53 protein-coding genes and 1 pseudogene (1 of these 54 running past the window's edge) are annotated in these 57,671 nt (G+C 73.8%); 23 read left to right on the plus strand and 31 right to left on the minus strand.

Annotated features, from left to right (window positions below):
* Positions 1-190: 190 nt before the first annotated feature.
* The gene (locus IF06_RS0127650; RefSeq protein WP_030274517.1) at positions 191-1,036 is read left to right on the plus strand and encodes an endonuclease domain-containing protein; all 846 of its coding nucleotides are present in this window, start codon (positions 191-193) and stop codon (positions 1,034-1,036) included.
* 146 nt (positions 1,037-1,182) lie between these two features.
* Here IF06_RS0127650 and ligD read toward each other — a convergent pair whose 3' ends face one another.
* Positions 1,183-2,208: a non-homologous end-joining DNA ligase gene (ligD, locus tag IF06_RS0127655; protein WP_030274519.1), complete on the minus strand. Its 1,026-nt coding sequence runs from the start codon at positions 2,206-2,208 to the stop codon at positions 1,183-1,185.
* A gap of 47 nt (positions 2,209-2,255) precedes the next feature.
* Here ligD and msrB point away from each other — a divergent pair, with 47 nt between their 5' ends.
* The gene (gene msrB, locus IF06_RS0127660; RefSeq protein ID WP_013284828.1) at positions 2,256-2,666 is read left to right on the plus strand and encodes a peptide-methionine (R)-S-oxide reductase MsrB; all 411 of its coding nucleotides are present in this window, start codon (positions 2,256-2,258) and stop codon (positions 2,664-2,666) included.
* A gap of 8 nt (positions 2,667-2,674) precedes the next feature.
* Here msrB and IF06_RS0127665 read toward each other — a convergent pair whose 3' ends face one another.
* Entirely contained in the window at positions 2,675-2,950 is a 276-nt protein-coding gene (locus IF06_RS0127665; protein ID WP_013284827.1) for an isoamylase early set domain-containing protein, read from the minus strand.
* A 155-nt stretch (positions 2,951-3,105) separates the two neighbouring features.
* Here IF06_RS0127665 and IF06_RS0127670 point away from each other — a divergent pair, with 155 nt between their 5' ends.
* The 4 genes from IF06_RS0127670 to IF06_RS0127685 all read left to right on the plus strand — a co-directional run bounded on the left by IF06_RS0127670 (position 3,106) and on the right by IF06_RS0127685 (position 5,862).
* On the plus strand, positions 3,106-3,366 hold the full coding sequence (locus tag IF06_RS0127670; RefSeq protein WP_013284826.1) for a hypothetical protein: 261 nt from the start codon (positions 3,106-3,108) through the stop codon (positions 3,364-3,366).
* A 53-nt stretch (positions 3,367-3,419) separates the two neighbouring features.
* Positions 3,420-4,091 carry a hypothetical protein gene (locus IF06_RS0127675; RefSeq protein WP_030274521.1) on the plus strand — a complete coding sequence of 224 codons (672 nt, stop codon included), beginning with the start codon at positions 3,420-3,422 and terminating at the stop codon, positions 4,089-4,091.
* Between the two features lie 137 nt (positions 4,092-4,228).
* Positions 4,229-4,672: a GNAT family N-acetyltransferase gene (locus tag IF06_RS0127680; protein WP_030274523.1), complete on the plus strand. Its 444-nt coding sequence runs from the start codon at positions 4,229-4,231 to the stop codon at positions 4,670-4,672.
* A gap of 104 nt (positions 4,673-4,776) precedes the next feature.
* Positions 4,777-5,862: a lytic polysaccharide monooxygenase gene (locus IF06_RS0127685; RefSeq protein WP_030274524.1), complete on the plus strand. Its 1,086-nt coding sequence runs from the start codon at positions 4,777-4,779 to the stop codon at positions 5,860-5,862.
* 95 nt (positions 5,863-5,957) lie between these two features.
* Here the strand turns inward: IF06_RS0127685 and hemQ are convergent, their stop codons facing one another.
* From hemQ to hemE, 3 genes are read right to left on the minus strand one after another with little or no spacing between them, the layout of a single operon-like run.
* Positions 5,958-6,659: a hydrogen peroxide-dependent heme synthase gene (gene hemQ, locus IF06_RS0127690; protein ID WP_013474527.1), complete on the minus strand. Its 702-nt coding sequence runs from the start codon at positions 6,657-6,659 to the stop codon at positions 5,958-5,960.
* Positions 6,656-8,065 carry a protoporphyrinogen oxidase gene (hemG, locus tag IF06_RS0127695; RefSeq protein WP_030274525.1) on the minus strand — a complete coding sequence of 470 codons (1,410 nt, stop codon included), beginning with the start codon at positions 8,063-8,065 and terminating at the stop codon, positions 6,656-6,658. Before hemG ends, hemQ begins: the two co-directional genes overlap by 4 nt.
* A gap of 9 nt (positions 8,066-8,074) precedes the next feature.
* Positions 8,075-9,166 carry a uroporphyrinogen decarboxylase gene (hemE, locus tag IF06_RS0127700; protein WP_030274526.1) on the minus strand — a complete coding sequence of 364 codons (1,092 nt, stop codon included), beginning with the start codon at positions 9,164-9,166 and terminating at the stop codon, positions 8,075-8,077.
* A 173-nt stretch (positions 9,167-9,339) separates the two neighbouring features.
* Here hemE and IF06_RS0127705 point away from each other — a divergent pair, with 173 nt between their 5' ends.
* Positions 9,340-9,912: a DUF3000 domain-containing protein gene (locus IF06_RS0127705; RefSeq protein ID WP_013284819.1), complete on the plus strand. Its 573-nt coding sequence runs from the start codon at positions 9,340-9,342 to the stop codon at positions 9,910-9,912.
* A 69-nt stretch (positions 9,913-9,981) separates the two neighbouring features.
* Here the strand turns inward: IF06_RS0127705 and IF06_RS0127710 are convergent, their stop codons facing one another.
* The gene (locus IF06_RS0127710) at positions 9,982-10,797 is read right to left on the minus strand and encodes a hypothetical protein (RefSeq protein WP_013284818.1); all 816 of its coding nucleotides are present in this window, start codon (positions 10,795-10,797) and stop codon (positions 9,982-9,984) included.
* 87 nt (positions 10,798-10,884) lie between these two features.
* On the minus strand, positions 10,885-12,420 hold the full coding sequence (locus tag IF06_RS0127715) for a trypsin-like peptidase domain-containing protein (RefSeq protein ID WP_030274527.1): 1,536 nt from the start codon (positions 12,418-12,420) through the stop codon (positions 10,885-10,887).
* Positions 12,421-12,652: 232 nt separating this feature from the next.
* On the opposite strand from IF06_RS0127715, the gene IF06_RS0127720 reads away from it, so the two are divergent.
* From IF06_RS0127720 to IF06_RS0127735, 4 genes are all read left to right on the plus strand, one after another.
* A complete protein-coding gene (locus IF06_RS0127720; RefSeq protein ID WP_030274529.1) occupies positions 12,653-13,972 on the plus strand; it encodes a ribonuclease D in 1,320 nt (439 codons plus the stop codon).
* 103 nt (positions 13,973-14,075) lie between these two features.
* Complete coding sequence (locus IF06_RS0127725) at positions 14,076-15,272, plus strand: thiolase family protein (RefSeq protein WP_030274531.1); 1,197 nt, start codon at positions 14,076-14,078, stop codon at positions 15,270-15,272.
* Complete coding sequence (locus tag IF06_RS0127730) at positions 15,269-17,332, plus strand: 3-hydroxyacyl-CoA dehydrogenase NAD-binding domain-containing protein (protein ID WP_030274533.1); 2,064 nt, start codon at positions 15,269-15,271, stop codon at positions 17,330-17,332. Before IF06_RS0127725 ends, IF06_RS0127730 begins: the two co-directional genes overlap by 4 nt.
* A 188-nt stretch (positions 17,333-17,520) precedes the next feature.
* Positions 17,521-18,297 carry a hypothetical protein gene (locus IF06_RS0127735; RefSeq protein ID WP_030274534.1) on the plus strand — a complete coding sequence of 259 codons (777 nt, stop codon included), beginning with the start codon at positions 17,521-17,523 and terminating at the stop codon, positions 18,295-18,297.
* Between the two features lie 57 nt (positions 18,298-18,354).
* On the opposite strand, the gene IF06_RS0127740 is transcribed toward IF06_RS0127735, so the two are convergent.
* The 4 genes from IF06_RS0127740 to IF06_RS0127755 all read right to left on the minus strand — a co-directional run bounded on the left by IF06_RS0127740 (position 18,355) and on the right by IF06_RS0127755 (position 23,573).
* Complete coding sequence (locus tag IF06_RS0127740; protein ID WP_013284812.1) at positions 18,355-18,741, minus strand: VOC family protein; 387 nt, start codon at positions 18,739-18,741, stop codon at positions 18,355-18,357.
* Between the two features lie 245 nt (positions 18,742-18,986).
* Positions 18,987-21,536, minus strand: a complete 2,550-nt coding sequence (locus tag IF06_RS0127745) for a malectin domain-containing carbohydrate-binding protein (protein ID WP_030274536.1) — start codon at positions 21,534-21,536, stop codon at positions 18,987-18,989.
* A 205-nt stretch (positions 21,537-21,741) separates the two neighbouring features.
* A complete protein-coding gene (locus IF06_RS0127750; RefSeq protein ID WP_369830064.1) occupies positions 21,742-22,908 on the minus strand; it encodes a sensor histidine kinase in 1,167 nt (388 codons plus the stop codon).
* Entirely contained in the window at positions 22,905-23,573 is a 669-nt protein-coding gene (locus IF06_RS0127755; RefSeq protein ID WP_013284809.1) for a response regulator transcription factor, read from the minus strand. The genes IF06_RS0127750 and IF06_RS0127755 overlap by 4 nt, the downstream gene beginning before the upstream one ends.
* 470 nt (positions 23,574-24,043) lie before the next feature.
* On the opposite strand from IF06_RS0127755, the gene IF06_RS0127760 reads away from it, so the two are divergent.
* The gene (locus tag IF06_RS0127760; protein ID WP_232236782.1) at positions 24,044-25,342 is read left to right on the plus strand and encodes a peptidase C39 family protein; all 1,299 of its coding nucleotides are present in this window, start codon (positions 24,044-24,046) and stop codon (positions 25,340-25,342) included.
* On the opposite strand, the gene IF06_RS0127765 is transcribed toward IF06_RS0127760, so the two are convergent.
* Both IF06_RS0127765 and IF06_RS0127770 read right to left on the minus strand, forming a co-directional pair.
* Positions 25,343-26,635, minus strand: a complete 1,293-nt coding sequence (locus IF06_RS0127765; protein ID WP_030274541.1) for a PQQ-binding-like beta-propeller repeat protein — start codon at positions 26,633-26,635, stop codon at positions 25,343-25,345.
* Positions 26,632-27,888 (minus strand): PQQ-binding-like beta-propeller repeat protein, encoded by a 1,257-nt coding sequence (locus IF06_RS0127770; protein ID WP_030274542.1) that lies wholly within the window; start codon positions 27,886-27,888, stop codon positions 26,632-26,634. Before IF06_RS0127770 ends, IF06_RS0127765 begins: the two co-directional genes overlap by 4 nt.
* Positions 27,889-27,978: 90 nt before the next feature.
* Between IF06_RS0127770 and IF06_RS0127775 the strand changes: the two genes are divergently transcribed.
* The gene (locus IF06_RS0127775) at positions 27,979-29,847 is read left to right on the plus strand and encodes a hypothetical protein (protein WP_030274544.1); all 1,869 of its coding nucleotides are present in this window, start codon (positions 27,979-27,981) and stop codon (positions 29,845-29,847) included.
* A 13-nt stretch (positions 29,848-29,860) separates the two neighbouring features.
* On the opposite strand, the gene IF06_RS0127780 is transcribed toward IF06_RS0127775, so the two are convergent.
* On the minus strand, positions 29,861-31,645 hold the full coding sequence (locus tag IF06_RS0127780) for a hypothetical protein (RefSeq protein WP_030274545.1): 1,785 nt from the start codon (positions 31,643-31,645) through the stop codon (positions 29,861-29,863).
* A complete protein-coding gene (locus IF06_RS0127785) occupies positions 31,603-33,429 on the minus strand; it encodes a hypothetical protein (RefSeq protein ID WP_369752243.1) in 1,827 nt (608 codons plus the stop codon). The genes IF06_RS0127780 and IF06_RS0127785 overlap by 43 nt, the downstream gene beginning before the upstream one ends.
* A gap of 249 nt (positions 33,430-33,678) precedes the next feature.
* Here IF06_RS0127785 and IF06_RS0127790 point away from each other — a divergent pair, with 249 nt between their 5' ends.
* The gene (locus IF06_RS0127790) at positions 33,679-34,869 is read left to right on the plus strand and encodes a hypothetical protein (protein WP_030274547.1); all 1,191 of its coding nucleotides are present in this window, start codon (positions 33,679-33,681) and stop codon (positions 34,867-34,869) included.
* Positions 34,870-35,021: 152 nt separating this feature from the next.
* Here IF06_RS0127790 and IF06_RS35000 read toward each other — a convergent pair whose 3' ends face one another.
* The 5 genes from IF06_RS35000 to IF06_RS0127810 all read right to left on the minus strand — a co-directional run bounded on the left by IF06_RS35000 (position 35,022) and on the right by IF06_RS0127810 (position 42,196).
* Complete coding sequence (locus IF06_RS35000) at positions 35,022-35,306, minus strand: GNAT family N-acetyltransferase (RefSeq protein ID WP_084588859.1); 285 nt, start codon at positions 35,304-35,306, stop codon at positions 35,022-35,024.
* A 311-nt stretch (positions 35,307-35,617) separates the two neighbouring features.
* The gene (gene dxs, locus IF06_RS0127795; protein ID WP_013474513.1) at positions 35,618-37,561 is read right to left on the minus strand and encodes a 1-deoxy-D-xylulose-5-phosphate synthase; all 1,944 of its coding nucleotides are present in this window, start codon (positions 37,559-37,561) and stop codon (positions 35,618-35,620) included.
* 58 nt (positions 37,562-37,619) lie between these two features.
* Positions 37,620-38,780: an anhydro-N-acetylmuramic acid kinase gene (locus IF06_RS0127800; RefSeq protein ID WP_030274549.1), complete on the minus strand. Its 1,161-nt coding sequence runs from the start codon at positions 38,778-38,780 to the stop codon at positions 37,620-37,622.
* A 105-nt stretch (positions 38,781-38,885) separates the two neighbouring features.
* Positions 38,886-40,148, minus strand: coding sequence for a class I SAM-dependent RNA methyltransferase (locus IF06_RS0127805; protein WP_084588860.1), 1,263 nt, complete (start codon positions 40,146-40,148; stop codon positions 38,886-38,888).
* A complete protein-coding gene (locus IF06_RS0127810) occupies positions 40,145-42,196 on the minus strand; it encodes an APC family permease (RefSeq protein WP_030274552.1) in 2,052 nt (683 codons plus the stop codon). The genes IF06_RS0127805 and IF06_RS0127810 overlap by 4 nt, the downstream gene beginning before the upstream one ends.
* Positions 42,197-42,354: 158 nt before the next feature.
* Between IF06_RS0127810 and IF06_RS0127815 the strand changes: the two genes are divergently transcribed.
* Entirely contained in the window at positions 42,355-43,020 is a 666-nt protein-coding gene (locus IF06_RS0127815) for a potassium channel family protein (RefSeq protein WP_013284798.1), read from the plus strand.
* Positions 43,021-43,023: 3 nt separating this feature from the next.
* A complete protein-coding gene (locus tag IF06_RS0127820) occupies positions 43,024-43,713 on the plus strand; it encodes a potassium channel family protein (RefSeq protein ID WP_030274554.1) in 690 nt (229 codons plus the stop codon).
* Positions 43,714-43,723: 10 nt separating this feature from the next.
* Here the strand turns inward: IF06_RS0127820 and IF06_RS0127825 are convergent, their stop codons facing one another.
* The 4 genes from IF06_RS0127825 to dut all read right to left on the minus strand — a co-directional run bounded on the left by IF06_RS0127825 (position 43,724) and on the right by dut (position 46,116).
* The gene (locus IF06_RS0127825) at positions 43,724-44,404 is read right to left on the minus strand and encodes a DUF3159 domain-containing protein (RefSeq protein WP_013284796.1); all 681 of its coding nucleotides are present in this window, start codon (positions 44,402-44,404) and stop codon (positions 43,724-43,726) included.
* Entirely contained in the window at positions 44,401-44,781 is a 381-nt protein-coding gene (locus IF06_RS0127830) for an OB-fold nucleic acid binding domain-containing protein (protein WP_013284795.1), read from the minus strand. The genes IF06_RS0127825 and IF06_RS0127830 overlap by 4 nt, the downstream gene beginning before the upstream one ends.
* A 191-nt stretch (positions 44,782-44,972) precedes the next feature.
* A complete protein-coding gene (locus IF06_RS0127835) occupies positions 44,973-45,593 on the minus strand; it encodes a DUF3710 domain-containing protein (RefSeq protein WP_030274556.1) in 621 nt (206 codons plus the stop codon).
* Positions 45,594-45,618: 25 nt separating this feature from the next.
* Positions 45,619-46,116: a dUTP diphosphatase gene (gene dut / locus IF06_RS0127840; protein ID WP_030274559.1), complete on the minus strand. Its 498-nt coding sequence runs from the start codon at positions 46,114-46,116 to the stop codon at positions 45,619-45,621.
* A gap of 85 nt (positions 46,117-46,201) precedes the next feature.
* Here dut and IF06_RS0127845 point away from each other — a divergent pair, with 85 nt between their 5' ends.
* Entirely contained in the window at positions 46,202-46,693 is a 492-nt protein-coding gene (locus IF06_RS0127845; RefSeq protein ID WP_013284792.1) for a DUF3093 domain-containing protein, read from the plus strand.
* 44 nt (positions 46,694-46,737) lie between these two features.
* Here the strand turns inward: IF06_RS0127845 and IF06_RS0127850 are convergent, their stop codons facing one another.
* Both IF06_RS0127850 and IF06_RS0127855 read right to left on the minus strand, forming a co-directional pair.
* Complete coding sequence (locus tag IF06_RS0127850; RefSeq protein ID WP_030274561.1) at positions 46,738-47,547, minus strand: hypothetical protein; 810 nt, start codon at positions 47,545-47,547, stop codon at positions 46,738-46,740.
* 135 nt (positions 47,548-47,682) lie between these two features.
* Positions 47,683-47,979 (minus strand): DUF4193 domain-containing protein, encoded by a 297-nt coding sequence (locus IF06_RS0127855; protein WP_013284790.1) that lies wholly within the window; start codon positions 47,977-47,979, stop codon positions 47,683-47,685.
* A gap of 439 nt (positions 47,980-48,418) precedes the next feature.
* Between IF06_RS0127855 and IF06_RS0127860 the strand changes: the two genes are divergently transcribed.
* On the plus strand, positions 48,419-48,934 hold the full coding sequence (locus tag IF06_RS0127860) for a LytR C-terminal domain-containing protein (RefSeq protein WP_030274563.1): 516 nt from the start codon (positions 48,419-48,421) through the stop codon (positions 48,932-48,934).
* Between the two features lie 69 nt (positions 48,935-49,003).
* Here IF06_RS0127860 and IF06_RS0127865 read toward each other — a convergent pair whose 3' ends face one another.
* Complete coding sequence (locus IF06_RS0127865) at positions 49,004-49,825, minus strand: inositol monophosphatase family protein (protein WP_030274565.1); 822 nt, start codon at positions 49,823-49,825, stop codon at positions 49,004-49,006.
* Positions 49,826-50,111: 286 nt separating this feature from the next.
* Here IF06_RS0127865 and IF06_RS32360 point away from each other — a divergent pair.
* Positions 50,112-51,609 (plus strand): annotated as a pseudogene (locus IF06_RS32360) (RNA polymerase sigma factor).
* A gap of 244 nt (positions 51,610-51,853) precedes the next feature.
* Positions 51,854-52,087, plus strand: coding sequence for a DUF7455 domain-containing protein (locus IF06_RS0127875; protein WP_013284786.1), 234 nt, complete (start codon positions 51,854-51,856; stop codon positions 52,085-52,087).
* Positions 52,088-52,239: 152 nt separating this feature from the next.
* On the opposite strand, the gene IF06_RS0127880 is transcribed toward IF06_RS0127875, so the two are convergent.
* The 3 genes from IF06_RS0127880 to IF06_RS0127890 form a co-directional block, all read right to left on the minus strand.
* A complete protein-coding gene (locus IF06_RS0127880) occupies positions 52,240-53,961 on the minus strand; it encodes a DEAD/DEAH box helicase (protein ID WP_030274567.1) in 1,722 nt (573 codons plus the stop codon).
* Positions 53,962-54,151: 190 nt separating this feature from the next.
* Complete coding sequence (locus tag IF06_RS0127885) at positions 54,152-54,802, minus strand: trimeric intracellular cation channel family protein (protein ID WP_013284784.1); 651 nt, start codon at positions 54,800-54,802, stop codon at positions 54,152-54,154.
* Positions 54,803-54,842: 40 nt separating this feature from the next.
* A complete protein-coding gene (locus tag IF06_RS0127890; RefSeq protein WP_013284783.1) occupies positions 54,843-55,061 on the minus strand; it encodes a DUF3039 domain-containing protein in 219 nt (72 codons plus the stop codon).
* An 88-nt stretch (positions 55,062-55,149) separates the two neighbouring features.
* Here IF06_RS0127890 and IF06_RS0127895 point away from each other — a divergent pair, with 88 nt between their 5' ends.
* Positions 55,150-56,082 (plus strand): pseudouridine-5'-phosphate glycosidase, encoded by a 933-nt coding sequence (locus IF06_RS0127895; protein ID WP_013284782.1) that lies wholly within the window; start codon positions 55,150-55,152, stop codon positions 56,080-56,082.
* Positions 56,079-56,975 carry a carbohydrate kinase family protein gene (locus tag IF06_RS0127900; RefSeq protein ID WP_030274569.1) on the plus strand — a complete coding sequence of 299 codons (897 nt, stop codon included), beginning with the start codon at positions 56,079-56,081 and terminating at the stop codon, positions 56,973-56,975. The genes IF06_RS0127895 and IF06_RS0127900 overlap by 4 nt, the downstream gene beginning before the upstream one ends.
* A gap of 39 nt (positions 56,976-57,014) precedes the next feature.
* Here the strand turns inward: IF06_RS0127900 and IF06_RS0127905 are convergent, their stop codons facing one another.
* Complete coding sequence (locus tag IF06_RS0127905; protein WP_013284780.1) at positions 57,015-57,371, minus strand: DUF3099 domain-containing protein; 357 nt, start codon at positions 57,369-57,371, stop codon at positions 57,015-57,017.
* 106 nt (positions 57,372-57,477) lie between these two features.
* Here IF06_RS0127905 and IF06_RS0127910 point away from each other — a divergent pair, with 106 nt between their 5' ends.
* A protein-coding gene (locus tag IF06_RS0127910) for a hypothetical protein (RefSeq protein ID WP_225319724.1) crosses the window boundary here: on the plus strand, positions 57,478-57,671 show its 5' portion. 118 nt of this gene lie beyond the right edge of the window; 194 of the gene's 312 nt are visible here — the first part of the coding sequence; the start codon lies at positions 57,478-57,480; the stop codon falls past the right edge of the window.

Here is a 57,671-nt window from a genome sequence, read left to right on the forward strand (position 1 = left end):
CCCCGCCGCCGCCCCGCCGCCGCCCCGCCGCCGCCCGTCCCCGTCGATCTTGGAGTTGTGGCACCTCGAATGCGCTCTATGTGGCTTTTGGGAACGACCACAACTCCAAGATCGACGGGGAGCACCGGCGCGGAGGGGACGGCTGTCCACAGGGGCGGACTTTGCGGGCGGCGGGCGGGAAGGTGGGCGGGTGTGGCGGTACGGGGAGTTGCTGGCGGGCGGGATGAGCCGCGGGGCGGTACGGCACCAGGTGGGGGCGGGACTGCTGGGCCGGCTGTCCCGGGGTGTCTACGGCTGCACCGACGACGAGACGAGCCGGTTGCGCGCGCTGTTCCGGCGACTGCCGCCGGGAACCGTCGCGGGATTCCACACCGGCGCGCGACTGCACCGGTTCGGGGCGGTGCCCGGCGACCGGGTGCACGTGATCGTGCCGCCCGGTGTGAGTGCCCGGCGGATCCGGGGCGTGGCGACGCATCAGACGGTGCTGCCGGTGCCGGACGCGGTGGAGATCGCCGGCATCCCCTGCGCGCCCGCCGCCCGCTGCGCCGTGGATCTGGCCCGGGTGATCCGGCGGGCGGACGCGCTGCCGGTGCTCGACCTGTGCCTCCGTGTCGGCGCCTGCCGCCGCGAGGACCTGCTCACCGAGGTGGCGTGGCACGCCGGCCTGCGGGGAGTACGGCAGGCGGGGGAACTGATCGCGCTCGCCGACCCGCGCCCGGAGTGCCGCCAGGAGAGCCAGTTGCGTCTGTTGCTGATCGACGGCGGGCTGCCGCCTCCGGAGCCGCAGCTGTGGGTTCCCGACCGGGACGGGATCCCGATCTACCGCCTCGACCTGGGCTATCGCGACCGGCGGATCGGCTTGGAGTACGACGGCGGATCCCACCTCGACCCCGGCCGGCTGCACCACGATCGATCACGGCTCAACTGGCTGGCCGAGCACGGCTGGCGCATGCGGGTCTACACCGCCACCGACCTCTACCGCCGCCCCCGGCACATCGTGGCCACCGTGCGAAGCATGCTCACCGCTCCCGCCTGAGCCGTGGTCACCCGAACGCGGCGCACGCCGCGCCACTCCACGCCGCGCCCACTCCGCGGTCGAGTGGAACGTCACGGGTGTCTCAGGGCCTCGGAGACACCCATGACGTTCCACTCGCCGAAAACGAGACCGGACCAGGGACCGCGTCAGGGGCGCGGGCGGTCGCGGTCCTTCGACGGCTGGACCCGCTTGGGCTCGCCGGGCATCTTCGGGTATTCCGGCGGGTAGGGCATGTCGCCCAGGCCGTCGGCGGCGTCCCGCTCGGCCCACTCCAGCAGCGGCGTGATGTCCCACGGGGCGTCGTCGATGCCGGCGTGCGGGTCGCCGCGCTCGGCGAATCGGGCCGGCACCGTGCCCAGGTGGAAGTCGTCCGGGTCGACCTCGGGCAGCTCGTCCCAGCCGACGGGGGTGGAGACGGTGGCGCGGGCGTTGGCGCGCAGCGAGTACGCGCAGGCGATGGTGCGGTCCCGCGCCATCTGGTTGAAGTCGACGAAGACGCGCTCGCCGCGCTCCTCCTTCCACCAGGCGGTGGTGACCAGCTCGGGGCGACGGCGTTCCAGCTCCCGGGCCAGCGCGATGGTGGCGCGGCGTACCTCCACGAACGTCCAGCGCGGCTGGATGCGCAGGTAGACGTGCACGCCCCGGCCGCCGGAGGTCTTCGGCCAGCCGGGCACGCCCAGCTCGTCGAGCAGACCGCGCAGCTCACCGGCGGCGGTCACCGCGTCGGCGAAGTCGGTGCCGGGCTGCGGGTCGAGGTCGACGCGCAGCTCGTCGGGGCGGTCGGTGTCGGCGGCGCGCACCGGCCACGGGTGGAACACCACGGTGCCCATCTGCGCCGCCCAGGCCACGTGCGCCAGGTCGGCCGGGCACAGCTCGTCGGCCGGGCGGCCGCTGGGGAAGGCGATCCGCGCGGTGCTGACCCATGGGGGCACGCCCCGCTGCGGCACCCGCTTCTGGAAGAACATCTCCCCCTCGATGCCGTCGGGGAAGCGCTGGAGCGTGGTGGGCCGGTCGCGCAGGGCGCGCATGATCCCGTCGCCGACGGCCAGGTAGTAGCGGAAGACGTCGGCCTTGGTGAAGCCGCGCTGCGGGAAGATCACCCGATCGGGGCTGCTCAGCCGCACCGTGTGCCCGGCTACCTCGATCTCCTCGACCGCACCCTTGCCCGCCATCACGCGACCATATGCGATGCCACCGACACCCGACGTACCGTGGAACGGTGAGTCTTTCCGACAACGAACTGCCCCGTACCGAGGACGAATGGCGCGTCCGGCTGAGCCCCGAGGAGTTCCGGGTGCTCCGCGAGGCCGGCACCGAGGCGCCCTGGACCGGTGAGTACGTCGACACCAAGACCCCCGGCGTCTACCACTGCCGGGCCTGCGGGCTGGAACTGTTCCGCAGCCAGGACAAGTTCGACTCGCACTGCGGCTGGCCGAGCTTCGACGACGCCATCCCGGGCGCGGTCAAGGAGATCCCGGACAACACGCTCGGCATGCGGCGCGTGGAGATCCGCTGCGCGCGCTGCGACAGCCACCTCGGGCACGTCTTCGAGGGTGAGGGCTTCACCCCGAAGGACACCCGGCACTGCGTCAACTCGATCTCGGTGCGGCTGGAGCCCAGCGCCGGCTGACGGCGGCGTCACAGCCGCAGCAGGCCGCCGGCCTCGTCCACCTGGTCGGCGGCCTCGTCGTCCAGCCACACCCCGCCGGTGGCGAGGTAGCGGAAGCGGTACTCCCCCGGCTTCAGCCGGACCGTCACGGTACGCGTGCCGTCACGGCGCGGCACCAGCTCGTGCCGGCCGGGCTCCCAGCCGTTGAAGCAGCCGACCACGCTCACCGTGCCGGCCGGGGTGTCCCGGGGCAGCGAGAACGTCACCCGGGTCTGGTTGCCGAAGAGCTTGTTGCGCTTGATCACGAATCCTCCGGGGATTTTCGGCGGTCACAGCAGTCAACGCGCGACACGCCGGGAGCGACTCGCCGTGGGGCCGGATCAGGTTCGCCGGTTCCGGTTGCCCGATGGTGTCGTCTGCGCGACTCTCGGATGACAGGTCCGTTTTCGGGGGGTTTCGCATGGCTGCCTGCGAGGTTTGCGGCAACGACTACTGGATGGCGTTCGAGGTGCGCACCGTCGACGGGTCGCGGCACACGTTCGACTGTTTCGAGTGCGCGGTGCACAAGATGGCGCCGATCTGCGAGCACTGCCAGATCAAGATCGTCGGTCACGGCGTCGAGGTCTCCGGCCGCTTCTTCTGCTGCGCCCACTGCGCCCGCGCCGTCGAGGGCGAGCAGGGCGCCGAGGTACGCGACGCGGTCGGCGCCCGCCCCGCCTGACGCGGGCGCTCCCGGGGCGGCACCGGCGTCGATCTCCGTCTAGCATCCCTCCGGTGTCCCGACGGTTGATCATCGCGGTGGCCCTGGTCGCCGTCCTCGCCGGCTGCGGTTCCACCACCGAGCCCGCCACCGCCCCCGCGCCGGCCCTGGCCGCGCCCTCGCCCACCGACGGCGGGGCCGCCGCGGCGCTGCGCGACCGTTACGCCGCGACCGGCGACCTGGCCGGCCTGGCCGAGAAGCCCGAGCACGCCAGTGAGCGGCTCGACTCCGACGGTGTCGTCTGCGGTCGCCCGCTGCCCCTGCTCGACCGGCGGCTCGTCGCGTCCACCCGGGTCTTCGTCACGCCGGAGGGCACCCCGGCCGGCGAGTTCGTCGAGATCGCCCAGGAGACGGTGGTCTACCCGGACGAGGCGGCCGCCGCGGACGCGGTACGGCAGGTCTTCGGCCTGCTGGAGGCGTGCGAGCGCGACGAGGAGGAGGGCCAGGTGACCACCGGGCACACCGCGGGGGACCTGCCCGCCGGGCTGGGCGTGCCGGGCCGGGTGGTGTCGGCGACCATGACCGTGTCCGACGGCACGCGTTTCCCGCACCGCTACGGCTGCCTGCGCCACGGCCGGGTGACCCAGTGCGTCGCGGTCTGGACCCGCTCGGCGGCCGACACCGGCACCTGGTTCGAGCGCGCCGTCACCGCCACCGCCACCGGGCTGCGCACGTCGAAGGGCTGAGCAGCGCCGGCCCGGCCACGCCGAACCGCCGCGCGTTGAGCCGGCACACCGGGACCGCGCCGGCCCGGCGCGCCGAGCCGACGTGCCGCGCCAGGGGAAGCACGACCGGGCGGAGACGCGCCGCCTACCCTGGGCCGATGCCCGTCGAGTCCCACCTGGCAAGCTTCGCCGACCTGGACACCAGCACCTTCCACGACCTGCTCCGGCTGCGCATCGACGTGTTCGTGGTCGAGCAGTCCTGCCCGTACCCGGAACTGGACGGCCGGGACGTCGAACCCGGCACCCGCCACCTGTGGCTGAGCCGCGACGACGCCGTGGTCGCGTACCTGCGGATCCTGGCCGACCCCGGCGGCGTGGCACGGATCGGGCGGGTGGTGGTGGCGCCGGCGGCCCGCGGCGCGGGCCTGGCCGGCGCGCTGATGACCGAGGCGCTCGCCGTGGTGGGTGACCGGCCGTGCGTGCTCGACGCGCAGACGCATCTGGTCGGCTTCTACGAAGGGCTCGGCTTCGAGGTCAGCGGCCCCGGCTACGTCGAGGACGGCATCCCGCACACTCCGATGCGCCGCGACCCAACTCATTGACGTTTGTCGCTTTCTGTGGCAGCGTGCGGGCGGAGCCGCCACGCGGGAGAGGGCAACTCCCGAGTCCGGGCGTCGTGCACCGACACCCTTCCCGGAGGCTTTCCATGTCCACTCCGTACCGCCGCCCGCTACCGCTCGCGGCGGCGATCCTCGGCGTCTGCGCGGTCGTCGCGGCGCTGCTCACCACCGCGTTCTCCGGCCCGGCCTCGGCGCACGGGTCGGTGGTCGACCCGGCGTCGCGCAGCTACAGCTGCTGGCAGCGTTGGGGCGGTGACTTCCAGAACCCGGCCATGGCCACCCAGGATCCGATGTGCTGGCAGGCGTGGCAGGCCGACCCGAACGCCATGTGGAACTGGAACGGCCTGTTCCGCGAGGGCGTGGCCGGCAACCACCAGGGCGCCATCCCGGACGGGCAGCTCTGCAGCGGCGGCCGCACCCAGAGCGGCCGGTACAACGCGCTCGACACGGTCGGCGCGTGGAAGACCGTGCCGGTCACCAACAACTTCCGGGTCAAGTTCTTCGACCAGGCCAGCCACGGCGCCGACTACATCCGGGTGTACGTGACCAAGCAGGGCTACAACGCGCTCACCTCGCCGCTGCGCTGGAGCGACCTGGAACTGGTCGGCCAGATCGGCAACACTCCGGCCAGCCAGTGGACGCGTGAGGTGGACGGCGTGTCCATCCAGATCCCGGCGAACGCGCCGGGCCGCACCGGCCGGCACATCGTCTACACGATCTGGCAGGCCAGCCACCTGGACCAGTCCTACTACCTGTGCAGCGACGTGGACTTCGGCGGGTCCGGCCCAACCACCCCGCCGACGAGCACGCCGCCCACCAGCACCCCGCCGAGCAGCCCGCCGCCGACCACGCCGAACCCGGCCGGTGGCTGCACCGCGACGTACGCGATCACCGGTTCGTGGGGTGGCGGTTTCCAGGCCGACGTGAAGGTGACGAACGGCAGCGGTTCGCCGATCCGCGGCTGGTCGGTGAGCTGGAACTACCAGAACGGCCAGCAGGTCAACTCGGCGTGGAACGCCACTGTGACAACGAGCGGAACGCTTGTGACGGCACGCAACGTGGCCTACAACGGCTCGCTCGCGCCGGGTGCGAGCACCTCGTTCGGCTTCACCGGCTCGGCCGGTGCGACGAACCCGGTGCCCAGCATCGTGTCCTGCACGACGACCTCCTGACGACCGCCGTCCCGGTCGGGGCCCTGCTCGACACCGTCGCGGTGTTAAGCGGGGCCCCTTCCTCTACCGCAGGCGTTAAGAAGGTGCCCTTCCTTTCACACCAGGCAGTTGACGATGTCGGCGACCGAGCGGCGGCGGCCGGTGTAGAACGGGATCTCCTCCCGTACGTGCCGGCGGGCACCGGAGGCCCGCAGGTCACGCATCAGGTCCACGATCCGGTGCAGCTCGTCGGCCTCGAACGCCAGCATCCACTCGTAGTCGCCGAGCGCGAACGAGGCGACCGTGTTGGCCCGCACGTCCGGGTAGCCCCGGGCCATCTTGCCGTGCTCGGCCAGCAGCTCGCGCCGCTCGGCGTCGGGCAGCAGGTACCACTCGTACGAGCGCACGAACGGGTAGACGCACAGGTAGGCGCGGGGCTCCTCGTCGTTCAGGAACGCCGGGATGTGGCTCTTGTTGAACTCGGCCGGGCGGTGCAGCGCCATCTGCGACCAGACCGGGGTGAGGGCCCGGCCCAGCGTGGTCCGGCGGAAGCGCAGGTACGCGTCCTGGAGCGCGTCGCTGGACGACGAGTGCCACCAGATCATCAGGTCGGCGTCGGCGCGCAGCCCGGCCACGTCGTACGTCCCCCGGATCGTGACGTCCTTGCCGGCCAGCTCGGTGAAGAGCGACTCGACCTCGTCGACGACGTTCTCCCGCAGCGACGGCAGCGGGCTGGTGGCCCGGTACACCGACCACATCGTGTAGCGGATGGTCTCGTTGAGCTCGCGCAGCCGCGCCGCGTTGGTCTGCTCGGTCATGCTGCCGATCCTTCCAGTGCCGTGATGATCTCTTCGGCCGCCGTCTCGCCGGAGCGGACGCACACCGGGATGCCGACGCCGTCGTAACCGGCCCCGGCCACTGCAAGCGTCGGGTGGGCGGCGCGCAGCGCCGTCCGGACCGCCGCCACCCGGGCGGTGTGCCCGGGCGTGTACTGGGGCAGCGCGCCACCCCACCGCTGCACGTGCCGGGCCACCGGCGCCGGCAGCGGCGCGCCGAGCACCGCCGACAGCTCCCGGTGCACCGTGTCGGCCAGGTCGTCGTCGGTGAGCTGCAGCGACGTCTCGTCGCCGTACCGGCCCACCGAGGCGCGCACCAGCGCCAGCCCGTCCGACCGCCGCAGGTGCCCCCACTTGGTGGTGAAGAACGTGGACGCCTTGATCGTCAGCCCTTCGCCGGCCGGGACCAGGAAGCCGGACAGCTCCGGCAGGGCCGGCCCCGGCAGCGCGAGGGTGATCAGGGCGACGCTCGCGTAGTCGAGCGCGCCCACCGTGCCGGCCGCCTCGGGCGCGGCGGCGGCGAGCAGCCGGGCGGCCGGGCGGGCCGGCACCGCGAGCAGCACCGCGTCCGCCTCGACGTGCTCGGCGTCGCGGGTCGGCCCGACTGTGAGCCGCCAGCCGTCCGGGGTGCGGCGCAGCTCGCGTACCGCAGCGCCCCGGCGGATCGTCGCCCCGCTCGCCGTCGCCGCCGCCTCGACCAGCGTGCTCAGCCCACCGGCGAGCGTGCCGAAGACCGGTGCGCCGGGCGCGCGCGGCGCGGCGGCCTGCGCGGCGCGTACCGCACCGACCAGCGTGTGCTCGGCGCGTGCCGCGCGGGCCAGCGCCGGCATCGTGGTGACGAGCGACAGGTCGTCGGCCCGCCCGGCGTACACGCCGCCGAGCATCGGGTCGACCAGCCGCTCCACCACCGCGTCTCCGAGACGCTTGCGGACCAGCTCACCGACCGAGGTGTCCTCACCCTCGGCCAGCAGCGGGTGGCCCGCGTCGCGGTCGGCGTCCGCGGCCGGCGGCGCGACCGCCGCCACCTTGTCCAGATCCCCGGGTACGCCGACGAGCGTGCCGCCCGGGACCTGGCGCAACGTGCCGTCGACGAGCAGGGCCGCCTGCCCGACGGTCGGATGCACGATCGACGCGTCCAGTCCGAGGCGGCGGGCCAGCGTCACCGCAGCCGACTCGCCACCGGCCGGGTCGCGCATCAGGAACGACTCCGCGCCGAACTCGACCGGGCCGCCGGCCAGCTCACCGGTGTGCAGCTTGCCGCCGAGGCGGCCGGACTGCTCGTACACGGTGATCTCGGTGCCCTCGGGCGCCCGGTCGCGCAACCGGACGGCGGCGGCCAGCCCGGTGATCCCGCCACCGACGATCGCCACCCGCCACGGTCGCACCACTGTCTCCTCCTAGCGCTCCGGTCGCGCGGTCAGCTCGTGCACCAGCGCGACCACCCGGGTCAGCACCTCGGGGTCGGTCTCCGGCAGGACGCCGTGACCGAGGTTGAACACGTGGCCGGGAGCGGCCCGGCCCTGCTCGACGATGCGCCGCACCTCGGTCTCCACCACCGGCCATCCGGCGAGCAGCACCGTCGGGTCGAGGTTGCCCTGCACCGCCTTGTCCGGCCCGATCCGGCCGGTGGCGACGTCGAGCGGCGTCCGCCAGTCCACGCCCACCACGTCGGCGCCGGCCTCGCCCATCGCGCCGAGCAGCTCGCCGGTGCCCACCCCGAAGTGGATCCGCGGCACACCGGCGTCGGCGAGGCCGCCCAGCACGTACGTCGAGTGCGGCAACACGAAGCGGCGGTAGTCCGCCTCGGAGAGCGCGCCGGCCCACGAGTCGAACAGCTGCACCGCGGAGACCCCGGCGTCGATCTGCACCTGGAGGAACGCCAGCGTCACCTCGGCCAGCCGCGCGCACAGCGCGTGCCACAGCTCCGGGTCGCCGTACATCAGCGCCTTGGTCTTGGCGTGCGTACGCGACGGGCCGCCCTCGACCAGGTAGCTGGCGAGCGTGAACGGGGCGCCGGCGAAGCCGATCAGCGGGGTGTCGCCCAGCTCGACGACGAGCCGGCGGACCGCCTCGTCCACGTACGACACATCGTCGCGGCCGATCGGGGTGATCCGCTCGACGTCGGCGGCGGTACGGACCGGCTCGGCCACCACCGGGCCGGTGCCGGGCACGATGTCCAGGTCGATGCCGGCCGCGGCGACCGGCACCACGATGTCGCTGAACAGGATCGCCGCGTCCACGCCGTGCCGGCGCACCGGCTGGAGCGTGATCTCGGTGACCAGGTCGGGCCGGCGGCAGGACTCCAGCATCGGCACGTTGGCCCGGATCTCCCGGTACTCCGGCAGCGACCGGCCGGCCTGGCGCATGAACCAGACCGGGGTGTGCGGGCCCGGCTCGCGCCGGCAGGCGCGGACGAAGGGCGAGTCGGCCGGCCCGCCGCGGCGGGGTTCTCCGTCTCGGGCGGCAGTGCCCGTGGTGTCGGTGGTCATCGCGGCAATCGTGCCACGCCCCCGGTGCGCGCCCGCGTTCACCGTCCGCATTTGTGACGTAGAAGGAAGGGCCCCCGCTTAACGCCTCCGGTAGCGGAAGGGCCCCTTCTTAACCGTCGATCACCCGGCGCGCCGTCGCGCGCCGCGCGGTGAGCGCGGCATAGGCTGCCCGCATGGCCCCCCCGATCGCGCTCCCGGAAACGTTCGCCCGCGCGGTCGCGGGGCTGCGATCGGCCACACCCCGACCGGAGATCATCCTGGAGGAGGTCGGCGCGCCGCAGCGGCTGGCCCCGTACGCGTTCGCGCTCTCCGCCGCCGTGATGCGCGACGACGACGAGGTGGCCACCGGCCGGCTGATCCTGCTGCACGACCCGGCCGGGCACGAGGCGTGGCAGGGCACGCTGCGGCTGGTCACGTACGTCACCGCCGAGCTGGAGGTCGACCTGGCCAGCGATCCGCTGCTGCCCGGTGTCGGCTGGACCTGGCTGACCGACGCGCTCGACGCGCAGGGCGCCGGGCACCGGGCGATCGGCGGCACAGTCACCCAGACGCTCTCCACCCGCTTCGGCGAGCTGGCCGGGCCGCCCGCCGCCGGTGACATCGAGATCCGCGCCTCCTGGACGCCGCTGCGCGCCGACCTGGGCCCGCACCTGCTCGGCTGGTGCACGCTGCTGGCCTCCACGGCCGGCCTGCCGCCGCCCGGCGTCACCGCGCTGCCCACCCGCCGCTCCGCCGGCGCCGCCTGACCGCACCCCGCCCGGGGACACGCGAAAGGCCGCCCCGGACGAACCGGGACGGCCTTCGGTGGACGCCGGTCAGAGGTAGTTCTCGGCCTCGTCGCAGATCTTGTCCAGGCCCTTGCTGGCCGCCTCGAAGGCGGCCCGGTCGCCGCGCGACGCCGCCGCCATGGCCGTGGTCAGCTTGTCCAGGCAGTTCGCGATGACCTTCTTCTGCCGGGCCTGCTCGTCCCGGTCGTTCTTGGTGCCGGTCAGGTCCTGCTGGGTGTCCGACAGCCGCTCCTGGACCGCCTTCAGCTCACCCTTGAGCTTCTCCATCTCCTGCTGGTTCGCCGAGATCGTGCCGTCCCGCTGGCTGACCGTCTGCCGGGACTTGTCCAGCTCGCCGTTCGTGGAGACGTACAGGAACGTCATCACGCCGCCGAAGACGAACAGCAGCGCGGCGACGAGGCCGAGCACCAGCGCCGCCCACTTCCTGCCGCCGCCGGTGGCCGGCGGGGCACCCACCGGGCCGTACGGGCCGGGCGGCCCGGACATCGGCGGCGGCCCGAAGCCGGGGCCGGACACCGGCGGAGCCGACGCGGGCGGGACCGACATCGGCTGCGCGTAGCCGGGGGCGGAGACCGGCGGGACGGAGACCGGCGGCGCCGACATCGGCTGCGCCGGCGGGGGCACCGGGGCGGCGCCGGGCGCGTATCCCGGCTGTCCCGGCGTGGCGGGCTGGTATCCGCCGTACCCGGGGGCGCCGTCGGACACGGTGGGCTGGTGCAGCGTCGGCGCTGGCTGGTTCGGGTCGTACTGCTGGGGCGCGGGCCGGCTGCCGTACGGGTTGCCGTAGACCGTGCCCCCCGGCGCCGGGGGCGGGTTGTCGCCCCCGGCCGGTGGGTAGGACATGTCGTTCCTCCAGATGTGCTGGTCCCCCGCGGGGTGGCCCGATGGGCCGGGGTCGATGCGGTGCGGCCGGGCCGGTGCGGCCACCGGTCAGCAGAGCCGGAACCGGTCGCAGGCGGTCTTGATCGGCACCGCGAGCCCGATGCCCTCGGCGTTGCGGGCCTTGGCCGTGGCGATGCCGACGACCTCCTTCGAGCCGTTGATCACCGGACCGCCGGAGTTGCCCGGGTTGATCGGCGCGTCGAACTGGATCACCGGGCCGCCGCCGCGCTCGTCCTCGCGGAACGCGCTGACCACGCCCGTGGTGACGCTGTCCTGCAACCCGAGCGGCGCGCCGACCACGATGATCTGCTGGCCCGACCGCACCGGGTCGCGGGCCGCGACCAGCCCGGTGAACTTGGCGGTGGTCTGCAGCTGCGCCAGGTCCTTGTCCTTGTCGGTGGCGATGATGGTCGCCTCGAACCGCTGGTCCTTGCGCTCCAGGAACACCTTGCGCTCACCCGCGGTGAAGACCGACTCGACCACGTGGAAGTTCGTCAGCAGCGTGGTGCCGCCGCCGGACGGGGCCTTGCCGACGGCGAACGCCGTACCGGTGAACTGCCCGGCCCGCACCCGGAACACGCTCGGCAGCACCGCGCTGGCCACCGCCTCCGGGTTGAAGGCCGCGCCGGCCTTCTTCTCCAGGCTGCCGGCGCGCTGCTCCAGGCCGTCGAGCCGGCTGGCGTCCGTGCCCTGCCCCTCGGCCATCCGCTTGTCGGCGGCGGCGAGCCGGTCGTCGAGCCGGTAGATCTGGTACGCCTGCACGCCGGTGACCACCGTCAGCACGGCGGCAAGGGCCAGCGCCACCACCGCCACCCGGCTGCGCCGCGCCGGCTGCGCGCCGAAGCCGGCCGGGCCGCCGACGAGGGCCGCCTGACCGGGGTACGCGGAACCGGGCTGGGACGGCGCCGACACCGGCTGCCCCGGGTAGGCGGGCGCGGACACCGGCTGGCCGGGGTACGACGGGCCGCTGCCGGACAGGCCCGGATACGACGGTGCGGCGGGCGCCCGGTCCGGGTACGACGACGAGCCCGGCCCGCCCGGATAGGACGGTGACGCGGAGACCGGCTGGCCCGGATAGGACGGTGACGCGGAGACCGGCTGGCCCGGATAGGACGGTGACGCGGCCGGCTGGCCCGGGTACGCCGGGGCGGCGGACCGGGAGGTCTGCGCCGGTACGGCGCCGAAGGACGACGGCTGGGCCGGCGCGGAGCCGTAGGACGGCTGGCCAGGTGCGGAGCCGTAGGACGACCGGCCCGGCTCGGACGGCGTGGTGCCGTAGGACGGCTGGCCCGGCTGGGCCGTGGCGGGCGGGGTCGCGACGCCGGACGGGGCCGCGTAGGGCGTCGGCTGCGGCGTGCCGGCCGGGTCCGGGAGACCCGGGTAGCCGGCGGGCGGCTGGACGGCGGCCCGCGCCGGGTAGCCGGGGGTGCCGGCCCACTCGGATCCACCGGGGAACGATCCCGGCACCGGGGCCGAACCGGCGGGCGGGGCGAAGCGCGGCGGCAGCGGCCCCGGCCGGTCGGCTGCCGTGTCGCCGCCGCCGTGCCCCGGCACGTCGTCGCCGGTTCCGTACCCGCCTGTCATGCTCGACCGTCCTCCCCGTCGGCTTCGCCGACGCCCCCCGACCCGCTGCGGCACCCGTACGCCGTTCGCGGCTCGATGGACCGTACCGGCGGGAACGGGCTTTGTCTTCCCCCTTGTCCGACCCTCTCACGGCCCCGCAACCCGCACCTTTCCGGTCACCTGACGGCCATCGCGCCGACACGCGCCGGACCGGCTGCGCACACCGGATCGTCCGGCCTACTAGGGTTGTCAGGTGACCGACGAACCACCCCTGCGCCGTCGGGCCGCCGAAAGCCGTACCGGGGAGGCGTCCGCCCAGCCGACGTCGGCCCTGCCGGAGCCGGCGGACGCGGGGTCCGAGACCGAACCGGGCGCGGCCGTCCCCCTGACCGCGCCGCGCGACGGCACGCCCGCCCCGGTGGCCACACCTGCCGAGTTGGACGAGGTCGTGGCCCGCTTCGCGGCCGGCACCGGCCCGGTGGCCCTCGATGCCGAACGCGCCTCCGGCTACCGCTACAGCCAGCGCGCCTACCTGGTGCAGCTGCGCCGCGGCGGCGCCGGCACCGCGCTCATCGACCCGCTGCCGCTGCCCGACCTGTCCGCCCTGGACGCGGTGATCGCCGAGACCGAGTGGGTGCTGCACGCGGCCAGCCAGGATCTCGCCTGCCTGGCCGAGGTGGGGCTGCGCCCGCGTCGGTTGTTCGACACCGAACTGGCCGCCCGGCTGGCCGGTTTCGAGCGGGTCGGCCTGGCCGCGCTGACCGAACAGCTGCTCGGGTTCAGCCTGGAGAAGCACCACTCCGCCGCCGACTGGTCGAGCCGGCCGCTGCCGGAGTCCTGGCTGACGTACGCGGCGCTCGACGTCGAACTGCTCGTCGACCTGCGCGACTCGCTGGACGAGGAGTTGCAGCGGCAGGGCAAGTCGGGCTGGGCGGCGGAGGAGTTCGACGCGCTGGTGCGCAACGGCGCCTCGCCGCGCGTCCGCGCCGAGCCGTGGCGGCGCACGTCCGGCATCCACCGGGTACGCGGCGCGCGGGCCCAGGCCCGGGTGCGTTCCCTCTGGTACGCGCGGGACCAGATCGCCTCCCGCCGGGACGCCGCGCCGGGCCGGGTGCTGCCCGACTCGGCCATCGTGGCCGCCGCCGAGCTGGACCCGAAGGACGAGAAGACGCTGCTCACGCTCCCCGGGTTCGGTGGGCGGTCGGTGCGCCGGCTGGCGCGTACCTGGCTGGCGGCGCTGGACGACGCGCGCCAGTTGCCGGACGACGCGCTGCCGGTGAGCCCGGCAGTGGAGGGTCCGCCTCCGCCGCACCGGTGGGCCGAACGCGACCCGGTGGCGGCCGGGCGGCTGGCCCGGGCCCGGGAGGTGGTGGTCGGCACCGCCGGGGCGCACCGGCTGCCGGCGGAGAACCTGATCGCGCCGGACTCGATCCGCCGGCTGGCGTGGCAGCCGCCCGCGGAGATCACCGACGAGACGGTGGCGGAGACGCTGCGCGGGTTCGGTGCCCGGGAGTGGCAGATCGGGCTGCTCCTGCCCGCGCTGACGGAGGCGTTGCACACCCCGCAGCAGTGACGGCCGCGGCCGGGGTGTGAGGTGGGCCACGCGGGGGGTGGTGCCACGGTTGGTTACTGGCGAGTAGCATCCGGGGAAATGCCCGTGCCGAGGGAGGCTCCAAGTGCCCCGTGAAGTCCGGGATGTCGTCTTCGTCGACGGCGTCCGTACCCCGTTCGGCAAGGCGGGTGGGATGTACGCCAACACCCGCGCCGACGATCTGGTGATCCGCTGCATCCGCGAGCTGATGCGCCGTAACCCGCAACTGCCGCCGGAGAAGGTGGAGGAGGTGGCCATCGCCGCCACCACCCAGATCGGTGACCAGGGCCTGACCATCGGCCGCACCGCCGCCCTGCTGGCCGGCCTGCCCAAGACCGTGCCCGGCTTCGCCATCGACCGGATGTGCGCCGGCGCGATGACCGCCGTCACCACAGTGGCCAGCGGCATCGCCGTGGGTGCGTACGACGTGGCCATCGCCGGCGGCGTCGAGCACATGGGCCGCCACCCGATGGGCGAGGGCGTCGACCCCAACCCGCGCATCGTCGCGGAGAAGCTGGTCGACCCGTCCGCCCTGGTGATGGGCTCCACCGCGGAGAACCTGCACGACCGCGTCCCGCACATCACCAAGAAGCGCACCGACGCGTTCGCGCTGGCCTCGCAGCAGAAGACCGCGAAGGCGTACGCCAACGGCAAGCTCCAGGGCGACCTGGTGCCGGTGGCGGTCCGCGACCCGGAGGCGGGCTGGGGCCTGGCCACTGTGGACGAGGCGCCCCGGGACACCTCGATGGAGAAGCTGGCCGGGCTGAAGACCCCGTTCCGGCCGCACGGCAAGGTCACCGCCGGTAACGCGGCCGGCCTGAACGACGGCGCCACCGCCGCGCTGCTGGTGGCCGAGGAGACCGCCCGCGAGCTGGGCCTGCCGGTCGGCATGCGCCTGGTGTCGTTCGGCTTCGTCGGCGTCGAGCCCGAGGTGATGGGCGTCGGCCCGATCCCGTCGACCGAGAAGGCGCTGCGCATCGCCGGCCTGAGCATCGACGACATCGGCCTGTTCGAGCTGAACGAGGCGTTCGCGGTGCAGGTGCTCGCCTTCCTCGACCACTTCGGCATCGCCGACGACGACCCGCGGGTCAACCCGTGGGGCGGCGCGATCGCCATCGGTCACCCGCTCGCGTCCTCCGGCGTCCGGCTGATGACCCAGCTCGCCCGCCAGTTCGCCGAGCACCCCGAGGTCCGCTACGGCCTCACCGCCATGTGCATCGGCATCGGCATGGGCGGCACCGTGATCTGGGAGAACCCGCACTGGGAGGGTGGAGACAAGTGAGCCTCGCCGCACCGAACGAGGTCGTCACCAAGGCGCTGCTGCGCCAGGTGGCCGTACCCGGGCTGGACCGGCCCGCCGCCCTCATCACCCTGGACAACGGCTTCGACCACACCAAGCCGAACACCTTCGGCCCGGCCGGCCTGACCAGCCTGGACGAGGCGATCACCGCCGCGCTGGCGGCCGAGCCGGCGTTCATCGCGGTCACCGGCAAGCCGTACATCTTCTGCGTGGGCGCGGACATCACCAGCCTGCCCGCGCTGGAGAACCGCGAGCAGGCGCTGGAGATCGGGCGGCTGGGCCACCGGGTCTTCGCCCGGCTCAAGGACAGCGGCGTTCCCACCTTCGCGTTCGTCAACGGCGCGGCGATGGGTGGCGGCCTGGAGCTGGCGCTGCACTGCCACTACCGGACCCTGTCGGCGGGCGCGGCGGCCCTGGCGCTGCCCGAGGTCTCGCTCGGCCTGATCCCCGGCTGGGGCGGTACGCAGCTGCTGCCGAACCTGATCGGCATCCCGGCCGCGACTCAGGTGATCATCCAGAACCCGCTGATGCAGAACAAGATGCTCAAGCCGAAGCAGGCGGCCGAGATGGGCATCGCGGACGTGCTGCTGGAGCCGGCCGACTTCCTGGAGCGGTCGCTCGAGTGGGCTGCCGGCGTGGTCCGGGGCGAGGTCACCGTGACCCGTCCCGAGGTCGACAAGGACATGTGGGCGGGCGTGCTCTACTTCGCCCGGCAGACCCTGGACCAGCGGCTGCACGGCGCGGTCCCGTCCGCGTACAAGGCGCTGGACCTGCTGGAGACGGCGAAGGACGCCGACTTCGCCACCGGCACCGCGGCGGAGGACGAGGCCCTCGCGGACCTGGTCTTCTCCGAGGAGCTGCGCAGCGGCCTGTACGCCTTCGACCTGGTGCAGCGGCGGGCCAAGCGCCCGGCCGGCGCGCCGGACAAGGGCCTGGCCCGTCCGGTCACCAAGGTGGGCATCGTCGGCGCCGGCCTGATGGCCAGCCAGCTCGCGCTGCTGTTCGCCCGGCGGCTCCAGGTGCCGGTCGTGATGACCGACCTGGATCAGTCCCGGGTGGACAAGGGCGTCGGCTACGTGCACACCCAGATCGAGAAGGCCGTGAGCAAGGGCCGGATGGACAAGGGCACCGCGGCCAAGCTGTACGGCCTGGTGTCCGGCTCGGTCGACAAGTCCGTCTTCGCCGACGCCGACTTCGTCATCGAGGCCGTGTTCGAGGACCTGGGCGTCAAGAAGCAGGTCTGGGCCGAGCTGGAGAAGATCGTCAAGCCGGAGGCGGTGCTCGCCACCAACACCAGCTCGCTGTCCATCACCGAGATGGCCGCCGAGCTGGAGCACCCGGAGCGGGTGGTCGGCTTCCACTTCTTCAACCCGGTCGCGGTGCTGCCGCTGCTGGAGATCGTCCGCGGTGAGCGGACCGACGACGCCACGCTGGCCACCGCGTTCGCGGTCGGCAAGCAGCTCAAGAAGTCGTCGGTGCTGGTGAAGGACGCCCCGGCGTTCGTGGTGAACCGGCTGCTGACCCGCTTCCTCGGCACCGTGTTCGCGGCCGTCGACCAGGGCACCCCGCTGGACGTGGCGAACAGCGCGCTGGACCCGCTGGGCCTGCCGATGCGTCCGCTGGCGCTGCTCCAGCTCGTCGGGCCGGCCGTGGCGTACCACGTCGGCGGCACCCTGCACGAGGCGTTCCCGGACCGGTTCGGGGTCAGCGAGAACCTCAAGCGGATCGCCGACTCGGGTCAGCCGATCGTGGTCGACGACCAGATCAACGACGAGGTGGCGAAGCTGCTCGTGGTCGGCGACGAGCCGCTCACCGCCGAGCAGGTCCGGCAGAACGCGCTGGACGCGCTGGCGCAGGAGATCCGGCTCATGCTCGACGAGGGCGTCGTCGCCGAGGCGCAGGACATCGACCTGTGCATGATCCTCGGCGCCGGCTGGCCGTTCCACCTGGGCGGCGTCACGCCGTACCTGGACCGGACCGGCACCTCCGAGCGGGTGACCGGCAAGCGGTTCCTGCCGCGAGGCGTGGCAAGCCTGCGCTGACCGGCCGCAACGCATCGATCGCGGTGGTCGGGCTGTCCGTTCCGGACGGTCCGGCCACCGCGATCGGCGTCTGCGGCCCAGGTCACGGGTAGGTCGCGGTTTTCCGTCGTCGCCCTTGGGCGGGACAGCGGGCTGTCGGTGGTGCTGGCTACGATCACGCGTCCAGTTTTCTCACAGGAGCTGCCTACATGTCCCAGCCGCCGTCCAGTCCCTACTCCGGCAACTACCCCTCCCCCCAGCAACAGCCCGGTGGCTACCAGCCGCCGCAGCAGCCGCAGTACGGCGGTGACTACCCGCAGGCTCCCCAGCAGCAGTACGGCGGCGACTACCCGCCGCAGCAGCCGCAGTACGGTGGCCAGCTCGGTGCGCCGGTCCCGCCGAAGAAGAAGTCCGGCGTCGGCAAGGTCCTGCTGATCGTCCTCGCGGTGGTCCTGGTGCTCTGCGTCGGCGGCGGTGTCGCCGCCTACTTCGCCACGAAGGACACCGTCAACGAGGTGGTCACCGCCACCAAGACGCGGGTGGTCGAGCCGCAGACGCTCGGCGGCCGGGCCAAGGTCACCGACCCGCAGCTGCAGACCGCCGCGGCGCAGATGAAGTCCGAGCTCAGCAAGGACGTGCCGGACGCGACCAGCACCGTCGGCGCCTTCTACGGCGACCCGGCCAAGAAGGACCTGGTCATGATCGTCGCGGTGTCCGGCGTGATGGCGGACCCGAAGAAGGAGCTGGCCGACGCCACCGCGGCGGTCACCCCGGACCTGGCCACCAAGGACTTCAAGACTGTCGACGCGGGCCCGCTGGGCGGCGACGCCAAGTGCTCCGACGGCAAGGCTTCGGACGTGCCGGTGGCCGTCTGCATCTGGGCCGACCGGGGCAGCCTCGGCATGGTGGTTGTCTACTTCAAGTCCGCGGCCGAGCTCCAGTCGGAGTTCGTGACGATGCGCGGCGAGATCGAGAAGCAGGACTGACACCCGTCACGCACCGGGCCCCCGCCGTGACGGCGGGGGCCCGGTGTCGTTTCCGGATCAGGCGGACGCGGCCCGCTCGGCAGGGCTCCGGCAGACGCAGAACTCGTTGCCCTCGGGGTCGGCGAGCACCACCCAGCCGGTCCCGTCCGGGCGGCGCCGGTCGGCCACCAGCGCGGCGCCGAGCTCGCGCAGCCGCGCCACCTCCTCGTCCCGGGTGCCCTCGGCAGGGTGCAGGTCGAGGTGGAACGCGCCCTTGCCGTGCCGCTCGTCCACCCGAACGAACAGCAGGTCGGGGCCGTGCCCGTCGGGTGCGGCGAGGACCGCCTCCGGGTCGCCCGGGTGGTCGTCGTCGGCGAGCCGGCGGTCGAGCACGCGTGCCCACCAGCCGGCCAGGGCGTACGGGTCGTCGGTTTCGACTGTCACGCAGTGGATCTGTGCACTCACTGTGCTTCCTCCTGTGGGGAGCGCGCCCCGGCGGAGTGGGAACGTCAGCGGGGAACGCGGGGCGCGGGACGGTTCACAAAGAACATCGACCACACCCCCTTCCACCTCTCGGGCTGACCGGTTGATCATTCCACCGCCCGCGCCGCGCACACAACCCCGCTCGTGCAAGGAAGGGCCCCTTGTTAACAGCGAGGTGTTAACAAGGGGCCCTTCCTCTACCGCAGGCGTTAAGAAGGGGCCCTTCCTTACGGGCCGACGAAGACCGCCTTCGCGCGCCAGTCGACGCCGTCGACCGCCGGGCCGCTGCGCACCGTGAACGTCCCCGACGGAGCGCCGTTCACCCAGTCGACGGCGGACAGGTCACCGGCGCTCCGGTTCACCTTGTAAAGCGTGGAGCCGGCCACGAAGACGGCGCCCGCGTCGGAGAACCCGCTCGCCCCGGCCACGGAGAACCGGTCGGCGCCGACCACGCCGCTGTCCGGCGTGAACCAGCGCCAGAACAGGCCGTTCTGCCCGGTCAGCGTGTAGTAGAGCCGACCGCCGGTGTAGAACATGCCGGTCACGTTCGGGATCTCGGCGTAGAAGCCGGTGGTCGCGCCGACGTACGTCTGCCCCTCCGGACCCGAGTTGGTCACCACGGTGTCCCAGTACGGGTCGTGGTACGGGTCCACCAGCTCGGGCGTGCCGAACGTGGTGCCGTCGAACGTACGCCGCCACAGCGCGCCGCCGGTGCCGTAGAACAGCGTCCCGCCGACCCAGAACGCGTTGCGCGTGGCGGACCACGCGGTCTCGTCCGGGTTCGCCACCGCAGCGGGCGCGCCGACGCCGGTCAGCCCGTCGTACGAGCGGACCTGCACCTCCTCACCGGTGCCGGCCGGCGGAGGCCCGGTCTTGACGATCTCGACGGCGTCGACGAGCGGGTTCTCCTTGACGTGGCGGAACTCGATGTCGACGGTGCCGTCGCTGGTCACCGTGAACTCCCGCATGGTGCCCACGTTGTGCCCGACGCTGGCGGACAGGTCCAGGTCGTCGAGGACGACCGCGCCGTCCAGCGCCACGTCGAAGACGCGCGTGTTGGGCGCGGAGGTGCCGTCGTACCGGTTGGCCAGGTAGAGCCGCACGTGCACCTCGGTGCCGGCGGGCACCGGGAACTGCCAGAGCATCTCCGCGCCGCCGGCCGGGTCGTACCGCTCGTCGCTGTAGAGCGCGGCCGGGGTGCCGGCCGGCACCGTCGCGTCCAGGCTGCCGACCGTGTTGAAGCTGGAGGTCGAGCTGCCGGTGTTGTGGTACGGGCTGGGGCTGGAGCCGGTGTCGGCCGCCCAGTCCGGTCCGCCGTCGGCGGCGGCGACCACCGGGCCGCCGGCGTTCACCCGGTACAGCACGTTGGTCGGCTTCGGCAGGCCGGCCTGGTACACGTTGCCGGGCAGCGTCGCCGTGGTGGTGGGGTGCGGTGCCTTGCCACCGGCGAGCGGGAAGAACGCGATCCGCTCCCGGCGGTACTGGAAGTTGCCGATCCAGAGCGTGTCGCCGCCGACCCAGAGGCCGCTCGGGGTCACGAGCATCTCGGAGGCGCCGATGCCGCGCGGGTGCCGGCCCGGGTTCCAGGACAGCGGCAGGCCGTTGGCGGGGTCGAGCGCGGCGATGCTGGCCCGGCCGACCGCGCCGGCCCGGGCGTTGTCGGTTCCCGTGCTGTTGTTGAGCCAGCGGAGGTGGCCGCCGACGTAGACCGCCTGCTCGCTGATGCCGACGGACAGGAACGTGTCGCCGCCGCTGTAGTCGACCCAGGTCGGCTGGAGGCTGCTGCCGGTCGCGCCGGCCTCCCAGCGGGCCGCGGTGTCGCAGAGCGTCCCGCCGTACGGGGCGCCGGTGGTGACCACCACGAAGTAGCTGTTGTCCGGGGAGAACGCGACGTCGCGGACGTACGAGTCGAACGACTGCCACTTGCAGCGCGGCGTGTAGCGGGCCGTGTTCCAGTCCGCGACCGTGGCGGCGGTGGCGCCCAGGTCGATCTTGACGATCTGGTCGTGCAGGACCCCGTCGGCCTTCTTGAAGTTGCCGATGACGACGAGCTGCGTGCCGTCCGGGGAGACGGCGAGCTTCTCCGCGCCCACGCCGGCCTTGGCGCCGCTGACGCCGTCCCAGTTGTGGTTCTCGGTCAGCGCCGTGGTGAGGTAGCTGTCGACCGCGCCGGTGGTGGCGTTGAGCGACGCGAGCCCGCCGCGCGGGTTGGGGTTGCCGGCCGTGGTGAAGATGCCGCCGACCAGCAGCCGGTCGCCGACGAGCGCGATGTCCTTGATCAGACCGTTGAACGCCGGCGGCGTGAAGCTGGTGACGACCGCACCGGTGGCGACGTCGAGCAGGGCCACCTTGCGCCGGGTCACGCCGTTGACGGTGTTGAACTTGCCGGCGACGAAGACCGTGCCCGCTGTGGGACCGGCGACGACCGCCGTCACCTCGTTGTCGAGCGTGGGCGCGAACGCGGTGTCCACCTGCCCGGTGGCCTTGTCGAAGGCGAGCAGGTAGTCGCGGGGGATGTCGACGTCGGAGTTGCGGTTCTGCACCCGGGTGAAGGAGCCGCCCGCGATGATCTTCGTACCGGCGTCGTGGATCGCGTCGACCGAGCCGTCCTGGACGTCGGGCGAGGCGGTGGAGGGGACGGTGTGGACCACTTTGTCGTGGCCGGGCGCGGCGACGGCTGCCGCGGGCGTGGCCGGCGAGAGGCCGGCGACGGTGAGGGCGCCAGCGGTGAGGACCGCGAGAAGACGGCGGCGGCGCGGGGCCGAGGGGTGGGTCACGGGCAGCTCCGGCGGGTGAGCAGGGTGAGGCGTCGCTGCGCTTACTCTCCGTTGATCCCCGGCTCCGCGTCCAGCGGGAGCGGCGCATTCTGCCCGACCACCGTGCCGCCGGGGGCCGACCACCGTCGGGTCCGGCCGGGACAGCCGAGGCCGGCCGCACGAAAAGGTGAGGCCGCCTCACCGGCCGGACGGGCCGGGTCGGCGGTCAGGTGGCCGCCGCCGGGTCGGCCGACGGAAGCGTGACTGTCACCTCGAGGCCGCCGCCGGGCTGGGCGACCGCCTTCACCGTGCCGCCGTGCGCGTCGCTGACGGCCCGCACGATCGACAGGCCGAGACCGGAGCCGCGCGCGCCGGTGCGTTCCTGGCCGCCGCGCCGGAACGGCTCGAACAGCCCGGGTACGTCGGCCGGGGCGACCTCGAAGCCGGTGTTCCCCACGACCAGCCAGGACCGTTCCCCGTCGGTGCCGGTGCGTATCCAGATCCGGCCGTGCAGGTGGTTGTAGCGGACCGCGTTCTCCACCAGGTTGCCGGCGAGCCGGTCGAGCAACCCGGGGTCGCCGACCACCGGCGCCGGGCGCAGCGAGGTGTGCACCTTCAGGCCGATGCGCTCCACCTCCCGGGAGACCGCTGACAGCGCGTTCGCGGTGCCGATGGCGAGGTCCGACTCGGCACGCCGGGCGAGCCGCCGGCCGGTCTGCGCCTCGCTGCGCGCCAGCACCAGCAGCGCGTCGACCAGGCCGTTGGCGCGTTCGGAGGCGTCGCGCACCACGCCGGCCATACGGCGGTACTCGGCGAGGTCGGCGTCGTCGTCGCTGAGCGTCACGTCGATTTCGGTACGCATCACCGCCAGCGGCGTCCGCAGCTCGTGCGAGGCGTTCGCGACGAACCGTTTCTGCGCCTCGAAGGCACCGCTGATCCGGTCGAGCATGGCGTCGAACGTCTCGGCCAGCTCGGCCACCTCGTCGTCGGCGCCGGACCAGCCGATCCGCTCGTCGAGCGTGGCCTCACCGAGCCGGCGGGCGGTGGCGGTGACCTGGTGCAGCGGGCGCAGCGCCCGGCCGGCCACCAGGTACGCCCCGGCCACACCGACCACGCTGATCGCCACCAGCGCGAGCAGACCCTTGACCAGCAGTTCCTGTGACGCGGCGTCCACCAGTTGCCGCTGCCACTGCCCGGCGTCGAGCGTGCGCCCGTCCGTGAGCACCACAGTGGTGCCCGGTAGCAGCTCGTCGGTGGGGCGCAGCGCGTCGCGGACCAGCAGCCAGGCCAGCAGCACCAGGATCGCCCCCGCGCCGACCAGCAGCACGCCGTTGAGCAGGGTCAGCCGAAGCCGCAGCGTCGGCCGCACCCGGCGGGCGCTCCGCGCGCTCACTGCCGTACCCCGCCGATGCGGTAGCCCGCGCCCACGACGGTGTCGATGAGGGGCGGGTCGCCGAGCTTCTTGCGCAGTGTCATCACGGTGACGCGGACGATCGTGGTGAACGGGTCGGTGTTGGCGTCCCAGACCCGCTCCAGCAGCTCCTCGCTGGACACCACCGCGCCGCGCGCCTTGAGCAGCTCGGCGAGCACGCCGAACTCCTTGTTGGTGAGGTCGAGCGGCACGCCGCCCCGGCTCACCACCCGGCGGGCCGGGTCGAGCACCAGATCGGCCACCTCCAGCACCGGCGGCGCGGCCGGGGTGGCGCGGCGGCCGAGCGCCTGCACCCGGGCCACCAGCTCGTCGAACGCGAACGGCTTGGCCAGGTAGTCGTCGGCGCCGAGCTGCAACCCCTCGACCCGGTCGGCGACCGTGACGCTGGCGGTCAGCATCAGCACCCGGGTCAGCGCGCCGGAGGCGGCCAGGTCGGCGCAGATCCGGTCGCCGTGCACGCCGGGCAGGTCGCGGTCCAGGATCACCACGTCGTAGCGGGTGACGAACGCCGCCTCGTGCCCGGCGTCGCCGTCGTAGGCGACGTCGACAGCCATCCCGCGCTTGCGCAGCCCGCGCGCGATCGCGTCGGCGAGGTTGCGCTCGTCCTCGACCACCAGTACCCGCATCCCGGCCTCCCACCTCGTGACCCCTGACAACCTAGTGCGGCAGGCAAAACCCGCCGCCGGAGGAGCCGACCCCCGAGACGCCCGCCGACGAGCGCACTCGCCGGGGAGCGCGGGTGGTGCGCTCGGGCCACCTAGCCGCGCCCGGAGCCCCGAGTGGTGACTCTTCGTAACGCTGACGCCTCTTCATCGGTGCGTCACGCACCGTGATGGCCGCTCACCCGGCCAAACCGGACAGCCGGCGGGCCAGATCTCCTTGACCAGCCGAAACGGCGAAGCGGTCCCCGGCGGCGGAGATACCCCTCCGCGCCCTTTGCTCTGCAGCCTCATGCGCAGCGGTAGCCGTACGTCACGGATGCGTCGGTGGCTGCAGAGCAAAGGGCACGCGGGGGATCATGCCGCTGATGCGCTGCGGCTACGGTCGGTGACAGCACGGCCGGAGGGCCGGCCGCGTGCGGCGGCACGGGCCGCCGTTGCAGAAAACCTTCGGGTACGCGATGCTCGGCGGCGATGATCGACAAGCACAGCAGGCACAGGTCACGGCCGCGCCGGGCGGGTTCCCGATGAGCGGCCGCGACATCGCGTACCGCCGGTTCCGCTTCCCGGCGGACCGGGACCGGGGTCGTGCGGACGGGCTGCGCGCCGGGCCGGACGGCCTGACGCTCGACGGCTCGGCCGGCCGGGTCACGCACACCGATCCGCACTCCGGGACCACGGCCGGGTACGCCGCCGGCACCTGGACCTCCCCCGTGACGGCCGTCGGCTTCACCGTCACCGAACTGGTGCCCTCGTGGACCGCAGACACCCCGCCCGGCTGCTGGCTGCGGGTCGAAATGCGCGGCTGGGCCGACGGCACGGCCGCCACCGGCTGGTACGAGCTGGGCCACTGGGCCGCCGACGACAGCGCCGTGCACCGCGCCTCAGTACCCGGGCAGGAGGACGACCGGGCGCGGGTCGCCGCCGACACGCTGCGGGTGACCGGCGCGACGGTGACCGGCTGGCAGGTCCGGGTGACCCTGCTGCGCCGCCTCGACGCGCCCACCGGCCCGGTGCTGCGCACCGTGGGCGTGGTCGCCTCGACCGACCCGCCCGGCGGCGCGGAGGCTGCCCCCGCGGAGGCCGCCGACGCGGAGGCCGCCCGCGCGGAGGCCGGCGACGCGTGGGGGCGCGTGCTGGACGTGCCGCGCTACGCGCAGCGGCTGCACGCCGCCGGGGAGACCCGCTGGGGTGGCGGCGGCGACTCCTGGTGCAGCCCCACCTGCGTGTCGATGGTGCTCGACTTCTGGGGCACCGGACCCACAGCGGACCGGTACGCCTGGGTGGCGCCGCCCGGCCCGCGTCCGCAGGTGGTGCACGCCGCCCGGCACTGCTACGACCACGCCTTCGGCGGGCCGGGCAACTGGCCGTTCAACACGGCGTACGCGGCGACGCACGGGGTGGACGCCTTCGTCACCCGGCTGCGCTCGCTGGCCGAGGCGGAACGGTTCGTGGCCGCCGGCATCCCGCTGATCGTCTCGGCCGCGTTCACCGCCGGTCAGGTGCCCGGACTGGACTACGACACCCGGGGACACCTCATGGTGCTGGCCGGCTTCACCGCCGAGGGCGACCCGGTGCTCAACGACCCGTACGCCCCGGACGACGAGCGGGTCCGCCGCACCGTGCCGCGCGGGCCGTTCGAGAGCGCCTGGCAGGCGGGCAGCGGCGGGATCGCGTACGTACTGCGGCCCGAGTCGACGCCGCTGCCGCCGCCTCCGGCGCAGGCCAACTGGTGATCAGCGGCCGACCGGCCAGATCGCCATGCCTCCGGTCGGTCGCAGGCACACCAGTTCCGTACCCGTGTCCGCGCACTCGGACCAGGCGCCGGGCAGGATCCCCCGGATCCGTACCTGCCCGGCCGCCACGTCGAGCGCGCCGACGAGCGTCCGGTCCTCGGTGAGCGTGCGCAGCCCTAGTAGCGGCCCGGACGGGAGGTCGTTGCCGGAGACGCGCCAGCGCCCGAGCCGGGCCAGCACGCGGCCGGTCGGCGGGTCGAGCGCCGACAGTTCCAGTTCCTCCCCGACCCCGCGCTCGGCGGCGATCAGCCGGTCGCCTACCGGGCCCATCCCCAGCCAGCGCTCGTCCGACCAGGCCGGACGGCCGGTGGCCGGGTCGAGGGCCTGCGCACCGCCCACCTGGTCGCGCAGGCACACCATCCCGGCACAGTCGGCGAACCAGAGCCCGGCGCGGGAGCCGACCGGCAGGCTCCATCGCTCGTCGAGCCGGTCCAGCCCGTACCCGGTGACCGTGCCCCGGGCGTCCTCGACCAGCAGGAGGTCGGCCACCACCTGCGCGTACCGGTAGGCGGCGCGATCGGCCGCGGGCGCCACCCGGCCGGTGTGCGCGACCGCGCCGGAGTCCGCGTCGTACACGGTCACCCGGCCCTGCGGGGTGACCAGCACGAGCTGCGTCACCCCGTGGTCGTCGCGGCGGTACCCCACCTCCTGGCCGGGTACGGGCAGCGTCCACCGCACCTCGCCGGAGGCCGGGTCCACGGCCCGGACGGTGCCCGCACCTGGTGGGCGGGGGTTCTCCAGCAGCAGCCCGCCCGATGCGGTCCGGACCGGGTAGCCGGGATGCCGCCAGCGCAGCGTGCCGGTGGCCGGGTCGAGCATGGCCGACACGGAGTCGCCGTCCCCGGCCGGGCTGCTCGTCACCAGCAGTCCCCCGGCCACGGCGGTGAGGCCGAGCACGTGGTCGCCGTCGGTGAGCGCGAACCGCCACGCCGGTTCCCCACCGGGCAGCCGGTACGCGGCGACCACCCGCCCACCCCGGCCGATCGCGCCCGGGCCGTCGGCCACCACCACGCGGTCCGGCAGGAGCACGAACGCCGCGCCCTGCGGGGCGGGCACCCGGATCGGCTCGGGCCGTCGCGACGGCCCGGCGGCGGCTGTGACCACGAGCAGCACCAGGCACCCGAGCAGTGCCACCCGCGCCGTGCGGCCCGGCGGCCGGCGGGGCGGTGCGTCGGCCGGGTCGTCGGCGGACTCGCCATGCCGCATCTCCCCCAGCTCGATCACCGGGCTCACGTCAGCCGCCGCACCAGGTAGTCGCCGCCGGGCCGGCGGCAGACCAGAAGCGTCATGCCGGTGGTGCAGTCGGTGCCGGTGAGCGTGCCCCGGATCGTGGGCGGATCGCCGGACAGGCCCACCTCGGCCAGGAGCCGGCGGCCGCCGCCCAGCGGCCGTGTCGCCAGCAGCGGGCCGCCCGACTCGTGCTGCGGGACCAGTGTCCAGCCGCCCAGGTCGGCGATCAGCCGCCCGTCGTCCTGGTCGAGCACCGCCAGGCCGTCGTCGATGTCGGTGTCGGGGACGCCGACGAGCAGCCGGCCGCCACGCGCCGCCGCCACGCCCGCCCACCGGTCCACGCTCCAGCGCACGGCGCCGGTCGCCGGGTCGAGCGCGGTCGTCCCGCCGGCCGGCCCGACGGCGCAGAGCAGGGCACCGCAGCTCTCGACGTGCGCGACGAGCTTCCGCGCGACGGTCCAGCGCGGCCGGAGCGTGTCCAGGTCGTACGCCTCGATGACCCCGTCGCCGTCGCGGAACTCCAGCAGCAGCCCGCGGGCGATCTGCAACCGGCGCTGCGCGGGCGGGCGTACCGGGTACAGGCCCCGGGCCACGAGCCGCGCGCCGGTGCGCGCGTCCACGACCACCGTCTGCCCGGCCGCCGGGGACAACACCATGCGTGCCGGCCCGGCCGGCTCGACGTCGAACCCCAGCGCGCCCGTCATCGGCGCCGTCCACACCGTACGGCCGTCGGCCGGGTCGAGCCCTCCGATCGACGTCGTGGTGTCGGATGTGGCCGACTGCATCAGCAGCACCCGGCCCACAGCGAACGCGATTCCGGGCCGGCGCCAGACGTCCGCACCGGTGGCCGCGTCGTACGTCACCGTCTGCCAGTCCGTGTCGTCGACGCTCCGGCCGGCCACGATCACCCGGCCGTCCTGCTCCCACACCGACACGGCGGTGCCCACGCCGGGCAGCGGGCTGCGCCACCGCTCCCGGTCGCCCCGGTACGCGAGGAGTTCCCGCCCGCCGCCGGCGCCTGCGCGGTCCGGCCGCACCACGTACACCACGTCGCCGGAGACGAACACGGCCGATCCCAGCCCGCCGGGCAGCGTCCACTCGACCGGGCCTCGCGGCGGTGTCGCGGCGGTGAGCGTGAGCAGCGCCACCAGCAGCACCACCAGAAGGCGGAACGGCCGTCCGACGGCACGCGGAGGGCGGGGCGCCGGGCCTGGCGGGGCGTCGTCGCGCAGCTCCCCCAGATCGATGACGGTCACGACCATCCTCTCCCGCGCGCCGAGCCGCCGCCCGACCGTGACCGGCCGTGTGACGAACCGCCTGTACGATGGCGCGTCGTGGCCGTGCCCGTGGTGGACCCCTCGTTGAACCCCTCGTCCGTCGAGGCGGACGCCGTCGTGGCCGACCCGCCACGCCGCGCCCGTCGCCGGCCGGCCCGCGCCGACGTGCTGGCCATCGGAGCCTATGTGCTCCTCGGCGTTCTCGTCTGCCTCAACTACTGGGGCGACGTCGAGCACCGGGTCTCCTCGCACCTGCCCACCGACCACAGCTGGTTCGAGTGGCTGTTCGCCCATGGCGCGTACTCGGTGCAGCACCTGGAGAACCCGCTGTTCACCACCCGGCAGAACGCGCCGGACGGGGTGAACATGATGGCGAACACCTCGCTGCTCGGGGTGACGCTGCCGCTGGCACCGCTGACGCTGCTGCTCGGCCCGCAGGTGATGTACGCGCTCTACCTGGGCGCCGCGCTGTCCGCGACCGCCGCCACGTCGTACTGGGTGCTGTCCCGGCACCTGGTCCGTTCCCGGGCCGCGGCGTTCGTCGGCGGCGCGTTCCTCGGTTTCGCGCCGGGCATCGTGCACCACGCCAACGGCCAGCCCAACTTCGTGTCGAACTTCCTGCTGCCGCTGATCGTGGCCCGGGTGCTGCGGCTGGGCGAGCCGGGCCGCTGGCGGCGCAACGGGCTGGCGCTCGGGCTGCTGGTGGCGTACCAGATCTTCATCAACGAGGAGATGCTGCTGCTGACCGCGCTGGCCTGCCTGGTCGTCGTGGTGGCGTACGCGGTGCAGCGGCCCCGCGCGACCCGCGAGCGGGCCGGGTCGTTCGTGGCCGCGCTCGGTCTCGGCGGCGGCCTGGCGCTGCTGCTGACGGCGTACCCGATCTGGTTCCAGTTCAACGGCCCGCAGTCCTACCGGGGCTTGCAGGGCGGCGTCTTCCACAACTGGGGCGAGGACCTGGTCGCCTTCGTCACGTTCGCCCGGGACACGATCGCCGGTGACGAGGCGGTGGAGAAGACCATCGGGCTGACCGAGCAGAACACCTGGTTCGGCTGGCCGCTGGTGCTGGTGGCGCTGGCCGCGCTGGTGCTGCTGGTCCGCCGGTCGGTGCCGGCCCGGATCCTGGCCGTGCTGGTGGTGGTCTTCACGATCGCCTCGATCGGTCCGGTCGTGCGGTTCAACGGCGTGGAGACCGACATCGACGGGCCGTGGGCGTACGTGCCGGACGATCTGCCGCTCGTCGAGATGATGATGCCGACCCGGTTGAGCCTGGTCGTGGTGGCCGCCGTGGGCGTACTGCTCGCCCTGGCGTGGGACACGCTGGCCGGTGCCGGCCGCCCGCCGGTACCCGCCCCCCGCTCCGGCGCCGACGACGGCGGGGACGACGACGGCGGGACGACCGCGCGCGACACGCGCCGCCGGGTGCTGCGCCTGGCCGGGTTCGTCGCCATCGCCGCCGCCGTGGTGCCGCTGATCCCGCGTCCGCTGCCGGCCGAGCGGATCGACCCGCCGCCGCACTTCATCACCGCGGGCGGCTGGCGGCCGTACGTGCCGGCGGGCCGCACGCTCGTGCCGGTGCCGATCCCCAGCAACGTGCACGGGCTGCACACGCTGCGCTGGAGCGCGCTGACCGGCCAGGAGTTCCCGGTCCCGGGCGGCTACTTCATCGGCCCGAACGAGCGCGGCGAGGGCGTGTTCGGCGCCCCGAACCGCCCCACCAGCACGCTCATCTACTCCACCATGGACGCCAACGAGGTGCCGGAGATCACCGAGGAGAACCGCCGCCAGGCCGTGGACGACCTGCGCTTCTGGCGGGCGTCGGTGGTGGTGCTCGGGGCCGGCCCGCGCGAGGCGGTGCTGCGCGACCTGATGGCCGAGTTGCTCGGCCCGCCGCAGCGGGTCGACGACGTGTGGATCTGGGACGTCCGCGACCGGGTGTGACCCCCGGTACCGGTCAGCCGACGAGCGGGCGGACGTCCCACAGGTACCCGCCGGGCACGTCCCGGCCGGGGCCGACCAGCGCGTCCACTGTGGCGCGGACCGGGTCGCCCGGTGACGAGTCGGCCTGCACGAGTGCCGCCGCCCGCCAGTGCCGCAGGTCGTCGACCGCCTGCCGGCGTTCCGTCTCGCCGACCGGCGGCACCCGGCCGGTCTCGGCGGCCCGGCGCAGCAGCAGCGACGTGGGCCGGTCCGGCGCGCCCCAGCGGGCCGCCGGATCGGTGGCCGAGCGCGGGCCGATGAAGTAGCCGCCCGGCGCGTCGAACGCCAGCGCGGTGCGCGCCGACCAGAACATGGCGGGGCTGACCGCCGCCCCGGTCACCGGCGGCACCGGCACCAGCGTCCGGCCCGCCGGCACGTACTCCCGCCAGCCGCCGCCGGACACCACGGCCGGGACCGGCGGGACCGGCACCGCGCGGATCGGCGTCGGTGCCAGCGGCAGCAGCGCGGCGGCGACCGCGCCGGCCCACGGCGCCCAGGTGCGCACGCCGCCGCGCCGGACCCGGTCCAGCGCCAGCGCGAGCAGCACCCCGAGCACCGGTACGCAGACCAGCGCGAACCGCGCCGGCACCACCAGGTCCAGCAGCGGCACGCCGGCGAGCAGGCGGTACGGGCCGGGCAGCCCGGTGTCGTGCCGGTTCACCACCACCGGGGAACCGAGCGACAGCAGCGCGAACAGCAGGCCGCACGCGGCGAGCGCGCGCACCAGCGGCCGCCGCCACAGCCGCACCACCACGAGTACGGCCAGCAGCGGCAGGAACGGCCCGAGGAACGAGTTCTGCTCGGTCGGGTTCGGTGACAGCAGCCCGGCCCGGCGGGCGTCCCCGGCGACGCTCTGCCGGGCGGTGGTGACGAAGGAGACCACGTCCAGCCGGTAGCCCTCGGTGTGGAACGGCATCCCCCGGTAGTGGCCCGGCCCGGCGAACTGGAACCACAGCGGGTACGCCAGCAGCACACCCGCCACCAGCGCGCCGACGCCCAGCCGCCGGGCCACCACGGGCGTCAGCCGGCGCGCGGCGGCCCGGTCGGCGAGCGCGTACGCCCCGGCGAACACCCCGGCGGCCAGCGCCAGGAAGACCAGCACCTCCTCGCCGAGGAACACCTGGTACGCGACTGCGAGCCCGAGCAGCACGCCGTCGCGCCGGACCCGGTCGGTGGCCGGGCGGAACACCAGCGCGAGGATCACCGGCACCAGGAACTGGGCGGCCATGTGCAGGTGCGCACCGGCCTGCGCCACCATGCCCGGGGCGAAGCCGCAGAACAGGCCGCCCACCGCGGCGGCGGCCCGGGAGCGGACCAGCCGGCGGGCGAGCAGCGCGTACCAGGCGGTGGCGGTCCCGGCGAGGCTGAGCGTCACGGCGACGAGGAAGGCCGCCTGGGAGCCGAAGACCACGGTGACCGGGGTGAGCGGCACGCCCAGCCCGAGCACCGACGTGTTCGCCATCAGGTTCACCCCGTCCGGGGCGTTCAGCGCGCCGCTCCACAGCGGGTTCTCGCCGCCGGTGACAGCGCGGGCGGCCCGGGCCAGCATCCACTCGAACAGCATCTGGTCGCCGGCCTGGTGGAACAGCCGTTCCGGCCGGCGCCACTGGCCGGTGGTGAGCAGCACGGCGAGACCGAGGTAGCCGGCCACCACCAGCACGTCGGCCGGGCGGGGCCGACGGCGGCGGGGCGCGGGGGCGGGGACCGCCGGTTCGGTCAGGCGGACCGGCTGGTCAGTTTCCGCACGTCCCACAGCCACACGTCCAGCTCCTGCCGTCCGGGGCCGACCAGCTGCTCCACGGTGCGGCGCAGCGGCTCGGCGTTCTGCTCGTCGCGCGGCAGCACCACCACCGCCGCGTTCCAGTGCCGCAGCTCGTCCAGGTAGCGGCGCCGCTGGCGGTCGTCCAGCTTCGGCGTACGGCCGGTGGACGATACCTCCCGCAGCATCTCGCCGATGCCGCTGGGGCGGCCGCCGAAGCGCCCGGGGTCGCCTGTGACGCCGTTGCGCGGCGCGAGGAAGTAGCCGCCGGGGATCTTGAAGTCGAGGTTGGTGCTGGCCGCCCAGCGCATCGGGTCGGTGTTGCCCATCGCGGGCACCGGCACTGACACGAGCGTCTGGTCCGGCCCGACGTACTTGCGCCACCTGTCGGCGGTGATGAACTCCGGCACCGGCTCCCGGGTGGTGACCTGCAACGGCATCGGCGCGATCGGCAGCAGCGCGAGGACCAGGCCCGCGGCGGTGAGCTTGCGGGCGGTACGCCGGTCCACGCCTCGCAGCGCCCAGGCGCGCCGGACCGCGTACGCGAGCAGGATCGCCACCGTCACGCCGGTGATCAGGCCGAAGCGGGTCGGCACCACGGCGTCGAGCAGCGGCAGCCGTACCAGCAGCTCCCACGGGCCGGTGGCGATCTCCCGGTCCCACCAGGAGATCCGCTCGCCGAGGGAGAGCACGGCGAAGAACAGCCCGGTGGCGGCGAGCGCGCGGACGATCACGTCCCGCCGCAGCCACACCACGATGCCCACGACCAGCAGCGACAGGCTCCAGCCGAAGAACGCGTTCTCCTCCGAGTAGTTCGGCGCGAGGTTGACGTTGGCGCGTTCGTTGCCGCCGAACGTGGGCGAGCCGGGCGCGAAGAACGCGGCGATGTCGTTGCCGTAGTCGCGCACCGCGTCGCTGAGCCCGTGGTACGCCATCGGCCCGGCGAACTGCACCCACAGCGGGTACGCCAGCAGCGCCCCGGCCAGCGCCGCGCAGACCGCCAGCCCGGCGCCGAGCGGCCGCCACGCGGTCGTCCACCGCTCCCGCTGCTGCACCACCACGGCGATCAGGAACACGCCCAGGGCCAGCGCGGTGAAGAGGAGGATCTCCTCGTTGATGAACGCCTGCGCGGTGACCAGCAGCGCCAGCAGCACGCCGTCGCGGACCGGCCGGGCCGACCGGGTCAGCACCAGCACCCGCCACACGATGAACGGCAGCAGGAACTGGCTGATGATGTTCGGGTGCCAGTTGGCGTGCGACAGCATGGCCGGTGAGAACCCGCAGAACCAGGCCGCCACGGCGGCGGCCGGGCGGTGCCGGATCAGGTGCCGGGACAGCACCCGGTACCAGGCGGCGGCGGTGCCGGCCAGGCCGAGCGTGACCAGCGTGACGAAGGAGACCGCCGGTCCGAACAGGAGGGTCACCGGCACCATCGGGATGCCCAGCGCCAGGATGGCGGTGTTCGCCATCAGGTTGACGCCGTCGGGGTAGTTGAACTGCTCGGTGAAGAACGGGAACTCGCCGTGCAGCACCACCCGCACCGAGTGGGCGAGGAAGAACTGCACCTGCGCCGGGTCGCTGCTGTAGAGCGCGGCGACCCGTCCGGCCGGGTCGACCCAGATGCCGCTGGTGACCCAGATCGCGGCGAGCAGGAATCCGCCGTACACGGTGAGGTCGATCCGGCGGCGCGTCCACCGCCATCGGCGCGCGCGCCGCGCGCCCGGCGTGGCCGGTGCCTCGGGCGTGGTCGGCGTGGTGGTCGCCGGCTCCGGCTCGGCGGTGATGGTGACCGATGGTGGGTCCAGGGTGACGGCGCGGTGGCCCGTCGGGGCGGCGGCGTCCGGCGTCGAGGCGCCGCGGGTCTCGGCAGGCGTCACAGTCGGCGGAGTCTACCGGAGCCGGATATTGGTACCCGAATCGCCCGTCACGTTCCGCAGTGGCCGATCGGCCGAAAGGGTGAGCCGGGCGCGGCCGGGTGACCGGTCGTCTCGTACCATGTGGGCTTCCGACCGACGACCGGCGAGGGGATCAGGGTGCTTTCAGCCCGCCGAGGCGCTACGACGGGCATCGCGCTGGCAGCTCTGCTGCTGGTCACGGCCGGTTGCGGGCCGGTCGCCGAACGGCAGCCGGCGGACCTGCGGGTCGGCTACGACAGCCTGGACGGCACCCTCGCGGTGTGGCCGCCGCGCGGCAGCCTGGCCCGCGACGCCGCGGCCACCGCCGCGATCACCACAGCGGTACGCGACTGGCGCTCCCCGGTGGACGACCGGGTGCACGTGCCCACGTCCGGCATCCTCTTCTCCGGTCAGGTCGCCGGGTCGGCGCTCGCGCTCGTCGCCGCCGACGTGCCCGGCGAGTCCGCCTCCTGGCTGCTGCAACTCGACCGGGACGGGCAGCGCTGGCGGGTCGTCCACGCCACCGAGTACACCGACCCCGGCTACCTGGTCTACTCCGACGTGCTGCCGGTGCGGGAGCCGTCCGGCCGCCGCTACCTCACCTCGGCCCGCGTCGAGCGCCTGACCGGGCCCGACGGCAAGGTGCTCGGCACCACCGACGGCGTCACCGACCCGGTCGCCGTACCGGACTGCCGGGCCGTCGAAGTGACCGCGACGCTGCGGGCCACGCCGTCGCTGCCGCGCGGCCGGGCCGCGGACCGCGTCCTCGACCTGGGTACGGCCACCGAAGCGCCCCGCTACCCTCTGGTACGCGACGAGACGGGTGCCGGCAAGCGTGCGCTGACCGGATTGGACACCTGCGTGCTCGCCGGTGAGCGGGGCCCGTTCGGCAGCGTGCCGCGCCGCATCGGCGACCGCGAGGCACCCCGCTCCGCGCCCGAGTCCTGGCCGATGGCGAAGATCGCGACGCGTTCGCTCGGCTCGGTGGCTCTCGGCGAGGGCGAGCCGGGTGAGTTGGAGCAGCTCAGCTGGGAGACGCCGGCCGGGACGATGACGGCCGTGGTCTACCGGCCCGCCGACGGTGGCACTCCGGTGGTCTCCCCCGCCGACCGGTCCACCACGCTCCAGGCGTACCACCTGCCGATGCCGGGCCGGCCGCTGGCGGTGCTGTCGTGGCGTACCCGGGACGCCTCGTTCTCCGCCCCGCCCGGCACGACCCGCCTGGTCGACCGTCCCGGCCTGGTGGTCGTGGAGCACACCGACCAGAGGCAGACGTTCAGCCTGGCCGGCACCGAGAAGACCTGGTACCGCTCCCTCCCCACCCCCTGACCCTCTCGTCCTCTCCCCTCCCTCACCGCACCCCGCCCCGCCTCGCGCGTTGGCCCGGTCCCGTCGATCATGAAGTTGACGGCGACAAACCGGACACCCCGCACGGCCAACCTCATGATCATCCACCCTGCTCGGTGATCAAGGAGTTTGTGTCACCCGGGAGTCCCTCCACGCCCCCAAACTCCTTGGTCAACGGGGCAGGGGCAGGGGCAGGGCTGGCGCGACTCGCGATCTTGCAGTTGGGGCCCCGCTGAACAGGGCATAACCGGCAATCTGGGGGCCGGAAGTGCAAGATCGACGGAATCGGGGCGGGTGTAGAAGGCTCGGGCCCGGGTGTTGCGCTCCCACACCTCCAGCACGCCCAGCGCCAGTCCATCGTCCTCGAGGTGCCCGACGAACAGCGCGTGCAGCGCACCACCCACGCCTCGTCCCCACATCTCCGGGTCGACGTGGATGGAGCTGCGGGGTCGTCCGCGGATCCAGGTCGGAGGAGTGCGGCGGCCCCAGGGCCAGCACGCCGGCCAGGGCACCGTCCACGATGGCGCAGCGCACCCGCTTGTGCGCCGAGGTGATCGCCGCCGCCCAGCCCCGCCTCGCGTACCTCCGCGACCCCTCCCTCGACCCCAAACATCCGGCGATCTTGCGATTGCGGCCCTCCCTGATCGGGCTAAGCCGACATCAGGAGGGCCGCAAGTGCAAGATCGACGCGGAACCCCGGCGCGGACGGCGCGGGTGGGGGCAGGTCAGGTCAGCTCTGGGCTCGGGCTCCGTTTGTGGCCGGGTCGACCGGGGCGGCGTCCAGGCCGGAGATCCAGCCGGTGACGTCACGCGCCACATCCTGGGCGGTCAGTCGCAGGTCGGCCAGGATCTGCGCGCGGCTGCCGTGCGGGTGCCAGTCGGCCGCTACGCCGAGGTCCTTGACCGGTACGCGGACGTCGGCGTCGCGCATCGCCTGGGCCAGCGCCGAGCCGACGCCGCCGATGCGTACGCCGTCCTCCACGGTGACCACGAGCCGGTGCGCGGACGCCAGCTCGACCAGTTCGGCCGGCACCGGGCGCACCCAGCGCGGGTCGACCACTGTCACGCCGTAGCCCTGCTCGGCGACCCGGGCGGCGACCTCCACGCCGAGGCCGGCGAACGAGCCGACCGCCACCAGCAGCACGTCGGTACGCGCCGACTCGGCCAGCACGTCGACCGGGCCGACCCGGCGTACGGCCGGCAGGTCGGCGGCGACGGTGCCGGTCGGGAAGCGCAGGATGGTCGGGCCGTCGTCCACGGCGACCGCCTCGCGCAGCTCCTCGCGCAGCGTGGCCGAGTCGCGGGGCGCGGCGATCCGCAGGCCGGGCACCACGCCGAAGACCGACATGTCCCAGATGCCGTAGTGGCTGGGCCCGTCCGGGCCGGTGATGCCGGCCCGGTCCAGCACGAACGTGACCGGCAGCTTGTGCATCGCCACGTCCAGCAGGACCTGGTCGAACGCCCGGTTGAGGAACGTGGCGTAGACCGCGACCACCGGGTGCAGCCCGCCCATGGCGAGGCCGGCGGCGGAGGTGGCCGCGTGCTGCTCGGCGATGCCCACGTCGTACACCCGCTCCGGGTACTTGCGGGCGAGCGTGGCGATGCCGGTGGGCTCGGCCATGGCGGCGGTGATGCCGACCACGTCGGGGCGCTCGTCGGCGATCGCGACCAGCTCGTCGGCGAAGACGTTGGTCCACTTCACCGACGGCACGGCGAGCAGCTTGCCGGTCTCGGCGTCGAACGCGCCGGGGCCGTGCAGGCAGTCGGCCTCGTCGTCCTCGGCGGGACGGTAGCCGTAGCCCTTGCGGGTGACCGCGTGCACGATCACCGGGCCGCCGAAGTTCTTCGCGGCGCGCAGCGCCGCCTCGACCGCCGGTACGTCGTGACCGTCGACCGGGCCGACGTACTTGATGCCGAGGTCCTCGAACATGGCCTGCGGGGCGACCGCGTCCTTGATGCCCTTCTTGACCGCGTGCAGCACCTCGTACATCGGCTTGCCGACGAACGGGGTGTTGCCGAGCGCGTCCTTGACCGTGTCGAGCACCTTCTCGTAGCCGGGGTTGAGCCGCAGCGACGACAGGTGGTCGGCGAGGCCACCGATGGTCGGCGAGTAGGACCGGCCGTTGTCGTTGACCACGATCACCAGCGGGTTGCCGGCGGTGGCGATGTTGTTCAGCGCCTCCCAGCACATGCCGCCGGTGAGCGCGCCGTCGCCGACCACGGCGACCACTGAGCGCTTCTCGCCGCGCAGCGCGTACGCCTTGGCCAGGCCGTCGGCGTACGACAGGGCGGTGGAGGCGTGCGAGTTCTCGATCAGGTCGTGCTCGCTCTCCGCCTGGCTGGGGTAGCCGGAGAGGCCACCGCGCTGGCGGAGCTTGTCGAAGCCCTCCTGCCGGCCGGTGAGGATCTTGTGCACGTACGCCTGGTGGCCGGTGTCGAAGAGGAGCCGGTCACGCGGGGAGTCGAAGACCCGGTGCATCGCCAGGGTCAGCTCGACCACACCGAGGTTGGGGCCGACGTGGCCGCCGGTGCGGGAGACCTTGGCGATCAGGAAGTCACGGATCTCGGCGGCGAGGATGTCCAGCTGCTCGGCGGTCATCCGCTTCACGTCCTGCGGGCCGCGGACGGTGCCCAGCAGCCGACCGTGGTTGGCCGTGCCCTCTTCAACACTCATGACCGGAGAGTCTATCGGCCGCGGAACAGTCCGCAGCCTGGCCGTGCATCGACCCAGGTCAGGCGTCCACCACGAGCCGCCGGGGCGCGGGTGGGCGCGGCGCGGCGACGGACGGGCCCGCAGGGGTCCAGGAGCCGAGCACGGCGGCCCGGGACGCCCCGGTCACCGACGGCACCGCGCCGGGTAGCCCGTGCCAGGACAGCCAGCCCAGCAGCGCGAACGCGTACGCCTCCTTGGCCTGGGCCGGTACGCCCAGCTCGTCGGTGGTGCGCAGCCGCCAGCGCCCCTCGCCCAGGGCCGCCAGCCGCGCCCGGAGTGTGGGATTGCGCACTCCCCCGCCGGCGGCCACCACCTCGGTGACCCGGTGCCGGTCGCAGGCGCCGGCCACCGTGCGCGCGGTCAGCTCGGTGAGCGTGGCCAGCACGTCGTCGGCCGCCACCGGCTCCCCGAGCGCGGCCAGCGCAGCGTCCAGGTAGCCGCCGTGGAACAGCTCCTTACCAGTCGACTTGGGCGGCGGCGCGGCGTAGTACGGCTCGGCGAGCAGCCGGGCCAGCAGCGCCGCGTGCACCCGGCCGGCCGCGGCCCGCGCCCCGTCGACGTCGCAGGGCCGGTCCAGGAAGCGCCGGGCGGCGGCGTCCAGCAGCGCGTTGGCCGGGCCCACGTCGTACCCGAGGACCGGCGCCCCGGGCGCGACCACTGTGAGGTTCGCGATCCCGCCGAGGTTCAACGCGGCCCTGGCACCGGCCTCCGGGTCGAGCAGCAGCGCGTCGAACGCCGGGACCAGCGGCGCGCCCTGGCCGCCGGCCGCGACGTCCGCCGAGCGCAGGTCGTGCAGCACCGGTACGCCCACCCGGGCGGCAACCCGGGCCGGCGCGCCGAGCTGGAGCGTGCCGCGTACCCGGCCGTCCTCGACCCAGTGGAAGACCGTCTGCCCGGGCGACACCACCGCGTCGGCGGTGCCCCCGGCCAGTTCGACGCCGGCCGCCGCCGCCTCCGCGAACACCTCGCCGAGCCGGTTGTCCAGCCGGCAGACCGCCTCGATCGTGGTGGCCGCCGGGGGCAGCAGCGCGCCGATCTCGGCCCGCAGGTCGTCCGGGTACGCCAGCTCCCGGTGCCCGAGCGGCCGCAGCCGCAGCGTGTCGCCGTCGGCGGTGAACTCGGCCGCCACCACGTCCACGCCGTCGTAGGACGTGCCCGACATCAGCCCGACGATGCGCAAGGAAGGGCCCCTTCTTAACGGATCCGGTAGTGGAAGGGCCCCTCATTAACGCGATCAACGCGACCAACGCGACCAACGCGACCAACGCGCGGAGCCGGGACAAGATCAATCCTGCGGGGGCAGGAACAGGCCGACGAGCTCCACGTGCTGGGTCATCGGGAACAGGTCGAAGCCGCGCAGCGCGGCCAGCCGCCACCCCGCCTCGGCGAACGTGCGCACGTCCCGGGCGAAGGCCGCCGGGTCGCAGGCCACGTAGGCGACGGCACGCGGCCGGGCGGCCACCACACCGCGGACCACCGGCGCGCCCGCTCCGGAGCGCGGCGGGTCGAGCACCACCAGGTCGACCGGGCCGGTGATCCGGCGCCGGGACAGCGCCGCCTCCACCCGCGCGGCGACCACCTCGACGGCGCGCAGGTCGGCCAGGTTCTGCCGGGCCGCGGCCACCCCGTCCGGCGCCGACTCGACGAGCGTCACCCGGGCCCCGTCGACCCGTTCGGCGAGCGCGGCGGCGAACAGGCCGGCCCCGCCGTACAGGTCCCAGGCCGTCTCCCCCGGCCGCGGGTCGAGCAGGTCGAGGACCGCGCCGGTCAGCGCGTCCGCCGCGGCCGGGTGCACCTGCCAGAACCCGGAGGCGGGCAGCGTGAAGGACCACCCGGCCGCCGTCTCCCGGACCCGCTCCGGCCCGCTCACGGCCGTCGGAACCCCATCGGTGTACGCGACCACGGCGACGTCCCCGCCGGTGCTGGCGACCGTCTCCACCGCGTCGGCGTCGGGCCAGCGGGCACCGGTCGGCGGGAGCACCGGCAGATCCTGGATCGCCGGGTGCGCGATCAGGCACCTGTCGATCGGCACCACCTCGTGCGAACGGTGCTTGAGCAGCCCGGCCCGGCCGGCCGCGTCGACCGCGTAGCGGACCCGGGAACGCCAGCCCAGCGGTCCGCCGGGCAGCGCCTCGACGCGTACGCCGAGCGCGTCCACCTGCTCCGCGGTGAGGCCGCCCAGCCGGGTGAGCTGCTCGTGCACCACGGAGAGCTTCCAGTCGAGCTGGGCGGCCGGGGCGACGTGCTGGAGGTCGCAGCCGCCGCACCGGCCCGGACGGGCGTACGGGCACGGCGGGGTGACCCGGTCCGGCGAGGCGGTGAGGATCTCCACGGCATCGGCGCGGGCGAAGCCCCGGTGCAGTTCGGTCACCTCGGCCACCACCCGCTCACCGGGCAGCGCGTGCCGGACGAAGACCACCTGCCCGCCGACCCGGGCCACGCAGTGCCCGCCCGGCGCGACCGCGTCGACTGTCAGCTCGACCCGCTCGGCCTCCTCCAGCCCGGGCCGGTCCACCGACGCAGGACCGGGGCGCTCCACCGCGCTCACGAGCGCTCCTCCCTCTCGGCGGACGGCGTGGACGCCACCGGCGGCGGCAGGGTGCTCTGCGGCGCCACCCGGGGGCCGCGCGCCGGGCCCCGGCTCAGCGTGGCGTCCAGCCGGTCCAGGTTCTTGCCGGCGGTGGACGCGAGCTGCCAGGGCACGCTGGTCACCATCACGCCCGGCTCGAACAGCAGCCGCCCCTTGAGCCGCAGCGCGCTCTGGTTGTGCAGCAGGTTCTCCCACCAGCGCCCCACCACGTACTCGGGAATGAAGACGGTGACCACGTCGCGCGGCGACTCACGGCGCACCGATGCGACGAAGTTGAGGATCGGGCGGGTGATCTCCCGGTACGGGGAGTCGATCACGGTGAGCGGCACCGGCAGCTCGCGGCGCTCCCAGTCGGCCTGGAGGTCGCGGGTGTCCTGCTCGTCCACGTTCACGGTGACCGCGGTGAGCGTGTCCGGCCGGGTGGCCCGGGCGTACGCGACGGCCCGCAGCGTCGGCTTGTGCAGCTTGCTGACCAGCACGATGGCGTGGTTGCGGGCGGGCAGCACGCCCCGCTGCTCGGTCGGCTCCAGTTCCTCGGCGATCCGGTCGTAGTGCCGGCGGATGCCGAGCATCACCACGTACATCACCGCCATCGCGACGATCGCGATCCAGGCGCCGAGCAGGAACTTGGTGGCCAGCACGATGATCAGCACCACGCCGGTCATGACCATGCCGAACGTGTTGATCGCCCGGGAACGGAGCATGCGGCGGCGCGCCTCCGGGTCGCGCTCGCGGCGCAGGTGCCGGTTCCAGTGCCGGATCATGCCGGCCTGGGAGAGCGTGAACGAGACGAACACCCCGACGATGTAGAGCTGGATGAGCTTGGTGACCTCGGCCTGGAAACCGATGATCAGCACGATCGCGAAGACGGCCAGGAAGAGGATGCCGTTGGAGAACGCGAGCCGGTCGCCGCGGGTGTGCAGCTGGCGGGGCAGGTAGCGGTCCTGCGCGAGGATCGAGCCGAGCACCGGGAAGCCGTTGAAGGCGGTGTTGGCGGCCAGGAACAGGATCAGCGCGGTCATCCCGGCGACCACGTAGAGCAGCACCGAGCCACCGCCGAACACGGTCTCGCCGAGCTGGGTGGTGACAGTCTTCTGCACGTACCCGTCCGGGCCGGAGATGATCTGCGTGCGCGGGTCCTCGACGAACTGGAGGCCGGTGAGGCGGGCCAGCCAGATGATGCCGACGAGCATGGCCACCGCGATGCCGCCGAGCAACAGCAGCGTGGTCGCCGCGTTCTTCGACTTCGGGCTCTTGAACGCCGGTACGCCGTTGGAGATCGCCTCCACGCCGGTGAGCGCGGCGCAGCCCGAGGAGAACGTCCGTAGCAGCAGGAACACCAGCGCGAACCCGGTGACGCTGTGCTCGGCCTGGATCTCCAGGCCGGCGCTCGGCGCGCGCAGGTCGTCGCCGAGCACGAAGACGCGGATCAGCCCGGTCAGCAGCATGCCGCCGATCACGATCACGAAGCCGTACGTGGGGATGGCGAAGGCGGTGCCCGACTCACGCAGGCCGCGCAGGTTGATCGCGGTGAGCAGCACCACCGCGCTGACCGCGATGAGCACCTTGTGGGTGGCCACGAACGGCACCACCGAGCCGAGGTTCGCCACGCCGGAGGAGACCGAGACGGCGACCGTGAGCACGTAGTCGACGAGCAGCGCGCTCGCCACCGCGAGGCCGGCCTTGGGCCCGAGGTTGACAGTCGCCACCTCGTAGTCGCCACCGCCGGAGGGGTAGGCGTGCACGTTCTGCCGGTAGCTCGCCACCACCGTCAGCATGACCACGACGACCGCGAGCGCGACCCACGGCGAGAAGATGAACGCCGAGGCGCCGGCGATGGACAGCGTCAGGAGGATCTCGTCCGGGGCGTACGCCACGCTGGAGAGCGCGTCCGAGGCGAAGACCGGCAGCGCGATGCGCTTCGGCAGCAGGGTGTGCTGGAGGCGGTCGGACCGGAACGGTCGACCGAGGAGGAGTCGCTTCAGCAGCGAGGTGGGTCGGGCCACAACCGCCAAGCGTACGACCACCGGGTCCGGGGCGCTGGGGTGGTCGATCTCCCCCGCGTGCGGCCGCGCGGTACGGTTCGGTCCCCCGTCCGGCAGGGGGACGTGGCAGGCTCGCAGACGACGGGTCGGCGGGCGGCGCCGTGGGAGGAGCGGACACCGTGCATGTGGTGATCATGGGCTGCGGGCGGGTCGGGTCGACCCTGGCGCACAGCCTGGAGTCGCGTGGACACTCGGTGGCGGTGATCGACCAGGACGCGGACGCGTTCCGCCGTCTCGGGCCCGACTTCGCCGGCATCACCGTCACCGGTGCGGGCTTCGACGGCGAGGTGCTGCGTCAGGCCGGCATCGAACGGGCCGACGCGTTCGCGGCGGTGTCCAGCGGCGACAACTCCAACATCATCTCGGCCCGGCTGGCCCGGGAGACGTTCGGCGTGTCCCGGGTCGCGGCCCGCATCTACGACCAGCGCCGCGCCCAGGTCTACGAGCGGCTCGGCATCCCCACCGTGGCGACCGTCCGGTGGACCGCCGACCGGATGCTGCGCCACCTCGTCCCCGAGGGCAACGTGGAGATCTTCCGCGACCCGACGAGCACCGTCTCGATCATCGAGGTGCCGGTGCACAAGGACTGGATCGGCCGTCCGCTGCGGCAGCTGGAGCAGGCCGTCGGCGCCCGGGTGGCCTACCTGAACCGGTTCGGGATCGGCACGCTGCCCACCGCCTCCACGGTGATCCAGGAGGGCGACCAGGTCTACATGCTGGTGACCGACGACATCAACGGCCCGGTCACGTCGGTGGCGGCGGCGCCGCCGGAAGGGGGGCACTGAGCCATGCGGATCGCCATCGCCGGCGCCGGCAACGTGGGCCGCTCGATCGCCCAGGAGCTGATCGACAACGGCCATCAGGTGATGCTGATCGAGCGGCAGCCGAAGATGCTGCGGCCCGACCGGGTGCCGGCCGCGGACTGGGTGCTCGCCGACGCGTGCGAGCTGGCCAGCCTGGAGGAGGCCGACGTGGCCGGGTGCGACGTGGTGGTGGCCGCCACCGGCGACGACAAGGTCAACCTGGTGGTGTCGCTGCTGGCCAAGACCGAGTTCGCGGTGCCCCGCGTGGTGGCCCGGGTCAACCGGGCGGAGAACGAGTGGCTGTTCACCGAGCAGTGGGGCGTGGACGTCGCGGTGAGCAAGCCGCGGGTGATGGCGGCGCTGGTCGAGGAGGCGGTCACCGTCGGCGACCTGGTCCGGCTGATGACGTTCCGGCAGGGCGAGGCGAACCTGGTCGAGATCACGCTGCCGCCGACCGCGCCCTACGTGGGGCAGGCGATCCACGCGGTGCCGATCCCCCGGGACGCGGCGCTGGTGGCGATCGTGCGCGGCAAGCGGGTGCTGGTGCCGACCCCGGACGACCCGATCGAGGCCGGCGACGAGCTGGTGTTCGTCTGCACTGCGGCGGTGGAGGACGACGTGCGCGCGGTGATCCTCGGCCCGCCTAGCACGGACCGGCACCGCGACCGCGCCTGAGGCGGCGGCGTCAGGAGCCTGGTAGCGGGGTGGGTGCGGTCTCCCGGGTGACCCGGCGCACCACCCACACCGTGATCAGCAGCAGCAGCGCGTACGGCGGGTAGCCCAGGGCGAGCCGGGCCACGCCGAGCGCGGTGTCCTGGTGGGCCAGGTAGAGCCCGGCCTGTACGCCGACCTTGGCCAGCCACACCACGCCCCACAGCACGGTGAGCTGGGTGAAGGTGCGTACCAGCTTGGGGTCGTCGCGCCACTCGGAGCGGCCCTTGGCGACCAGCACCGACCAGATCCAGCCGACCAGCGGCTGCCGGATCGCGGCCGACAGCAGCAGCGCCAGGCCGTACCCGATGCCGTAGAGGATGCCCGGCAGGTAGAAGTCGCGCTCGTCGCCGGTGCGCAGCGCCAGCAGCGCGCCGACGCCGACGCCGAACAGCCCGTTGACCGCGTGCCGCACCGGCTTGCGCTGGGCCAGCCGCAGCCCGGCGATCAGCAGCGCCACCGCCACCGAGGCGTACACGGCGGGGCGCAGCTCGCCGATCACGTTGGCGATCACGAAGACCACCACCGGGATGCTCGACTCGACCAGCCCGCGCCATCCGCCGAGCTGGTCGGCCATCTGCTCGGCGAGGCTGGGCAGCCGCTCCTCGTCCTGCGGGCCGAGACCCGACGGGGTGTGCTGCTGTCCGGTCGTCACTTCGGCGACTCCAGCTCGTAGTACGGGTTGTAGATCACCTTGCGGTCGTCGCGCACCGCCACCCGGCCGCGCGCGGTCAGGTGCCGGCCCGGCTCGATCCCGGCGATGTGCCGGCGGCCCAGCCAGACCAGCGTCACCACGTCGTTGCCGTCGTAGAGGTCGGCTTCCAGCGTGGGCAGGTTCGTGCGGGGCGTGTAGACGACGGTACGCAGCCGGCCGGCCACCGACACCACCTGACCCCTGTTGCACTGGTGGGCGGGCGTGCCGCCGGACTCGGCGCTCTCCCGGCGCAGCTCCTGCGCCTCGATCTCGGCCTCGCTCGCGGTGAGCCGGTGCAGGAGCCGCCGCAGCGACCCCCGGCTCTCGTCGGTCGTCATGACCTCCGCGTCACCCTCTCCACAGCGGGGCCCCGCGGGCGGCGGAACCGTCCCGCCAGCGTACGCGCAGTGGCCGCCCGGCGGGAGCGGCGTGGCGCGTACCGCCGGCCGGGACCGGACACGCCGCCGGCCGGGACCGGACACGCCGCGGGCCCGGCGCCGGTACGACGCCGGGCCTGGGCACGTGTGGATCAGACCTCCTGCGAGTCGGCGGCCTGCTGCTCGGCGACCTCGCGGGGCAGCCGCAGCGGCAGCGGCTCGCGCACCGGCTTGGCCTCCTGGCCGCGGTCGACGACCAGGCCGTCCAGGCAGGCCGCGAGCGGGCCGGCGGCGGCCGGGTCGGTGGCGGCCGCACCCTGGAAGACGCCGCGCACCATCCAGCGCGGGCCGTCGATGCCGACGAACCGCAGGTCGGTCGGCCCGTCCGGGGTACCCACCCGGGCACGCAGCTCGGGCCCGTGCTCCCCCTCGACCTCCTGGGCGGTCGCGCCGTCGCTGACGAGCGACTGGCGGATCTCCTCGCGCACCTCGTCCCAGATGCCTTCGGAGCGGGGCGCGGCGAAGACGCCGAGCTGGAGCGCGTTCTGGCCGTGCACCAGCACGACCTGCTGGATCACGCCCTGCGGGTCGGCCTGGACCCGCACCTCGACGTCCGGCACCGCCGGGATCCGCAGGCTGCCCAGGTCGAGGCGAGGCGCCTCCGGGGCCTCGCTGACGTCGTACGGGCCGCGGCCCGGCGCCGACGGGGTCTCCTCGGCGTCGAGGACCCCATTGTCACGCGCCTCGTCGGCCCGCTTCCGGGAGAAGATCACTGCGCCCACCCTCCGCTGTTCACACTCACCCTGCCACCTCTTCGCTCTGCCCGCCGGACGGCGCCGGGACCAGCCCGGCGTGCCCGCCGGTGGACCCGTGCCCGCCCGTGCCACGCCGGGACTCGGGCAGCTCGGCCACCGGCCGGAACTCGGCCCGGGCGACCCGCTGGACCACGAGCTGCGCGATGCGGTCACCCCGGCTGATCTTGGCCGGCGTGTCCCGATCGTGGTTGATCAGGTTGACCAGGATCTCACCCCGGTAGCCGGCGTCGACCGTACCGGGCGCGTTGAGCACCGTCACGCCGAGTCTGGCCGCGAGTCCGGATCGGGGGTGCACCAGCCCGACGTAGCCGTCCGGCAGCGCCACCGCCACGCCCGTGGGCACCAGGGCCCGGCCGCCGGGGGGCAGCTCGACGTCCGCGGCGGCCACCAGGTCCGCACCGGCGTCGCCGGGATGGGCGTACGCCGGCAGTGGCAGCTCCGGGTCGAGCAGCCGCACGGGCACGGGTACGACGTCTGTCACGGTCATCCTCTTCCGTCCGGTCCTGCGGGGTGCCCCTGCCATCCTGCCGGTTGCCGGGCCGCTCGCGCGCCGTACCCTCGTCTGTGTGCGTCAGTCGTCATCTCCGGCCGCCCCGACGGCCACCGCCGCGCCGTACGCGGAGCGTCTCGGGCTGCCCTGGTGGGCCTGGCCGGCCGGGCTGGCCGCGGCCGGTCTGCTCGCGGTCGAGCTCTGGATGGGCGCGACCGGGGTGCGCGCCTGGCTGCCGTTCGTGCTGCTGATCCCCGCTGCGGTGGCCGCACTGTGGTGGCTGGGCCGGATCCGGGTCGAGGTGCGTGACGGCGAGCTGCGGGTCGACGACGCCCACCTGCCGGTGCGGTACGTCGCGGACGTGGTGCCGCTGGACGCGGCCGGCCGGCGCGAGGTGCTCGGCGTCGGCTCCGACCCGCTCGCCTTCGTGGTGCAGCGGCCGTGGATCGGTGGCGCGGTGCAGGTGGTGCTGGACGACCCGGCCGACCCGACGCCGTTCTGGGTGGTCAGCACGCGGCACCCGGTCCAGCTGGCGACCGCCCTGCTGGCCGCCCGCGACGCGGCCTGACCGTCCACCGCGACCCGCCGCGGCCCGCCGCGGCCCGGGACCGGTCAGGACGGCGCCTCCGGCAGGGCACGCGCGGTACGCCGCAGGTCCTTGCGCAGTTGCTCGCCGAGCGCGCGGGTGGCCCGGCGGTTGAGGTAGCCGGCAACGGCGGCGCCGGTCAGGAACGGCCCGAGCGTGGTGAGGTTGCGCCCGAAGCGGCGCATCAGGCTGTCCCGCAGTTCCCGGCGGGCGGCGGTGCCGAGCACCGCGCTCACCCCGACGCCCGGCATCATCGGGTTGACCCCCCGCTGGGTGGCCCAGGACTGCACGAGCGCCACGGCACGGCCGGTGCCGCCGGGCGGCAGCGGCACCCGGTGGACCTCGTGCAGCTCCCCGATCAGTTTCAGCTCGATCGCCACCACGGCCACCGTCTCGGCGGCCAGCAGGACGGGAGCGGAGAGCAGGGTGGGCGTGACCGCCCATTCGACGGCGGCGACCCCGCCGCCCGCGGCACCGACTCCGGCGGTGGCGCGGGACGCGTTGCGGACCAGCCGGTCGGCGAGCGCCTCGTCGTCCAGGCCGGGAAAGTGCCGCCGCAGCGTGGCGAGGTCGCGGATCGGCACGTGCGGGGCGACCTCGGCGACCGTGTCGGTCATCCAGCGCACCGCCGCGCGGGGCTTGAACAGGTCGGTGATCCCGCGGGCGCGGGCCTGCCCGACCAGCCGGGTCAGCAGTTGCCGCCGGCGGGCGGGCGCGATGTCGTCGGCGGTCAGGGCGGCGACGGTGGCGCCCAGCTCCTCGGTGTCCGGGCTGTCCGGGCCCGGTACGTCCGGGCCGGGCTTGTCCGGGCCGGCTTCTTCGCTGCGCTCGCTCACCCGTCCGCCCTCCTGCTCCGCGCGGCGTGGCAGCCGCCCGTACGAGTCAAGCAGCTCCCGGCCGAGCGCGCACGGCGGCGGCTCGAACAGCGGCGGCCCCGTCGAGGAGGCCGCCGCTGGTGTCCCCGGTCGGGATCAGACGCACTCGCGGCAGATCAGGTCGCCGTTGCGCTCGACCGCCAGCTGGCTGCGGTGGTGGACCAGGAAGCAGCGGGCGCACCGGAACTCGTCCTGCTGCATCGGGAGGACCTTGACCGTGAGCTCCTCGTCGGCCAGATCGGCGCCGGGCAGCTCGAAGCTCTCGGCCACCTCGGCCTCGTCGACGTCCACGGCACCCGACTGTGAGTCGACCCGCCGGGCCTTGAGCTCTTCCAGGCTGTCCTCGCCGAGGTCGACCTCGTCGCGACGCGGGGCGTCGTAGTCGGTGGCCATCGGTTTCACTCTCCAATATCGATATTGTCGCTGCCGGTTGTAACGCCGGACGACGCCGTTTCGGTTCCCCTGACCGGCCACCATCTCTGTCGGGCACCCGACCCGAAGAGCGGTGGGCCGGGCTCGCCGGTGCGAAATGCCCCCGGTGAGCGCGGAACCTTACCCCCCCTGTGGGCGAGGCATGTATACCGCCCTCGCGGGAGAGATGTACGCCTCTGCGCCCGAAGTTGTTCCCAATGTGACTCAGGCGACACGAAGATAGGGGTAGTCCTACCGGTTCACCGCGTGGCGCGCCGGTATGTCGGACTGTTTCCACGCCTGAGCCGGACAAGCGTTAACCTCAGCGGCGTACTGGACGGCCGACAGGTCGCGGCCCGACCGCGTCGCCCGCCACCACCCAATCACTGTCCGGGGAGCGCCCAGGATGAGTTTTGCGCGAGTGCGGGCACTCGTTGTCGTCGGACTGCTGGCGGTCGTCGCCCTGGTCTTCGTGGTCGTCGCCGTGCTGAAGGACAGTCAGGGCACAGCCGGTACGGCGGCCGCCTGCCCCGATGGCTGGCCGCTGGTCGACCTGCGCCTGCGGGAACAGAAGGACGTCAAGATCAACGTCTACAACGCGACCGACGAGGCCGGCCGGGCCGGCAGCGTCGCGGACGACTTCCGCAACCGCAAGTTCCAGGTCAAGAAGGTCGGCAACGAGACCAAGGCGTTCGACGGCGTGGCCGAGCTGCGGTTCGGGCCCAAGGCCGTGGGCTCGGCGCACCTGCTGCGCGCGTACTTCCTCAACGAGGCCAACCAGAAGTTCGACCCCAAGCGCAAGGACGACGTCGTCGACGTGGTGCTGGGCAACCAGTTCCAACAGCTCGCCACCACCACCGAGGTCAACCAGTCGCTCGGCGACCTGGGCGCACCGCAGGCGCCGACCGGCACCTGCCCGATGCCGATCGAGAAGTAGGCGACGGGCGCACCGACGGCACAGGGCGGTCTCCCCCGGGGAGGCCGCCCTGTCGCGTGTCCGGCGCCGTCACGGCCCGCCCGAGGCGTCCAGGTCGGCCAGCCGGTCGTGCAGCGGCCCGTGCAGCGCCGGCGGCGCGGCGAGCACCAGGTCCGGGCCGGCCGGGAGGCCGGACAGGCCGGTCACCAGCAGCCCGGCCTCCCGGGCGACCAGCCCGCCCGCGGCCAGGTCCCAGTCGGCCAGACCCTTCTCGTAGTACGCGTCCACCCGCCCCTCGGCGGCCAGGCAGAGGTCGAGCGCGGCGGCGCCCATCCGGCGGATGTCCCGGATGTGCGGGATCAGCTCGGTCACCACCCGCGCCTGGTGGGCCCGGCGGCCGGCGTCGTAGCCGAACCCGGTGGCGACGAGCGCCTGCCCGAGGTCGGTGGCGGCGGAGCCGTGCAGCCGCTGCCCGTCGCGCCAGGCGCCGCCGCCGAGCGTCGCGGTCCACTCCTCGCCGGTGACGATGTTGCGGACCACACCGGCGACCACCTCACCGGCCACCTCGGCGGCCAGCGAGACGGCGCAGTACGGCAGCCCGTACAGGTAGTTCACGGTTCCGTCGATCGGGTCGAGGATCCAGCGCACGCCGTCGGGGCCGGCCGGGCCGGTCTCGCCCGCGCCGTACTCCTCGCCCAGCACGGCGTCGCCGGGCCGGCGCTGCCGCAGCGCGGCGACCACCTGCCGCTCCACCGCCCGGTCGGCGGCGGTGACCACGTCGGTCACCGTGCTCTTGGTCGCGGCCACCGAGACGCCCTCGACCCGCATCCGGTACGCGGTGGTGGCGGCCTCCCGGGCCACATCGACAGCGATCGTGAGCAACTCCCGCGCCGTGGGCGTCGAGATGATCATGTCTCTCCCCTTCCGGCACGATCGGGACCGGCCGTCTCGTGCGCGGGTATCATCCTTACAAAGTCCACATCTGCGCCGAATCTGCGGTCCCGGACCGCAGGTCCGCCGTGCGGCGCGGGATGATCGCGGCAGACGGCGTTACAATTCACCCTGCCCACGCGCCACGGACCGCCAGCGACCGGACGGCCCGGGACACGGGGGTCCTCAACGACTCGCCCGGCGCGGCCGTCCCATGCTGCGCCGGACGACCCGGCCGTGCTCGCTCTTTCGCCTCCGGAAGGTCTTCGTGACAGATCCCCGCCAGACCGGCGCCGACGTTCGCTCGCTCACCGACACCCTGATCGCCCACGCGCAGAGCGCCGGCGGCCAGCTCACGTCGGCCCAGCTCGCGCGCACCGTCGAGTCCGCTGAGGTGACCCCGGCCCAGGCCAAGAAGATCCTCCGCGCACTCTCCGAGGCGGGCGTGACGGTGGTGGTGGACGGCTCGGCGAGCACCCGCCGCCGCGTCGCCGCCGCCCGGTCCGCCACCCCGGCCTCCCGCGCGACCACGGCCAAGACCACCAAGAAGGCCGCCGCGCCCGCCCCCAAGCAGGCGCCCGCCGCCGAGGAGTCGCCCGCCCCGGCCCCCCGGAAGGCGACCGCGCGCAAGGCCACCACCGCCGACGTGGCCAAGGCCGCGGCCCCGGCGAAGGCCACCAAGACGACCCGCGCCACCAAGGCCACCGTGGCGGCGAAGACCGCAGCGGCCAAGCCGGCCAAGGCCGGCGGCAAGGGCGAGGGCCCCGACGGCGAGATCGATCCGGAGGAGCTGGCCGCCGAGATCGAGGACGTGGTGGTCGAGGAGCCGGCCGAGCTGACCCAGGCCGCCGAGGCCGACGCGGCCAGCTCCGCCACCGACAACGACTTCGAGTGGGACGACGAGGAGTCCGAGGCGCTGAAGCAGGCGCGCCGGGACGCCGAGCTGACCGCCTCCGCCGACTCCGTGCGGGCGTACCTGAAGCAGATCGGCAAGGTGCCGCTGCTCAACGCCGAGCAGGAGGTCGAGCTGGCCAAGCGGATCGAGGCCGGCCTCTACGCCGCCGAGCGGCTGCGCGCCGCCGACGAGGGCGAGGAGAAGCTGGTCCGCGACCTCCAGCGCGACCTGATGTGGATCTCGCGGGACGGCGAGCGCGCCAAGAACCACCTGCTGGAGGCGAACCTGCGGCTCGTGGTCTCGCTGGCCAAGCGCTACACCGGCCGTGGCATGGCCTTCCTCGACCTCATCCAGGAGGGCAACCTCGGCTTGATCCGCGCGGTCGAGAAGTTCGACTACACCAAGGGCTACAAGTTCTCCACCTACGCCACCTGGTGGATCCGCCAGGCCATCACCCGCGCCATGGCCGACGGAGGAGCTGGCCAAGGAGATGGACATCACACCGGAGAAGGTGCTGGAGATCCAGCAGTACGCCCGGGAGCCCATCTCGCTCGACCAGACCATCGGCGACGAGGGTGACAGCCAGCTCGGCGACTTCATCGAGGACTCCGAAGCGGTCGTCGCGGTCGACGCGGTGTCGTTCTCGCTGCTGCAGGACCAGCTCCAGCAGGTCCTGCAGACGTTGTCCGAGCGTGAGGCGGGCGTGGTGCGCCTGCGTTTCGGCCTCACCGACGGCCAGCCGCGCACTCTGGACGAGATCGGCCAGGTGTACGGCGTGACCCGGGAACGCATCCGGCAGATCGAATCCAAGACCATGTCCAAGTTGCGGCACCCCTCGCGTTCCCAGGTGCTCCGCGACTACCTGGACTGACCGCGTACGTCAACAAATCGTGCCGGTTTGATCACCAGCCGTAGAACACTCTTTGGTGATCGTTCGGTTGCCTGTTTGTGATCGTTGACGTGGCACCCTTGGTGCACGGCACACTGTCCTCCACGCCAGGTGTGACCTCGGTCCCCCGCGGGCACACAGGGAAGGCAGGGCCCGAGATGGGTGTTGCACGATAGGTGAGCAACCGAAGAGAGTGTTCATCGGTGACGACCAGAGGAGGAAGGCGATGACCCCGACCCTCACGCCGCCGCCCGAGACGGTGAGCCCCCCGGCCGCCGATGAACGGTGCGACCGCTGCAATGCTGCCGGCAAGCTCCGCATCACTCTGGCGGGTGGGAGTGAGCTGGTGTTCTGTGGGCACCACGCGAACAAGTACGCGGAGGATCTCGTGAAGATCACCGTGCGGTACGCGTCGGACCCGGAGTTCAGCTGGCGAGGCGCCGATCTCATGGCGAACTGAGGTCCGACAAGAAGTCCACAACCCGACATGACCGGCCGGAGGCACCCGCAAGGGGAGCCTCCGGCCGGTTTTTCGTGCCGGGTGCCAACGGTGCGCGACGGTGTTAAGAAGGGGCCCCTGCTCTACCGGAGGCGTTAACAGGGGGCCCTTCCTTACAGGGTCTGCACGGTGGCGATGCGCTCCTCGAGTTGCTCGATCGTCGCCTGCGCGCTGGGCGGGCCGCCGCAGATCCGGCGCAGCTCGGCATGAATCTTGCCGTGCGGCTGGCCGGTGTGGTGGTGCCGGGCGGCCACCAGAGCGTTCAGCTGCCGCCGTAGCGCCACCCGGCGCTGGGCGGCACTCATGGGTGGGGGCGCCGCCGCCGGGGCCGCAGCGGCCGGCTCAGCGGTCCGCTGGGCGGCCCGGCGCTTCTGCGCGGCGAGCTGCTCGGCCTGCCGCTTGGTCAGCAGCAGCGAGACCTGGTCGGCGGTGAGCAGACCGGGCAGACCGAGGTATTCCTCCTCCTCGGGCGTGCCGGCCTGGGCGGCGGTGCCGAACGAGGCACCGTCGAAGATCACCTGGTCCAGCTCGGCGGTCGCGGAGAGCGCCGCGAAGCGCTTCTCCAGCTCCCCGCTGGCGCCGTCGTCGCGCTGGGCGCGCTCCAGCAGGTCGTCGTCGAAGCCCTCGCGGTCCTTCGGCTTGCCGAGCACGTGGTCCCGCTCGGCCTCCATCTCGCTGGCGAGCCCGAGCAGGTGCGGCACGCTGGGCAGGAACACCGACGCGGTCTCGCCGGAGCGGCGGGCCCGGACGAACCGGCCGATCGCCTGCGCGAAGTACAGCGGGGTGCTGGCACTCGTCGCGTACACGCCGACGGCCAGGCGGGGGATGTCGACGCCCTCGGACACCATCCGCACCGCGACCAGCCACCGCTGCTGGGAGGCGGCGAACGTCGCGATCCGCGCGGACGCGCCCTGGTCGTCGGAGAGCACCACGGCGGCCTTCTCACCGGTCACCTGCTCCAGCAGCTTCGCGTACGAGCGGGCCACCTGCTGGTCGCTGGCGATGACCAGGCCGCCCGCGTCGGGCATGCCGTTGGCGCGCAGCACGGTCAGGCGGGCGTCGGCGGCGCGCAGCACCTGCGGCATCCAGTCGCCGGCCGGGTCCAGCGCGGTACGCCACGCCTGGGCGATCAGGTCCTGCGTCATCGGCTCGCCGAGGCGGGCGGCCAGCTCCTCGCCGGCGTTGGTGCGCCACCGGGTCTCCCCCGAGTACGCCAGGAACAGCACCGGCCGGACCACGCCCTCGCGCAGCGCGTCGGAGTAGCCGTAGACCGAGTCGGCGCGGGAGCGCAGCAGCCCGTCGCCGCCGCGCTCGTAGCTGACGAACGGGATCGGGTTGTCGTCGGAGCGGAACGGCGTACCGGTGAGCATCAGCCGGCGTACCGCGGGCTCGAACGCCGCCTTCACGCCGTCACCCCAGGTACGCGAGTCGCCGGCGTGGTGGATCTCGTCGAGGATGACGAGCGTGCGCCGGGTCATGGTGCGCCGCCGGTGCACCTGCGGCGCCATGCCCACCTGGGCGTAGGTGACCACGGCGCCGTGGAAGTCGGCGGCGGAGTGCAGGTCGGCGTTGCGGAACGCGGCGTCGAGCTGGATGCCGACCCGGGCGGCGGCCTGCGCCCACTGGGTCTTCAGGTGCTCGGTCGGCGCGACCACGGTGACCGCCTCGACGGTGCCGTCGGCGAGCAGCTCGGCGGCGATCCGCAGCGCGAACGTGGTCTTACCGGCGCCGGGCGTGGCGACCGCTGTGAAGTCCTCGGTCCGGCGGCGCAGGTACTCCACCAGCGCCTTGCGTTGCCAGGCGCGCAGGGGCGGGAACGTGTCGAGCGCCGGCATCCGCGGTGGCACGCGTAGCTCCTCTCCGCCGCGGACGGCGGCGGGCCCGACCGGGGCCACGGGAGCCGCCGCCCATGAAAACGCCCTCGCGCATCCGTGCCGCGAAGGCCGGTTCAGCATAACCAGCGCGGGCCGTACGCCCCACTCGACGCCACGCCTGTCACATCCGCCCACCCCGGCGCGGATCGGGTCAGGGCAGTGGTCCCCGGGTGCCGGTGCGCGGCGGCCGCAGCGTCGCCACCGGGGCGGACCAGCGGCGGCGCAGCGCGATCAGGCGCAGCCCGAACACGAGCAGCGCGGCGCCGGTGAGCGGCACGGCGGTGGCCTGTCCGCACGCCGACAGCAGCGCCACCGCGATCGAGCCGGCGAGCGCCGCGAGCGCGTAGATCTCCCGGCGCAGCACCACCGGGATCTCGCCGGTGAGCAGGTCCCGGCCGAGCCCGCCGCCGATCGCGGTGAGCATGCCGATCATGCAGGCGCCGACCGCCGGCACGGCGGCGTCGAGGGCCTTGAGCGTGCCGGTGACTGTGAACAGGCCGAGACCCGCCGCGTCCAGCACCAGCACTGTGGTGCGCAGCCGGGCGAGCTGGGGGTGCAGCCAGAACACGGCCGCGGCGACGACTGCGGCGGTGGCGGCGTAGCGCCAGTCGGCGAACGCCAGCGGGGGCACCTCGTCGATGGCCAGGTCGCGGAAGATACCGCCGCCGAGCGCGGCGACCACGCCGACGAAGACCACCCCGAACAGGTCGAGCCGTTTCGCCACCGCCGCGGAGGCGCCGGAGGCGGCGAAGACCGCCACGCCGGTGAGGTCGGCGAGCAGGAGGGCGGTGGAGGTGGTCACCGCCGCAGGTTACGTGCAGGGGCGGCGGAGCCGCCCGGGATCACTCGGCGTACGAGTCGTAGATCTCCTTGCACTTCGGGCACACCGGCGAGCCCGGCTTGGCCGCCTTCGTGACCGGGAACGTCTCGCCGCAGAGCGCGACCACGTAGGTGCCCATGACGGCACTCTCGGCGATCTTCTCCTTGCGGACGTAGTGGAACATCTCCGGACCAGTGTCCGCGTCCTTCAGCTCGGGACGCTCGAGAACCTCTGTGCTCACGACTACACCTCCGGCGTTCCAGTTTTGCAGGTCGGTCCGCCCCGGTCCACCTGGGCCCCGGCCGGAAGCGGCCCGTACGGTAACCGACGTGACCAACTTTCACATCAGTCTCGGTAGTGAGGTGGCCGACGCCCTGCGGGACGGCCGCCCGGTCGTGGCGTTGGAGAGCACGATCGTCTCGCACGGGCTGCCCCGCCCGGACAACCTGCGGGTGGCGCGCGAGATCGAGCAGGCGGTACGGGACGCGGGGGCGGTGCCGGCCACCATCGGCATGGTCGCCGGCGAGCTGCGGGTCGGGCTGGACGACGCCCAGCTCACCCGGCTCGCCACCGTCGACGGCGTGAGCAAGCTCTCGGTCCGCGACCTGGCCCCGGCGGCGGCGACAGGCGCGGACGGCGCGACCACCGTTGCGGCCACGAGCGCGGTCGCGGCCGCGGCCGGGATCGGCGTGTTCGCCACCGGCGGGCTCGGCGGCGTGCACCGGGAGGCGGCGCAGACGTTCGACGAGTCGGCCGACCTGGTCACGCTGGCCCGGACGCCGATCGCCGTGGTCTGCGCCGGGGTGAAGTCGATCCTCGACGTGGGTGCCACGCTGGAGCGCCTGGAGACGCTCGGGGTGGGCGTGGTCGGCTACCGCACCCGCCGCTTCCCCGGCTTCTACCTCACCGACGCGGGCTTCGACCTGGACTGGTCGGTCGATTCGCCGGAGCAGGTGGCGGACGTGCTGGCCGCCCGCGCGGCGCACGGCGTGCACCACGGCGGCCTGGTGGTGGCCAACCCGCTGCCCGCCGACGAGCAGCTCGACCCGGCGCTGCACGACCGCACGCTCGCCGAGGGCCTGGCCGCGCTGGCCCGCGAGGGGATCACCGGCAAGGCGGTCACCCCGTTCCTGCTGTCGCACTTCCACTCCGCCACCGAGGGCGCCAGCCTGGCGGTGAACGTCCGGATCATCCTGCGTAACGCCGACCTCGCGGCCCGGATCGCGGTCGCCGCGGCGGCCCGCCCCACCGGTACGGCATGAACGCCAGGCCGCGCATCGTCGTCGTCGGCGACGTGATCACCGACGTGCTCGCGGTGCTGTCCGGGCCGCTCGCGACCGGCTCGGACACCGCGGCCGGCATCCGGTTCAGCGGCGGCGGGCAGGCGGCGAACACAGCGGCCTGGCTCGCCGGGCAGGGCGCTGCGGTGACACTGGTCGCCGCCGTCGGCGACGACGAGACCGGCCGGGAGCGGGTGGCCGAGCTGACCCGGATCGGTGTCGACTGCGCGGTGGAGCGGCACGAGGGCTACCCGACCGGCACCGTCATCGTGCTCACCCACGACGGGGAGCGCACGATGGTCAGCCAGCGCGGCGCGAACCTGCGGCTGACCGCCGGGCACGTGGACGCGGCACTGGCCGCCGCGCCCGACGCCGGGCATCTGCACCTGTCCGCGTACACCCTCTTGGACGTCGGGTCGCGCGGCGCCGGCCTGCGCGCGCTGGCCACCGCTCGCGAGCGCGGGCTGACAGTCAGCGTCGACGCGGCGTCCGCGGCGCCGCTGCGGCGCGTCGGCGGGGCGTTCCTGACCTGGGTACGCGACGTCGACCTGCTGCTGGTCAACACGGACGAGGCGACGGTGCTGGCCGGCGGGCTGGACCCGGCGGCGCAGGCGCGGGCGCTCACCGCGGTGGCGCACCGGGTGGTGGTCAAGCGCGGCGCGGCGGGCGCGGTGTGGGTGGAGCGCGGCGGTGTGGTGGAGTTCGCCCCCGCGCCCGGCGTGGACGTGGTGGACGTGACCGGTGCCGGGGACGCGTTCGCGGCCGGGCTGCTCACCGCGTGGCTGGCCGGGGCCGACCCGCGTGCGGCGCTGGGCCGCGCCGGTGACCTGGGCGCGCTCGCCGTGACGACAGTGGGCGCCCGCCCGGCTCCCTGACGCCTGCGGCCGGTCCGGGCGGTGCTCCGCCCGGGCCGGTCAGGGCTCGGCGTCGATGATCTTGTGCGGGTTCTCCTCGGCGGTCAGAGCCGTGGGCGCGGGCTCCTCGCGGCGCCGGTTCTGGAACCGGTTCGCCAGGCGGTGCTCCTCCTTCGGCGGCCGGTCGTTCGCCAGCAGCACCGCCAGCCAGGGCACGAGCACCATGCCGAGCGCGCACAGCGGCAGCCAGAGCCAGAGCAGCGGGGCCTTCGCGCCGACCAGGATCGCGCCGGCCACCAGACACGCGACCCGGATGGCCATCATCAGCACGTATCGCTTCTGCCGGCTGTTGAGCTGGTCGTCCTGGCTGCGCGGGGCGTCGGTGATCAGTATCGGCTGGTACGCCTGACGCTTCACCACGGACCTCCTACGAGGGGATAGGGCCCATCCTGTCACTCCGGACGGATGATCGGCGAAATTCGTGACAGCCGGGTGCGTGTTACGTACGTGGTACGCTTCGCGCGTGGCCAACCGGTTCAGCTTCACCGACGAGGCGCTGGCGAACCTGCGGGTCTACGACGTCACACCCGGGGAAGTCTGGGAGGCCCTGCACAGCAAGCGCCGGGTCATCCGCCACCTAGGGGACGACGTGATGGTGGTCTACGCCACCGACCACCGGGGCCGGCGGCTCGCCGTGCTGCTGGCCGAGGCCGACGG

Source organism: Micromonospora globosa (assembly GCF_000717585.1).
GTDB lineage: Bacteria > Actinomycetota > Actinomycetes > Mycobacteriales > Micromonosporaceae > Micromonospora > Micromonospora aurantiaca.

Coding starts and splice junctions, on each gene's coding strand:
- ligD (WP_030274519.1), bottom strand. CDS start 2,208: ATGGCGGGCAAGGGTGCGGTCGAGGAGATCGAGGTAGCCGGGCACACG.
- IF06_RS0127670 (WP_013284826.1), top strand. CDS start 3,106: ATGGCTGCCTGCGAGGTTTGCGGCAACGACTACTGGATGGCGTTCGAG.
- IF06_RS0127680 (WP_030274523.1), top strand. CDS start 4,229: ATGCCCGTCGAGTCCCACCTGGCAAGCTTCGCCGACCTGGACACCAGC.
- IF06_RS0127685 (WP_030274524.1), top strand. CDS start 4,777: ATGTCCACTCCGTACCGCCGCCCGCTACCGCTCGCGGCGGCGATCCTC.
- hemQ (WP_013474527.1), bottom strand. CDS start 6,659: ATGACCGAGCAGACCAACGCGGCGCGGCTGCGCGAGCTCAACGAGACC.
- hemE (WP_030274526.1), bottom strand. CDS start 9,166: ATGACCACCGACACCACGGGCACTGCCGCCCGAGACGGAGAACCCCGC.
- IF06_RS0127705 (WP_013284819.1), top strand. CDS start 9,340: ATGGCCCCCCCGATCGCGCTCCCGGAAACGTTCGCCCGCGCGGTCGCG.
- IF06_RS0127710 (WP_013284818.1), bottom strand. CDS start 10,797: ATGTCCTACCCACCGGCCGGGGGCGACAACCCGCCCCCGGCGCCGGGG.
- IF06_RS0127715 (WP_030274527.1), bottom strand. CDS start 12,420: ATGACAGGCGGGTACGGAACCGGCGACGACGTGCCGGGGCACGGCGGC.
- IF06_RS0127735 (WP_030274534.1), top strand. CDS start 17,521: ATGTCCCAGCCGCCGTCCAGTCCCTACTCCGGCAACTACCCCTCCCCC.
- IF06_RS0127755 (WP_013284809.1), bottom strand. CDS start 23,573: ATGCGGGTACTGGTGGTCGAGGACGAGCGCAACCTCGCCGACGCGATC.
- IF06_RS35000 (WP_084588859.1), bottom strand. CDS start 35,306: ATGTGGGGACGAGGCGTGGGTGGTGCGCTGCACGCGCTGTTCGTCGGG.
- dxs (WP_013474513.1), bottom strand. CDS start 37,561: ATGAGTGTTGAAGAGGGCACGGCCAACCACGGTCGGCTGCTGGGCACC.
- IF06_RS0127820 (WP_030274554.1), top strand. CDS start 43,024: ATGCGGATCGCCATCGCCGGCGCCGGCAACGTGGGCCGCTCGATCGCC.
- IF06_RS0127830 (WP_013284795.1), bottom strand. CDS start 44,781: ATGACGACCGACGAGAGCCGGGGGTCGCTGCGGCGGCTCCTGCACCGG.
- IF06_RS0127855 (WP_013284790.1), bottom strand. CDS start 47,979: ATGGCCACCGACTACGACGCCCCGCGTCGCGACGAGGTCGACCTCGGC.
- IF06_RS0127865 (WP_030274565.1), bottom strand. CDS start 49,825: ATGATCATCTCGACGCCCACGGCGCGGGAGTTGCTCACGATCGCTGTC.
- IF06_RS0127875 (WP_013284786.1), top strand. CDS start 51,854: ATGACCCCGACCCTCACGCCGCCGCCCGAGACGGTGAGCCCCCCGGCC.
- IF06_RS0127880 (WP_030274567.1), bottom strand. CDS start 53,961: ATGCCGGCGCTCGACACGTTCCCGCCCCTGCGCGCCTGGCAACGCAAG.
- IF06_RS0127900 (WP_030274569.1), top strand. CDS start 56,079: ATGAACGCCAGGCCGCGCATCGTCGTCGTCGGCGACGTGATCACCGAC.